This window comes from Stenotrophomonas sp. GW821-FHT09E08 (genome assembly GCF_059416125.1).
The window spans coordinates 1-42,769 of the sequence record NZ_JBWKOO010000024.1 but is presented as its reverse complement, the minus strand read 5'-3'; the positions used below and the strand labels follow the sequence as shown (position 1 = coordinate 42,769).

General features: G+C 66.8%; 30 protein-coding genes. 12 read left to right on the top strand and 18 right to left on the bottom strand.

Annotated elements, in window-relative coordinates:
- Positions 1–306: 306 nt before the first annotated feature.
- Entirely contained in the window at positions 307–2,949 is a 2,643-nt protein-coding gene (locus tag AC07M7_RS20495; RefSeq protein WP_495208167.1) for a hybrid sensor histidine kinase/response regulator, read from the bottom strand.
- Positions 2,950–3,015: 66 nt separating this feature from the next.
- Positions 3,016–4,185 carry an OprO/OprP family phosphate-selective porin gene (locus AC07M7_RS20490; protein WP_065724721.1) on the bottom strand — a complete coding sequence of 390 codons (1,170 nt, stop codon included), beginning with the start codon at positions 4,183–4,185 and terminating at the stop codon, positions 3,016–3,018.
- A 332-nt stretch (positions 4,186–4,517) separates the two neighbouring features.
- On the opposite strand from AC07M7_RS20490, the gene AC07M7_RS20485 reads away from it, so the two are divergent.
- Positions 4,518–5,861 carry a dicarboxylate/amino acid:cation symporter gene (locus AC07M7_RS20485; RefSeq protein WP_253078774.1) on the top strand — a complete coding sequence of 448 codons (1,344 nt, stop codon included), beginning with the start codon at positions 4,518–4,520 and terminating at the stop codon, positions 5,859–5,861.
- A 229-nt stretch (positions 5,862–6,090) separates the two neighbouring features.
- Complete coding sequence (locus tag AC07M7_RS20480) at positions 6,091–8,382, top strand: NADP-dependent malic enzyme (protein ID WP_136638946.1); 2,292 nt, start codon at positions 6,091–6,093, stop codon at positions 8,380–8,382.
- Positions 8,383–8,873: 491 nt separating this feature from the next.
- On the opposite strand, the gene AC07M7_RS20475 is transcribed toward AC07M7_RS20480, so the two are convergent.
- Positions 8,874–9,614, bottom strand: a complete 741-nt coding sequence (locus AC07M7_RS20475) for a basic secretory protein-like protein (protein WP_495208166.1) — start codon at positions 9,612–9,614, stop codon at positions 8,874–8,876.
- Positions 9,611–12,955: a GH92 family glycosyl hydrolase gene (locus tag AC07M7_RS20470; protein ID WP_495208165.1), complete on the bottom strand. Its 3,345-nt coding sequence runs from the start codon at positions 12,953–12,955 to the stop codon at positions 9,611–9,613. Before AC07M7_RS20470 ends, AC07M7_RS20475 begins: the two co-directional genes overlap by 4 nt.
- 421 nt (positions 12,956–13,376) lie before the next feature.
- Between AC07M7_RS20470 and AC07M7_RS20465 the strand changes: the two genes are divergently transcribed.
- From AC07M7_RS20465 to AC07M7_RS20455, 3 genes are read left to right on the top strand one after another with little or no spacing between them, the layout of a single operon-like run.
- Positions 13,377–13,574 carry a zinc-finger domain-containing protein gene (locus AC07M7_RS20465; RefSeq protein ID WP_012512052.1) on the top strand — a complete coding sequence of 66 codons (198 nt, stop codon included), beginning with the start codon at positions 13,377–13,379 and terminating at the stop codon, positions 13,572–13,574.
- A 15-nt stretch (positions 13,575–13,589) separates the two neighbouring features.
- On the top strand, positions 13,590–14,705 hold the full coding sequence (locus AC07M7_RS20460) for a glycosyltransferase (RefSeq protein ID WP_046985256.1): 1,116 nt from the start codon (positions 13,590–13,592) through the stop codon (positions 14,703–14,705).
- Complete coding sequence (locus tag AC07M7_RS20455) at positions 14,686–16,017, top strand: O-antigen ligase family protein (RefSeq protein ID WP_253078770.1); 1,332 nt, start codon at positions 14,686–14,688, stop codon at positions 16,015–16,017. The genes AC07M7_RS20460 and AC07M7_RS20455 overlap by 20 nt, the downstream gene beginning before the upstream one ends.
- A 100-nt stretch (positions 16,018–16,117) precedes the next feature.
- On the opposite strand, the gene AC07M7_RS20450 is transcribed toward AC07M7_RS20455, so the two are convergent.
- Positions 16,118–17,035 (bottom strand): LpxL/LpxP family Kdo(2)-lipid IV(A) lauroyl/palmitoleoyl acyltransferase, encoded by a 918-nt coding sequence (locus tag AC07M7_RS20450; RefSeq protein ID WP_046985258.1) that lies wholly within the window; start codon positions 17,033–17,035, stop codon positions 16,118–16,120.
- 59 nt (positions 17,036–17,094) lie between these two features.
- On the opposite strand from AC07M7_RS20450, the gene waaA reads away from it, so the two are divergent.
- A complete protein-coding gene (gene waaA, locus AC07M7_RS20445; protein WP_046985259.1) occupies positions 17,095–18,393 on the top strand; it encodes a lipid IV(A) 3-deoxy-D-manno-octulosonic acid transferase in 1,299 nt (432 codons plus the stop codon).
- A gap of 219 nt (positions 18,394–18,612) precedes the next feature.
- Positions 18,613–19,863: an amino acid transporter gene (locus AC07M7_RS20440; protein WP_495208164.1), complete on the top strand. Its 1,251-nt coding sequence runs from the start codon at positions 18,613–18,615 to the stop codon at positions 19,861–19,863.
- Between the two features lie 99 nt (positions 19,864–19,962).
- Here AC07M7_RS20440 and AC07M7_RS20435 read toward each other — a convergent pair whose 3' ends face one another.
- The 3 genes from AC07M7_RS20435 to AC07M7_RS20425 form a co-directional block, all read right to left on the bottom strand.
- Positions 19,963–21,321, bottom strand: a complete 1,359-nt coding sequence (locus tag AC07M7_RS20435) for a TolC family outer membrane protein (RefSeq protein WP_046985261.1) — start codon at positions 21,319–21,321, stop codon at positions 19,963–19,965.
- 16 nt (positions 21,322–21,337) lie between these two features.
- Positions 21,338–21,985 carry a protein-L-isoaspartate O-methyltransferase family protein gene (locus AC07M7_RS20430; RefSeq protein WP_006390984.1) on the bottom strand — a complete coding sequence of 216 codons (648 nt, stop codon included), beginning with the start codon at positions 21,983–21,985 and terminating at the stop codon, positions 21,338–21,340.
- A gap of 136 nt (positions 21,986–22,121) precedes the next feature.
- Complete coding sequence (locus tag AC07M7_RS20425; protein ID WP_046985263.1) at positions 22,122–22,802, bottom strand: TetR/AcrR family transcriptional regulator; 681 nt, start codon at positions 22,800–22,802, stop codon at positions 22,122–22,124.
- 123 nt (positions 22,803–22,925) lie between these two features.
- On the opposite strand from AC07M7_RS20425, the gene AC07M7_RS20420 reads away from it, so the two are divergent.
- Both AC07M7_RS20420 and AC07M7_RS20415 read left to right on the top strand, forming a co-directional pair.
- Positions 22,926–24,065: an efflux RND transporter periplasmic adaptor subunit gene (locus tag AC07M7_RS20420; protein ID WP_012512046.1), complete on the top strand. Its 1,140-nt coding sequence runs from the start codon at positions 22,926–22,928 to the stop codon at positions 24,063–24,065.
- A 3-nt stretch (positions 24,066–24,068) separates the two neighbouring features.
- Positions 24,069–27,230, top strand: coding sequence for an efflux RND transporter permease subunit (locus tag AC07M7_RS20415; protein WP_495208163.1), 3,162 nt, complete (start codon positions 24,069–24,071; stop codon positions 27,228–27,230).
- Between the two features lie 232 nt (positions 27,231–27,462).
- Here the strand turns inward: AC07M7_RS20415 and AC07M7_RS20410 are convergent, their stop codons facing one another.
- Positions 27,463–28,368, bottom strand: coding sequence for a LysR family transcriptional regulator (locus tag AC07M7_RS20410; RefSeq protein ID WP_495208162.1), 906 nt, complete (start codon positions 28,366–28,368; stop codon positions 27,463–27,465).
- A 115-nt stretch (positions 28,369–28,483) separates the two neighbouring features.
- Between AC07M7_RS20410 and AC07M7_RS20405 the strand changes: the two genes are divergently transcribed.
- Positions 28,484–29,257 (top strand): SDR family oxidoreductase, encoded by a 774-nt coding sequence (locus AC07M7_RS20405; protein WP_253078764.1) that lies wholly within the window; start codon positions 28,484–28,486, stop codon positions 29,255–29,257.
- 184 nt (positions 29,258–29,441) lie between these two features.
- Positions 29,442–30,515: a hypothetical protein gene (locus AC07M7_RS20400; protein WP_495208161.1), complete on the top strand. Its 1,074-nt coding sequence runs from the start codon at positions 29,442–29,444 to the stop codon at positions 30,513–30,515.
- Between the two features lie 60 nt (positions 30,516–30,575).
- Here the strand turns inward: AC07M7_RS20400 and leuB are convergent, their stop codons facing one another.
- From leuB to ilvC, 9 genes are all read right to left on the bottom strand, one after another.
- A complete protein-coding gene (gene leuB / locus AC07M7_RS20395) occupies positions 30,576–31,637 on the bottom strand; it encodes a 3-isopropylmalate dehydrogenase (RefSeq protein WP_495208160.1) in 1,062 nt (353 codons plus the stop codon).
- The gene (gene leuD, locus AC07M7_RS20390) at positions 31,627–32,205 is read right to left on the bottom strand and encodes a 3-isopropylmalate dehydratase small subunit (protein ID WP_428710079.1); all 579 of its coding nucleotides are present in this window, start codon (positions 32,203–32,205) and stop codon (positions 31,627–31,629) included. Before leuD ends, leuB begins: the two co-directional genes overlap by 11 nt.
- Positions 32,205–33,623: a 3-isopropylmalate dehydratase large subunit gene (gene leuC, locus AC07M7_RS20385; RefSeq protein ID WP_495208159.1), complete on the bottom strand. Its 1,419-nt coding sequence runs from the start codon at positions 33,621–33,623 to the stop codon at positions 32,205–32,207. The genes leuD and leuC overlap by 1 nt, the downstream gene beginning before the upstream one ends.
- Positions 33,624–33,683: 60 nt before the next feature.
- Positions 33,684–34,457, bottom strand: a complete 774-nt coding sequence (locus AC07M7_RS20380) for a class I SAM-dependent methyltransferase (protein WP_046985271.1) — start codon at positions 34,455–34,457, stop codon at positions 33,684–33,686.
- Between the two features lie 10 nt (positions 34,458–34,467).
- A complete protein-coding gene (locus AC07M7_RS20375; RefSeq protein ID WP_495208158.1) occupies positions 34,468–36,054 on the bottom strand; it encodes a 2-isopropylmalate synthase in 1,587 nt (528 codons plus the stop codon).
- Complete coding sequence (locus AC07M7_RS20370) at positions 36,051–37,142, bottom strand: threonine dehydratase (RefSeq protein WP_428710082.1); 1,092 nt, start codon at positions 37,140–37,142, stop codon at positions 36,051–36,053. The genes AC07M7_RS20375 and AC07M7_RS20370 overlap by 4 nt, the downstream gene beginning before the upstream one ends.
- A 96-nt stretch (positions 37,143–37,238) precedes the next feature.
- Positions 37,239–37,490 carry an ACT domain-containing protein gene (locus AC07M7_RS20365; RefSeq protein WP_012512039.1) on the bottom strand — a complete coding sequence of 84 codons (252 nt, stop codon included), beginning with the start codon at positions 37,488–37,490 and terminating at the stop codon, positions 37,239–37,241.
- On the bottom strand, positions 37,474–39,210 hold the full coding sequence (ilvG, locus tag AC07M7_RS20360) for an acetolactate synthase 2 catalytic subunit (protein ID WP_295382398.1): 1,737 nt from the start codon (positions 39,208–39,210) through the stop codon (positions 37,474–37,476). The genes AC07M7_RS20365 and ilvG overlap by 17 nt, the downstream gene beginning before the upstream one ends.
- A gap of 38 nt (positions 39,211–39,248) precedes the next feature.
- Positions 39,249–40,223, bottom strand: coding sequence for a ketol-acid reductoisomerase (gene ilvC / locus AC07M7_RS20355; protein ID WP_046985437.1), 975 nt, complete (start codon positions 40,221–40,223; stop codon positions 39,249–39,251).
- A 733-nt stretch (positions 40,224–40,956) separates the two neighbouring features.
- Between ilvC and ggt the strand changes: the two genes are divergently transcribed.
- Entirely contained in the window at positions 40,957–42,675 is a 1,719-nt protein-coding gene (ggt, locus tag AC07M7_RS20350) for a gamma-glutamyltransferase (RefSeq protein WP_426355234.1), read from the top strand.
- The last annotated feature ends 94 nt before the right edge of the window (positions 42,676–42,769 follow it).

Genomic DNA, 42,769 nt, shown 5'->3' with positions numbered 1-42,769 from the left:
AGAGGCTGCGAGCGCGCCGAAGGTGCGAGGCGCAGTGTGTCGGTGATGATGTCCAGCTGCCCGCTGCCCAGCCGGCCGCTGACAGTTCATGGTGTTCTCCCACCCACGGAGAAGAAAAAGAAGATCAAAAGCGGGTCGCGCGCTGCGCTTGCTCGTGTAGACCGGAGCCGATGCTCGGCTTCGCGGACCCGCCCAAAGCAGCCGAGCGTGGGCTCGGCTCTACAAAAAAAAAGTGGCCCACCCACGGCTTTTGCTTTCCACGACCAACCAGACACCACCCACGAGGGGCTGCGCCGTTGGCTGGAATCACCCGCGATGCCGCACCAGCAACTGACTCATCAGCGCCCGCAGCGCCGGCGGCTTCACCGGCTTGGCCATCATTCCCCAGCCACGTTCGGCGGCCATCTCACGCAATCCCGCATCGCGTTCGGCGGTGACCAGCACCACCGGCGGACGGGCCTGCCACAGCTCTGCCAATGTCTCGTACAGCACCGGTCCATGGTGGTCGCCCATGCGTACATCCAGCAGCACCAGCTCCGGCACTATTCCGGCGCTGGCCAGCTGCAGCGCGGCCTGCGGGCCGTCGGCCAGCACCACCTCGCAGCCCCAGCGCTCCAGCAACGCGCGGCTGGCTGCACACACGTGCGGGTCGTCGTCGATCACCCACACCCGGCACCCGCGCAGGGGATTGTCCGCAGCAGGCTCCTGCACCAGCACCGGAGGTGGTGCAGTGGCTGGAATCGCGCTTGCCTCGCCGAATGGCAGGCCCACCGCGAACACGCTGCCCTGGCCCAGCTGCGAGCGCAGCCGGATCGGATGGCCGAGCAGGCGGCCGATACGGTCGACGATCGCCAGGCCGAGGCCGGCACCGCGTTGCTGGCCATCATGCAGGCGGCGGAATTCCTCGAAGATCTCGCCTTGCAACGCGTCCGGAATGCCAGGACCCTGGTCGTGCACTTCGATCCACAGCAGCCCTTCGCGGCGTCGGCAGCCCAGCAGCACGCGGCCGCGCTCGCTGTAGCGCAGTGCATTGGACAGGAAATTCTGCAGGATGCGGCGCAGCAGTGCCTCATCGCTAACCACTACGGCATTGGTATCGACCCAGTCGACCACCAGCCCACGCGACTGTGCGGCGATGCCGAATTCGCGTGCGAGCGTCTGCAGCAGCGGCCCGAGCCGGAAGGCCTGTACACGGGTCGGCAGGCTGCCCGATTCCAGCCGGGCGATATCCAGCAGGCTGTTGAGGATCGCATCCTGCGCGGCCAGTGCAGCGTCGATGTGGTCGCTGGTCTGCTGCTGCGCCGGGTCACTCAGCTTGCCGCGCAGCACCGAAACGAACATGCGCGCGGCATTGAGCGGTTGCAGCAGGTCGTGCACGGCCGAGGCGACGAAGCGGGTCTTGTAGCGGTTGGCCTGTTCGGCTTCGCGGCGTGCTTCGTCCAGGTCGTGGGTGCGTTCGGCAATGCGATGTTCCAGTGCATCGGCCAGCGAGCGCAGTTCGCGCGCGGCATTCTTGTAGCTGGTGATGTCGGCGTAGCTGGTGACGAAGCCGCCGTCAGGCAGCGGATTGCCGCGGATTTCCAGCACCGTGCCGTCATCCTTCTCGCTCTCGCGCATGTGCGGGCGGCCACTGCGCAGGTGGTTCAGGCGGCGCTCGATGGCCTCGTCGACCGGGCCGGGACCGAGCAGGCCACGGCGGGCGTTGAAGCGGAACAGCTCTTCGATCGGCCGGCCCACGCGTACCAGGTCCAGCGGGAAGCGGAACAGTTCCAGATAGCGCGAATTCCAGGCAACCAGGCGCAACTCGCGATCGATCACCACCACGCCCTGCGGCAGGTGTTCGAGGCTGCGGCTGAGTCCGCTGTCGGCGTCGGTGGCCGCCTGCAGCAGGCCATCCTGTGCGGTGCGCAGTTCCTGTGCGTGCTGCTTGAGCAGGGTTTCCAGTTCGCGGCGGCTGCGCAGTCGATGCTTGGCCAGGCGCCGCCGCTGCTGCACGAACAGCACCAGGAAGCCCAGTGCCAGCCACGCTGCGCCACCGGTCAGGGCCGCGGCTCGCCCGGCTGCAGTGGCGGCACTGGCATCGTGCAGCAGGTGCAGGTTCCAGTTCTCGGCTGGCAGCGGCAGGCTCTGCCACAGCATCGGCTGCGGCAGTACAGGATCCAGCAGGCGCACCATGCGGCCACCGTCGGCCAGCACGTCTTCAGTGCGTGCGCGCAGTGGCTGCAGGGCACGGTCGGCGTACTGGCGCGCATCCAGCATCTCGCGGCGCTCATCGGCGCCCAGCGGACGCAGCAGCCTGTAGCGCCAGCTGTCACGGTTGGCCAGGAACACCACGTCGTGGTCGTCACTGGCCAGCACCACGTCCGGGCTGCTCAGCCATTCCTGTTCCAGTGCGGACAGCTCGACCTTGATCACCACTACGCCCAGTCGCTTGCCGTCTTCCTCGATGGCCTGCGACAGGTAGTAGCCGGGCACGCCGGTGGTCATGCCGATCCCGTAGAAGCGGCCACGGCCCTGGGCCAGTGCCTGGCGGTAGTAGGGGCGGTAGCTGTAGTTCTCGCCGACGTTGGTGGTCGGCTGGTCCCAGTTGCTCGCCGCCACGGCCACGCCATCGTGACCGACCAGGGTCAGGGTGGAAGCGCGGGTGACTTCATTGGCACGTTGCAGCTTGAGGTTCAGCCGCTGCCGTTCGGTGGGCGAGGGTGGCACGCGTAGTGCGTGCAGAAGATCCGGATCGAGCGCCAGCACCTGCGGCAACGTGCCGAATCGGTCGATACGCTGCTGCAGCCCCTGGCCGTACAGTTGAAGCTGGCGTTGCACCTGGCTGCTCTCGTCGCCGAGGGCGCGTCGCCAGGCGTAGTGGCCGGCGGCGACGGCGCACAGCACGGTGCCGCCGACCATGACCAGCAGGGTGAGCAACAGCATCCGATGGCGGCTGAGCCAGTACATGGCGGCAGTCTACGCAGGGCCGGCGGGCGTGACGTGCACGCCCGCCGGGGTCTGACGTGGAAGGGGTCAGAAGTGCATCTGCGCGCGCAGTTCGAAGATTTCCGGCGTGCTGTGCACGCCACGACGGCTGGCGTCGACCTTCACGTAGTTGGCCTGGAACTTGAAATGGCTGGTCAGGTACCAGTTCGCGCCCAGGGTCAGGTCGTGCTGGCGGCCGCCGAGGATGCTGCCGTCGTCGAGGTCGAGGCGGCTGTAGCGGGCCACCAGTTCCACCGCGCCGTAGTCGTGGGCCGGCTTGATGTTGGCCACCGCACCGGCGTTGTACGGGCGCGATTCGCCGGTCAGCACCCAGCTGGCCATCGCGTACTGGCCGCTGCCGGTGTAGTCGGGCTTGCCGTCATTGCGGGTGACCGTGGCGCGCAGGGCTTCGGCCTGCAGCGAGAACGGGCCGCGGATCCAGATGCCTTCCAGGCCGGTGCGCCGGATCTGGTCGGCGGTGACCAGCGCGCCGGAATCGACGAAGCGGATATCGGTCAGGCCGGCTTCCGGGCGGGCACGCAGGCGTGCGCTGGCTTCGTGGTGGACGTCGCGGCCATCGCTGTAACCACGCGGATTTTCCTGCGAATAGGCCAGGCCCAGGTGGATTACGTCACCAGGTGCCTTCACCGGGGTCCACACCGCACGCACCGCCTGGGTGGTGCCGGGGTTGTCACCCTGCAGGTCCTTGCCGCCATAGGCGCCGGCCTGCAACAGGTACTGCGGGCGTTCCAGCACCCATTCCACGCCGGTACGACGGCCTGCGTAGAAGGCCTGCACGGGCAGCGCGGTTTCCAGGAAGCTGCCGGCGCGCGAGGAGGTATTCGCATCCAGGCCGACCGGGGTCTTCATGTAGCCGAAGCGGAAGCGGCCGATGTCGCGGCCGAAGAAGGCCTTGCTCTCGAAGCGCACGAATACGTCCAGCCAGGTGTCGGCCTGGAAGTCGTAGTAGACCATCGCGTCGTAGACGCCCTTCTTCTTCAGCGTTGCACCGAATTCCTTGCGGCGCACGGCATCGTCATCCTCAAGGCCGCTGCCCGAGGAGAAATCGTTGTAGTCGTAGGCGATGTTGGCGGTGGCCGCCAGCTCGGTGCCGTCGCCGAAGGCGTACTTGGTCGGCCAGTTGTCGAAATCGGCAGCCGAAGCGAAGGCGGGAAGGGCGGCCAGCGACAAGGCCAGCAAGGTGGGAATCGGGCGCATGTTGTGTGCGGCTCTCTCAGATTGCGTGTGGACAGGACAACAACGGCCGCAAGGGCCGGAACTTTCGCAATGACGCGCCCGGCCGTTCAGCTCGGGCCACCGGCCTCCCCGTGATCGGGCGGTGCGGCGCCAGTGTAGGCACCGCTGCCACCTGAACCGGGGGGCTAGTACCAATAGGTTATCTGCGCCGGCGTGCCCGGCGCGTACAAAGGCGTCCATTGGTCGCACCCCCTGCGCGTGCAGCACAGGGCCTGCGAGCAGTTTCCACGGTAACGGTTCCCGTGCAGTGCTGGGGCCGTACGTGCCTGAAAACGCCCCTTCCGGAGTCCGCCATGCACATCCCGACCGCAGCCCCGGCGCCTGCAAAGCCGTTGCCGATCTATCGCCAGCTGTACTTCCAGGTGATCGTGGCGATCGTCCTGGGCGCCATCCTCGGCCACTACGAACCGCTGGTTGGCGAGAAGATGAAGCCGCTCGGCGATGCCTTCATCAATCTGGTGAAGATGATCATCGCGCCGGTGATCTTCCTGACCATCGTCACCGGCATCGCCAGCATGACCCACCTGCGCACGGTGGGCCGCGTATTCGCCAAGGCGATGGCGTACTTCCTGTTCTTCTCCACGCTGGCGCTGATCGTCGGCATGATCGTGGCGCATGTGGTGCAGCCGGGCGCCGGCATGAACATCAACCCGGCCGAGCTCGACCAGACCGCGGTGCACAGCTACGTCGAGAAGTCGCACGACCTGACCCTGGTCGGCTTCCTGATGGACATCATTCCGAAGACGCTGGTGAGCGCCTTCGTCGATGGCAACATCCTGCAGGTGCTGTTCATCGCGGTGCTGTTTGGCATCGCCCTGGCATCGGTGGGCGAGAAAGGCAAGCCGATCCTGAGCTTCCTGGAGGCGCTGGTCGCCCCGGTGTTCAAGCTGGTGCACATCCTGATGAAGGCCGCGCCGATCGGTGCCTTCGGTGCGATTGCCTTCACCATTGGCAAGTACGGCGTCGGTTCGCTGGTCAACCTGGCCTGGCTGGTCGGCTCGTTCTACCTCACCGCGTTCCTGTTCGTAGCGGTGATCCTGGGCGTGGTCTGCCGCCTGTGCGGGTTCTCGGTGTTCAAGCTGGCGCGCTACCTGAAGGCCGAACTGCTGCTGGTGCTGGGCACGTCCTCGTCGGAGTCGGCGCTGCCGTCGCTGATGGAGAAGATGGAACGCGCCGGCTGCAGCAAGTCGGTGGTCGGCCTGGTGGTTCCCACCGGCTACTCGTTCAACCTGGACGGCACCAACATCTACATGACCCTGGCCGCGCTGTTCATCGCCCAGGCCACCAATACCGAACTGACCCTCGGCCACCAGATCGCCCTGCTGCTGGTCGCCATGCTCAGCTCCAAGGGCGCAGCGGGTGTCACCGGTGCCGGCTTCATCACCCTGGCCGCTACGCTGGCGGTGGTGCCGGAAGTGCCGGTGGCCGGCATGGCACTGATCCTCGGCGTGGACCGCTTCATGAGCGAGTGCCGCTCGCTGACCAACTTCATCGGCAACGCCGTGGCCACCGTGGTGGTCTCGCGCTGGGAAGGCGCGCTGGACCGCAACCGCCTGCAGCTGGCGCTGGACGGCCGCGAGAGCGAGCTGCCGCCGCCGATCGACGCGGTGCCCGAGGCACTGCCGGCCAAGGGCTGATCCAGGTGTGTGGTACTGCGGGGCCGATCACGACAGTGGTACGGCCCCGCAGCGTTTCAAGGCGTCCCATGGCTGTCATGGCCAGCGCCGAAGCTGTCCCTTCAGGCCGTCGCATACGCCCCGGAATTGTGCGGTCGCAGCATGACTGCGACAGGGTAGCGACAGGTCCGAGCGCTCCAACGGGGGTATGATCCCCTGTCCCTTCTGCCCATTCATGTAACCCACATCGATGTCCAACGAAGATTTCAAACAGGCCGCCCTCGATTACCACCGGATGTCCCCGCCGGGCAAGATCAAGGTTTCCGCTACCAAGCCCATGCTGACCCAGCGCGACCTGTCGCTGGCGTATTCGCCGGGCGTGGCATATGCCTGTGAAGCGATCAAGGCCGACCCGCAGCAGGCCAGCGAGCTGACCGCGCGCGGCAACCTGGTGGCGGTGATCTCCAACGGCACCGCGGTGCTGGGCCTGGGCAACATCGGCGCACTGGCCGGCAAGCCGGTGATGGAAGGCAAGGGCGTGCTGTTCCAGAAGTTCGCCGGCATCGATGTGTTCGACATCGAAGTGGATGAAACCGACCCGGACAAGCTGGTCGACATCATCGCCTCGCTGGAACCGACCTTCGGCGGCATCAACCTGGAAGACATCAAGGCACCGGAGTGCTTCATCGTCGAGCGCAAGCTGCGCGAGCGCATGAAGATCCCGGTGTTCCATGACGACCAGCACGGCACGGCGATCATCGTCGGTGCGGCGGTGCTCAACGCCATGGCGATCACCGGCAAGAAGATCGAGGAAGTGAAGCTGGCGACCACGGGCATGGGCGCGGCTGGCATTTCCTGTGTGAACATGCTGGTACAGCTGGGCCTGAAGCCGGAAAACATCCTGGCCTTCGACCGCGAGGGCGTGATCCACACCGGCCGTACCGATCTGGACCCGGAAAAGCAGCGTTATGCGCGCGACACCGACAAGCGCACCCTGGCCGAGATCGTCGCCGGTGCGGACATCTTCCTGGGCCTGTCGGCGCCGGGCATCCTGACCGCCGACATGGTCAAGACGATGGCGCCGGATCCGGTGATCTTCGCGCTGGCCAACCCGACCCCGGAAATCATGCCGGAACTGGCGCGCGCGGCGCGCCCGGACGCGATCATCGGTACCGGCCGTTCGGACTACCCGAACCAGGTCAACAACGTGCTGTGCTTCCCGTACCTGTTCCGTGGTGCGCTGGACGTGGGCGCGACCGCGATCAACGAGGAAATGAAGATAGCGTGCGTGCGCGCGATCGCCGCGCTGGCGCGTCGTGCGGCCACCGACATGGGTTCGGCCTATGGCGGCGAGACCCCGAGCTTCGGCCGCGAATACCTGATTCCGCGCCCGTTCGACCGCCGCCTGCTGGTGGAGCTGTCGGCTGCGGTGGCCCAGGCTGCGATGGATTCGGGCGTGGCCGCCCGTCCGATCGCCGACATGGGCGCCTACCGCGACAAGCTGGCCCAGTTCGTCTACCGCACCAGCCTGATGATGAAGCCGGTCTACGACCGCGCACGCAGTGACAAGCAGCGCGTGGTCTACGCCGAAGGCGAAGAGGAGGTGGTGCTGCAGGCGGTGCAGAACGTGGTCGATGACGGCCTGGCGCATCCGATCCTGATCGGTCGCCCGGAAGTGATCGAGTCGCGCATCGAGCGTCTGGGCCTGCGCTTGAAGATCGGCGAGAACATTGAAGTCACCAACATCAATGACGACCCGCGCTTCAACGAGTACTGGCAGTACTACCACGGCCTGACCGGCCGTCGTGGCGTGACCGTGGCCGCGGCGAAGAACCTGATGCGTTCGCGTCCGACCCTGATCGCGGCGGTGATGGTGGCCCGTGGTGAGGCCGACGCGATGCTGACCGGCATCGTCGGCCGTTTCCACAAGAAGCTGGGTTACGTGCGCAGCGTGCTGCCGCTGGAGCCGAAGGTCACCTCGACCTCGGCGATGACCGGCGTGATCAACCAGCAGGGCGTGTTCTTCTTCGTCGATACGCACGTGCAGGAAGACCCGACTGCCGAGCAGCTGTGCGAAGCGACCCTGCAGGCCGCCTACCGCATGAAGCTGTTCGGCGTGGAACCGAAGGTGGCGCTGCTGTCGCACTCCAACTTCGGCAGCCACGACTCGAAGGATGCGCTGAAGATGCGCCAGGTGCGCGAGCTGCTGCTCAAGCGCAACCCGCGTCTGAACGTGGATGGCGAGATGCAGGGCGACACCGCATGGGATGAAGCGCTGCGCCAGAAACTGCTGCCGGGTTCGACCCTGCAGGGCCGTGCCAACCTGTTCGTGTTGCCGAACCTGGAAGCGGCCAACATCGCCTACAACCTGGTGCGCGTGTTCACCGACGGCGTGGCGATCGGCCCGATCCTGATGGGCGTGAACAAGCCGGTGCACATCCTGACCACGAGCGCGACCTCGCGCCGGATCCTGAACATGACCGCGATTGCCGCGGTCGATGCGCAGATCCGCAAGCAGCTCGAAGCGGAAAAGAAGGCGTAAGCCTTCTTTCCGATTCCGGCTGCAGAAGCGCGCCCCCCCGGGGCGCGTTTCTGTTTCAGCAAAGCGGAAACGGGTAGTGCCGGCCGCTGGCCGGCAACCCCAATGAAGTCCAGGTGCGACGACAGCCGGCCAGCGGCCGGCTCTACCGCCCGCCGGCCTGTGCCACACGCGCTACGCAACCCGGTCATTACCCTGCAACGCCACTACGGTCCAATACGCCCACGTGGCCCGGCCGCGGGAAGGGACCGGACCGGCCTTCCTGCCCTGGGCCCGACCAACTTTCCATTGGCGAGGGTGCCATGCGCAATCGAGTGACGCGTCGTTATTTCCGGCAGTTGTTCGCGCTGTACGCCGGCTTCGTGCAGTCGCGCTGAGGCGCAGAAGGCTGCGAGGTAGAGTCGACTGTTAGTCGACTATCGCGCGAAGCACGGGGTTTTCGGTGGCTGTACGAAAGGCAGTCGACAGTCGACTCTACCCAGTCGCAAACCCGCTCAGTGCCGCTTGCCGCGGCGTGTTGGCGGCGGCGGCGCATCCGAGCGCGGCTTGGCGTACTGCGCCCATAGTGCCGGCAACAGCTTGCCGGTCTGCTTTTGCCACAGCGCAGGCGTGTAGCGGCCATCGCGCAGGGCTTTGTCCAGCGCCAGCACCAGGCCCGGATGCTCGGCCTCGGCCCACTTCAGGAAGGCGCCGGTGACCCGGTAGCCGCTGTCGAAGTTTTGCCCCTTCTCGACCTTGCCGGGCAGCGTCCAGCCGGCGGCCGCGTTGTCCATGCCGTAGCGATCACGCGCATAGTCGGCAATGCCTTCCACCAGCCAGCCCGGCACCCGCGCATCACCGTAGCCGGGATAGCCCTGCACGATGTGCATCGCTTCGTGGGTGACCAGGTCAATGTCGTTGGGATGCTGTGCCAGCCAACCCGGATTGATGGTGATGGTCGCCGCCTGGTCCTTGTCGCCGACGAAGGCGATGCCGGTGTAGGCAGGATCGATCACGATGCGGACCATCGATGGCGCCGCCGGACGGAAGTCCGCGCGCTCACGCAGGTAGGCGAAGTAGAACGTGTCGATCAGGCGCTTGCGCTGCGGCGCGGCCAAGGCGCCACGGGCGTCCTGGTAGTTCAGCGTCACGCCATCGCGGGTCAGCTGCGTATCGAACGCCTGGGTCTGGCCGAAGCTGGAGAAGGACAGGGCAACAAGGGCCAGGGGCAGCAGACGGTAGCGCATAGAGCTCATTGTACGGTGCTGGCTGCCAACAGTTCGATCTCTGCCAGCGGCAGTCGGCCCGGTGCCAGCAGGCGCAGGCGGTACTCGCTGTAGCGGCCAGGCTTGGCGATGCGGAACGGACGGGTCTGGCGGGCGGATTCGAAGTCTTCGCCGCTGCGCTGGTCCAGCACGGCCCAGCTGCCATTGCCGTTGCGTGCCTCCAGCGCCCATTCGCCGCCACGGATGCTGCCGTCGCCACTGGTCAACGTGTACATCGTCGGGGTGCCGTCGGTCAGGCCGGTCAGCGCGATGGTTGCGCCACCGCCCAGGCCCACCGTGGTGGTGGCATCGTCATCAACCAGCGCGGGCAGGGCACGGCCATCGGCCAACGTCGCCTTGGCGCCGCTGCCGAGCAGGTCGTGCAGCAGCTGCGGGCGCTGGCCGCGTGCGGTCAGCGAGCGCGGCACGTCATCCACGCCGCTGCCCCAGCGCGACGGCTGTGGTCCCATCACGAAGTCCAGCGTCGCACCCTTGGCGATCACGTCGTGCGGCACCCAGGTCTTCGTCCACGGCGTGCCGTTGATCTTCAGCGACTGCACATAGACGTTCTCGCGCGAGTTGTTGGCCGCGTTCACGGTCAGCACCGCGCCGCCCTGCAGCTCCACCCGTGCGTGCTGGAATGCCGGCGAGCCGATCACGTACTCCGGCGCGCCCATGCGCAGCGGGTACAGGCCCAGCGAGGCCAGCACATACCATGCCGAAGTCTCGCCGTTGTCCTCGTCTCCCGGATAGCCCTGACCGATCTCGCTGCCGACATACAGCCGCGACAGGATCTCGCGCACATGCTGCTGGGTCTTCCACGGCTGCCCGGCATACAGGTACATCCATGGAATGTGGTGCGCCGGCTGGTTGCTGTGCGCGTACATGCCCATGCGCACGTCGCGCGCTTCGGTCATCTCGTGGATGGTGCCACCGTAGGAGCCGGCCAGTGCCGGATCGGCGGTTTCCGGGGTGGCGAAGAACGCATCGAGCTTGGCGGCCAGCCTGTCGCGGCCACCGTACAGCGCCGCCAGGCCTTCGCCATCGTGCGCGGCGGTGAAGGCGAACGTCCAGCCATTGGATTCGGTGTAATCGTGGCCCCACACCCGCGGGTCGTAGTGCTTGGGGTCCACCCGCCAGCGGCCATCGGCCCTGCGGCCCTGGAAGAAGCCCACGGCCGGGTCGAACATCGTCGCGTAGCTGGCGGCGCGATGACGGAAGTAGTCGGCCTCGGTGCTGTAGCGCTCGCGTGCGACGGGCGTGGTCGCGCGCTTGGCCAGCGCATCGGCCATGTTGGCGATGCCGAAGTCATTGAGCGCGCCTTCCATCGTCCACGACATGCCTTCATGCACGTCAGCGCTGGCGTAGCCACGGAAGGTCGAGCGCTCCATGCCCTTGCGCCCGACATGACGGTCCGGCGGTACCACCGTCGCGTTCTTCAGCGCGGCAGCGTAGGCCTCGGCCGGTTCAAAGCCACCGATGCCCTTCAGCCATGCATCGGCGAAGGCCACATCGGAGCTGGTGCCGACCATCAGGTCGGCGTAGCCCGGCGACGACCAGCGTGCGATCCAGCCGCCGGCACGGTACTGCTCGATGAAACCCTGCACCAGCTGCCCGGCATCCTCCGGAGTAAACAGCGCATAGGCCGGCCAGGTGGTGCGGAAGGTGTCCCAGAAGCCGTTGTTGACGAACACCTTGCCATCGCGCACGGCGGCAAAGCTGCGGGTCGCGCTGCCGTCGGTATTGTCGTCGCTGGCGCTGGCCTGGTTGGCGTAGCGCCAGTCCGGCGCCGCCGCGCTGCCCACGTTCTCGTGGCCGGAGTTGGGGTACAGGTAGAGCCGGTACAGGCTGGAATACAGCGTGGTCTTCTGGTCGTCGCTGGCATCGCCGATATCGAAGCGGGCCAGGCGTGCGTCCCATGCGTCCTGGGCGCGCCCGGCCACGCTTTCCAGCGTGTCGGTTGTGGCGATTTCCAGCGCGAGGTTGTGCCGCGCCTGTTCCACCGACATCAACGAGGTGGCGATGCGCATGGTCACCCGACGCTCGCTACCGGTGTCGAACGTGATGTAGCCCGTGGGGCGGCCGGTAGCGAGACGGCCGCTGCTGCGCCAGGGCTTGTCGAAGCTCGCTACCACGTACATGCGGCTGGCGCCGTTGGACAGGCCGCTGCGTGTATCGGTGTAGCCGGACAGCGTCTGCGTCGCAGCGTCCAGGGTCAGGCCACCGCGTGCATCGACATTGTCGAACAGCAGGTTGGCATTGCCGTCTGCGGGGAAGTCGAAGCGGAACAATGCGGCATGGTCGGTCGGTGCGATCGAGGCCGCGATGCCATTGTCGAAGCGCACGTCGTAGCGGTACGGGCGTGCACTTTCATGAGCGCGGTCGAACGACAGTGCGCGCTTGCGGCGGTCTGCCTCCGGCACACCACGGCTGGCCGAGGGCATCACCTGGAAGGTCTGGCGGTCGCCCATCCACGGGCTGGGCTGGTGGCTCAACGCAAGCGCCTGCAGCTGCGGCCGGTTCTGCGCGTCGTTCTGCTCGTTCCAGCGGTACAGCCAGTTAAGCGCACCGGCATCGGTCACCGGGGTCCAGAAGTTGAACCCGTGCGGCACAGCGGTGGCCGGGAAATTGTTGCCGCGCGAGAATGTGCCGTTGGCCTGGGTGCCACGGGTGGTCAGTACCCAGTCGGAGACGCGCTGCGGTTGCTGGCGTGGCTGCGCGTCGAGGCGCACATCGTCGATCCAGCCGGAGACCGGTGCACCGTCGGCACTGGCTACTTCCAGTTCGATCGCCACCACGCGGCGGCCCTTCAGCGTGGCCACGTCGCCCAGCCGCACCGCCTTGCGCGCCCACTGCTGCGGATACAGCGTCTTCGAATCGCCCTGCGCGCGCGCACCGATGGCCACGCCATGCTGGTCACGCGCGGCGCTGGCGGAAACGCGGCTGCCGTCGTCCAGCAGCAGGTCCAGCGACACATAGGTCGAGGCCACGGTGTCCTTGCCGACGATCTCCGGCAGTACCAGCCACGACAGGGTGGTATCGGCCTCGATGGTCATGTCCACCTTGAACAGCTCGCGCCGCGCGCTACCGCCTTCGCTGCTGTAGCGCAGTGCATGCAGGCCGCTGTAGCCGGCGTCGCGCTTGGCGGTGTAGGGCGCGGCGGGGCCGTTGCCGATCGTCACCTGCGGCGCACCTGCTGCCTGCACTGGCGCCGGTTCGCCGGGTTCGAAGGAGGTCTGCAGCCCCTGTGCCAGTGCCGGCATCGCAGTGGTCGCACAGGCCAGGGCCAGGGCGAGCGGAAGCAGGGCGCGGCGCGGATCGGACAGGGTCATGCAAGGGTCTCCCGGAGGGGCAGGCGGCAGGCAGAACCCGCATCGGCGGACACCACGGGCAGCATCGCTCCGTCCGCCAGGCTGGCAGTGGTAGAGGCGATGCCGGTCCGGTGGGGGCGGGCCATGCGATCGGGTCGGATTGGGCAGGTCGGGTTACGACCTGGCCCGATCCTGCAACAGCCATCGCGGCCTGACAAGTGCCATTTAGTTCGATCCAAATGCGGAAAATATCGCTGTCGGCCGATTTCCAGTGCCAACCAGGCGGATCGATCGGGGAAATCCCTGGGGCGGCGCCCTTCGATGCCCAGCGCAAAGACGCATGGAATGACCGCGGCGTGCGCAAAGACCTGTTGCGGCGCAATGTCGGGGCAGCCCGGATGCTAGAATCGCAGGCCTCGCAACCCGTTCATCGACATCCGCCATGAGCCATACCGCCACCGCGCCCGCCAACGCCGAAAAGCGCTACACCGTGCACCGCAGCGATCTTCCGCTGAGCTGCCCGACGCCGGAAATGGCGCTGTGGAACTCGCATCCGCGCGTGTACCTGCCGATTGAAGACGAACCCAACGGCGAAGCGAAGTGCGCGTACTGCGGCTCCGTGTTCGTGCTGGCCGACTAAGCAGGCCTTCGATCGATGCGCCGATTGACCGTGGTGCAGTTGCTGCCGGCGCTGCACTCCGGCGGTGTCGAGCGCTCGACCCTTGAAATTGCAGCGGCGCTGGTGGCTGCCGGCCATCGCGCGCTGGTGGTGTCCGCTGGCGGTCGCCTGGTACAGCCGTTGCTCGATAGTGGTGCCGAGCACCTCACCCTCGATATCGGCCGCAAGTCGCTGCTGACCCTGCGTCACCTTCCGACCCTGCGTCGCCTGTTCACCGAGGTCGGAGCGGACATCGTGCATGCCCGTTCGCGGCTGCCGGCCTGGCTGGGCCTGTACGCGATCCGTGCGATGCCCGCCGCACAGCGCCCACATTGGGTGACTACCGTGCACGGCCTGAATTCGCCCAGTCGCTACAGCGCGGTGATGACCAGCGGTGAACGCGTGATCTGCGTGTCCAACACCGTGCGCGACTATGTGCAGCGGCACTATCCGACGGTTCCCGAAGCGAGGCTGCAGGTGATTCCGCGCGGCGTCGATGTCGGCCAGTTCCCGCGCGTGGCGCGTGCCGATCGCCGTCCGCGGCTTGCGCTGGCCGCGGATTACCCGTGGCTGGCGCAGGTTGAAGGGCCGCTGCTGCTGCTGCCAGGGCGGGGTACCCGCCTGAAGGGCCACGCACACGCGCTGCAGCTGCTGGCTGACGTGCGCGCCACCGGTGTGCCGGCACAGCTGTGGATGCTGGGCACTGATGAACCTGGCCGCGAAGCCTACGTTGCTGATCTGCGCAGGCAGGCGGTGGCGCTGGGGATCGCCGATGCGGTGCAGATCAGCACGCCGACCGCGCGCATCGCCCAGGCCTATGCCGCCAGCGACCTGGTGCTGCAGCTGTCGGACAAGCCCGAAGCGTTCGGCCGCACCGTGGTCGAGGCGTTGTCGGTCGGTCGCCCGGTACTGGGCTGGGACCATGGCGGCGTCGGCGAACTGCTGCGTCAGCTGCAGCCCAGCGGCGCGGTGCCGCTTGGTGATGCGCGCGCACTGGGTGAACGCGCGCTGGCCCTGCTGGCGCAGCCGCCGTCCTTGCCGACCCGCATCCCGTTTACCCTGCAGGCCATGCAGCGCGATACCCTCCGCCTCTATGCCGACCTCGCCGGCTGATCCTGCCGTCATCGTGCGCGACGACCGCGCCGGGCGCTGGGCGCCCTGGTGGGTGCTGGCGTACGTGGCGATGTGGCCGTTGCCCGGCATCGCCGAAACCGTGCTCGGACTTGGCGCGCTGTATGCTGCCGCGCGCATGGTCATGCGTCGGCTGCAGCGCCGCCCGCACCTGTTGAGCACGGCGGCGTGGGCGCTGACCTCGATCCTGTTCCTCGGCTATTGGCTGCCGCAGGCGTTCTCCGCGTTCGATGCCATCGATCCGGCGGCGTCGTGGACCAAGGCCGCCGCCGGCCTGCGCTATCTGCCCTTCATGTGGCTGGTGGCAATTGCTGTGGCCACGCCGGAACGGCGGCGGCTGACCTTCGGCGGGCTGGCGCTGATCACCGCTGCCTGGACGCTGGATGCGCTGGTGCAGGCCGCCGCCGGTACCAGCCCGTGGTTCTGGTCGCTGGAACACCTGAAGCTGGCCGTGAGCGGCCATGCACTGTGCCCGGCCGACGAGGCCGCGCTGGCCGACCGCCTCAGTGGCGCACTGGGTCCGTGCAACCTGAAGTTCGGGCAGGTGCTGGCCAGCCTGTCGCCGTTCCTGCTGCTGCCAGTGGCGCGCCGCTTCGGCAACCTGGGCTGGGTGCTGGCAGCGGTGGCACTGGGCTGCGTGCTGCTGCTGGCCGGCTCGCGCGCGTCATGGATCACTTTCGCGCTGGTGCTGGCCTACAGCGGCGTGCGCCAGTTCGGTTGGAAGCGGTTGGCGGTGCTGGCCCTGGTCGCTGTTCTCGGAGCAGGAGCGCTGGCCGCCAGCGTGCCGCAGCTGCGCGATCGCATGGCACGCACAGCGATGGCCTGGGACGATGGCGGACAAGGCGTTGATGAAGCGCTGTCGGGTCGCGCCCGGATATGGGAAGCCGCTGCATGCATGATCGAGGCGCATCCGGTCAATGGCGTCGGCGCACGTGGCTTCCGCGATGCCTATCCGGACTGCGTGGCTGAGGAGGGCCCTGCGGTGTGGGGCAATGCTCCGGCCTTGCATGCACACCAGATCGTGCTGGAAATCCTTGCTGAAACCGGCGTACTCGGCCTGCTGCTGTGGCTGGCCGCGGTCGCCCAGGCCTGGCGTGCGTGGCGTTTCGCGCCCGCCGCCGCCCGCGAGCGAGCGCGCCCGGCAATGCTGGCGCTGGCGGTCACGGTGTTTCCGCTCAACACCCACCTCGCGTTCTATTCCGCGTTCTGGGGTGGCCTGACGGTGCTGCTGGCCGCATTGTTCGCCGGCAGCCTGCTGGCACGCGAATCGGATGAATCTCCGCCGATCCAGTAGTTGCCAACCTTGATTGGCTCCTCGGGACCGGACTCGGTTCATCGGCGCCAACCAAAGTTGGCGACTACCATGAGCACGCCGGCCCTTCCACCGCATCCGGTTATTTGTAGAAATCGCTCCGCCCACCGGGCTGGCGCTTGAAACGGCGGTGGATCCACAGGTACTGGTCGGGCGCCTCGCGCACCATCGCTTCGATGGCCTGGTTGACCCGCGTGGTATCGGCTTCCACGTCTTCGCTGGGGAAATTCTCCAGCGGCGCGCCGATCTTCAAGAAATACTTCCCGCCTTCGCGGCGGTGGAAGTACGGGATCACCGCACAGCCGGTCATCCGTGCCAGCTGGTGGGTGGCAGTGATGGTCGACGCGGTGTGGCCGAAGAACGGCACGAACACGGTGTCCTTGCCGCGCATGTCCTGGTCCGGCGCGTACCAGAGGAAGCCGCCCTTCTTCAGGTGGCGCACCGTGGCACGGATGTCTTCGTTGGCGTACATCGCCTTGGCGTAGCGCAGGCGGCCGAACTTCACCGCCCACTCGTACACCGGGTTCTTGTGCTTGCGGTACATGCCCGACAGATCAACGTAGTCGCACAGCAGGCGGCCACACATCTCCAGGGTCATGAAGTGGCCGGAGACCAGCAGTACGCCGCGACCCTCGGCCTGCATCTGCCGCAGATGTTCCAGACCCTCGATCTGCACCTGCGGGCGGATGCGGTCGATGCTGCCCCACCAGGCGCGGATGCACTCGAACACGCCCACGCCCAGTGCATCGAAGCTGTCGCGGACCAGGCGCTGGCGCCAGGCTTCGTCCTTCTCGGGGAAGCACAGCTGCAGGTTGACCTCGGCGGCGCGGCGACGGCTGCCAAGCAGGCGCCAGCTGATCCAGCCGACGCCACGGCCCAGCGCACGCTGCAGCATCCACGGCAGGCGGGCGATGGCGAAAGCGCCGAACATGACGGCGAACATCGGCCAGTTGCGGGGATCGCGCAGCGACGGGCGGACGGCGGTGGAGGCATCGGACATTCCCCATTCTACCAACCCGGCCGCGTGTCTTTCCCGGGGGGCTCCCGTATCCTTGCCGCATGCGTAAAGACCCTGTCGAATGGATCCTGCGCGGCCTGTATTCAGCCGTGCTCTACATCCTGCTGCCGATCACGGTGTACCACCTGGTCTGGCGGGGTTTCCGGGTCCGTGAATACTTCCGGCGCTGGGACGAACGCTACGCGTCCTACCCGCAGCCCAGCGGACAGCCGCGGGTCTGGCTGCACGCGGTGTCGGTGGGTGAGGTCAACGCCGCCGCCCCGTTGGTGAACGCCCTGCGCCAGCAGCGCCCGGACATCCGCTGGGTCATCACCACCATCACTCCGACAGGCTCGGAGCGCGTGCGCGCGCTGTGGGGCGATGCGCTGGACCATGTCTACCTGCCGTACGACGTGCCGGGCAGCGTCAACCGCTTTCTTGGGCATTTCCAGCCCAGCCTGGCGCTGATCCTGGAAACCGAACTGTGGCCGAACATGCTGTTCGGCTGCCGCGACCGCCGCATCCCGGTCTATATCCTCAATGCCCGCCTGTCGGCGCGTTCGTTGCGAGGCTACCGTTTGCTGGCCGCACTGATCCGCCGCGCGCTGCGCACCGTCACCTGCGTTGCCGCACAGTCGCAGGATGATGCCGAGCGCTTCGTGCAGCTGGGCGCCGTGCCGGAACAGGTGCAGGCGCTGGGCAATCTGAAGTTCGATATCGCTACGCCGGAGGTACAGGGCTTTGTCGAACAGTTCCATGCACGCGTGCCGGCCGGGCGCCCGGTGTGGATCGCGGCCAGTACCCACGACGGCGAAGAACAAGCGGTGGTCGATCTGCATCGACGCCTGCGCCAGCAGCACCCCGGCCTGCTGCTGTTGTGGGCGCCGCGTCACCCCGAGCGTTTCCCCAAAGTGGAAGCCCTGGCCCGCGAACAGGGCTGGAACGTGGCGACCCGTCGCGCGAAGCAGTGGCCCGAGGCCGATACCGATGTGTTCGTCATCGATACCCTGGGCGAGCTGATGCCGTTCTACGCCTGCGCACAGGTTGCGTTCGTCGGTGGCAGCCTGCAGCCGATCGGCGGCCACAACCTGTTGGAACCGGCAGCGATGGGTACGGCGACGGTGACCGGTCCGCACCTGCATAACTTCGCCGAGATCTCGCGACGCATGCGTGAGGCCGGTGCATTGCTGATCGGCGAGGATGTGCAGGCGGTTGGCGATCTGCTGCAGCATCTGCTCGACAGCGTGCAGGCGCGCGAAGAGATGGCGCGTGCCGGGTGCACGTTGGTCAGCAATGGTCGCGGCGCGTTGCAGCGCACGCTGGAGCTGGTTGCGCCGCACCTGCCGCCGCCTCGCCGATAGGCAAGGGGCAGTTTCTCTGCCCGCAGCCGGGCTGTCGTGAACGCCTGCATCAATTCTGCTTAGCGGTTGGATTCCTGTCGCCGCCGGACCGGTTGTGTAGAAGACAGCGTGCGTGCGATCACATCGCGGCATAGACCGCACGGAATCTGATACCGCCCCTTGGCGCGGGCTGCCAGCCTGCGGTCGCCCGCATCTGGGCGGATATCAAGAGGACTTGCGATGGATGGCGGCAGCAGCAGGGATGGCGTCGGCGGACTGCATCCCGGGAAGGAACATCTGGCGGTGGTTGCGTTGACGCTGCTGCTGGGAGGAAACGTGGTGGCGCGGGTCGGCCAGTACACCGCTGCCCAGACCGGTCCAGCCATCGTGCTCAGTCTGCTTCTGGCCGCATTGGCTGCCGGACTTGTGCTGTGTTGCCTGCAGGTAGTGCGCCAGCAACGGCCAGGCGCGGATGGCCTGCACGGGCTGCTGGTTGCAAGTTGGGGCAGGGGCCTCGCCGGCCTGCTGGGCGCCGTATTGCTGCTGGAGCTGGTGGCGACGGCCGCAGGCGTCGCGCAGTCCGCCGCCCTGCATCTACATGCGGTGCTGGCCAGCCGAGGCATCAGCACGGACAGCTGGCTGCCGGGCCCGTTGCTGGCGGCTGCCGGTGCGCTGTCGTTGGGAATGTTCGCGGTGTTGCCGCCGCGGCGTGCAGCACTGCTGGTCTGCGCGCTGCTGACGGTGAAGATCGGTATTGGTGTGCTGCTGCTGGCGCTGGCGGCGCGGCATGTGCACTACGCTCATTGGATTCCCTGGTTGCCAGAGGCAACCGCGCCCTATCACTTCGGGCTGGGTGGCGTGCTTGCCGCGAGCGTGTCGTTGCTGGGCGTGTTTGCCAGCGTCGGGCTGGCGCTGGGCTTTCCCGGCCTGCGCCTTCGAACGGTATCGCAGCAGTCCAGGGTGCTGGCGGTGATGGTGCTGCTGGCCATGCTGCTGTTGATCCTGCTGGCCGCGCTGCAGGCTGGGCTGGTCGCGTTCCCGGCACTGGACAGCACGCGTCCGTTGTCGGTGGCACTGCAAGGCCATCCGGAACTGCAGTGGCTGCTGCCGCTGCTGCCTTTCGCCGGCATGGCCGGATTGGCGGCGCTGCTACTGGTGCTGGTGTTGCTGGCCGCACATCTGGCAATGGGGATGTGGTCATTGGCATGGGAAGAGGAACGCGGGCCCAGGAAAACGCTGGCGACCGTGGTCGTCGTTCTGCTCTCGGCCTTGCTGGCGCTATGGGTGCCGATCGGGTGGCTGCCGGTGCTGCCTGGCCCGGTGGCCTTGCTGGTGACGGCAGCGCTGTGCCTGGGAGCGCTGCGCACGCGGCACCGCATCGAGGTGTCGCGCGGCTCGCGATGGTCGGCGACGATGCCGGTGCTGGCGCCCTTGGCGGCGGCACTATGCCTGTTGTCGGCGGTGCTGCAACTGCGCGCATGGCCCGGCTGATGCCGGTAGTTCCGCGTCATGCGTGGATGCGTGTGCATGCGGCGTCCACAAAAAAGCCACCCTCGCGGGTGGCTTCTTCGTTGCCGGCAGGGCGACGACTCAGTTCGTGGTCGTTGCCGGGTTGCCCGCATCCTGGGTCAGCAGGCGGTTGACGTCCTGCAGCTCGGCCACGTCCAGCGCGCCCAGCGACTGGCTCAGCAGCAAGCGGTTCTGCAGGAAGGTGTAACGGGCCTGTGCATAGTCCAGCTGCGCCGAGAACAGGATGCGCTGGTTCTGGATCACGTCCAGCACGGTACGGGTACCGACTTCCAGGCCGACCTGCGACGCGTCGTACGCGCTCTGCGCCGAAACCACCGCCAGGCGGCGGGCTTCCACTTCGCTGATGCCCTGCACCAGGGTCTGGTAGGCATTGCGGGTGTTGCGGTCCAGGGCACGCTTCTGCTGCTCGTAGCCGTCCTGGGCGATGTCACGCTGGGCCAATGCCTGACGCACGCCGGACTGGGTGGCACCGCCGGAGAAGATCGGCACGCTCAGGGTCAGCCCGATGCTGTTGGTACGAGCGTCCGGCGACAGCGAACCGGCGCCGGTGCTGTCACCCCAGGTCGCGCTCTTGCCCCAGCTGCCGCCCAGCGACAGGGTGGGGTAGTGACCACCACGGGCGGCCTGCACGCCGGCTTCGGCGGCACTTACCTTGAGTTCCTGCGCCTTCAGCGCCGGATTCTGGGTGCTGGCCTGGTGCACCAGCTCGTCGATGTTGCCGCGGTTGGCCGGCACTTCCGGACGGAAGTCCGCCGGCAGGCCCCGCAGGTTGACCACCGGCTGGCCGGTCAGTTCGGTCAGCGCCTGATAGTTATCGGCCAGGGTGTTCTGCGCAACGATGGTGTTGGCGCGCGCCTGGTCGTACTGGGCGCGTGCTTCGTGCACGTCGGTGATCGGCGCCAGGCCCACTTCCAGGCGCTTGTCGGCGAAGTCGAACTGCTTCTTCGCGGCCGCTTCATTGGTCTGTGCGGCGTTCAGAGATTCGATCGCCACCAGCACGTTGAAGTAGGCCGCCGAGGTGCGCACGATCAGGCTGTCGTTGGCCGAATCGAGGGTGAAGTCCGCTGCCTTGCTCAGTTCGCGCTGCGAACGCAGGTTGTTGATCTGGGTCCAGTTGAACAGCGTCTGGCTGCCGTTGATCGTGTAGTTGCGGCGCTTGCTGGTGACCGTGCCGGAGTTGGCGTCATGGTCGGCTTCGCTGCGCGAGCGGTTCAGTGTGGCCGTGCCGTCGATCTGCGGCAGCAGGGCAGCACGCGCCTGCACGGCGCCTTCCTTGTCGTACAGCCGGGTGGATTCGGCGGCGGACAGCTGCGGGTCACCATTGCGCGCCATTTCATAGACCTGCAGCAGGTCGGCGGCATGGGCGGACAACGGCAGCAGGGCAGTGGCCAGCGCAACAGCGAGGGATCGGCGGATCATTGCGGCTTCCTTGGACTCAGAGGTGGAACTGGGGTGCCGGGGCGGCACCGCGCAGGTAATCGATATCGGTCTCGAACAGGGACTCGCTGCTGCCGTCGGCCTTGACCAGCAGGGCCTCCATCGCCGGCGAACGGCCATGGATCACGAACAGGCGACCACCCGGACGCAGCCACGATGCGAACTGTGACGGCACCACGTCGACGGCACCAGTGACACAGATCACGTCAAAGCGGCGTTCGGTCTGCCAGGCCAGGGCGTCGGCCACTTCCACGCGGACGTTGGTGCCCAGGCCGGAAGCATCCAGGCGCGCGCGTGCGGCGGCGGCCAGCTCCGGGTCGATCTCCAGGCTCAGCACGTCGCGCGCCAGCGCGCCAATGCAGGCCGACAGGAAACCGCTGCCGGTGCCGATTTCCAGCACTTCGTCACCCGGCTGCAGGTCCAGTGCCTGCAGGGTACGGCCCTCGATGACCGGCTTCATCATCTTCTGGCCATGGCCAATCGGCAGTTCAACATCGGCGTAGGCCAGCGCCCGGTGCGCGTCGGCGACGAAGGCCTCGCGCGGCAGGCGGGCCAGGACGTCGAGCACCTTGATGTCCAGCACGTCCCAGGGACGGATCTGCTGTTCCACCATCAGTTCGCGGGCGTGGGCGTAATCAATCGTCATGAGGTTCAAATCCAGCGCAGTGGGCCGGCCATTTTACCGGTGCCGGAGGCCGGCGGCGCGCCCAGAGCATCAGCTGCCGGGTAGCCGGGGTCGCAGTGCCGGAAGTCATCGCGACCTCCGGTTCGTTCAGTTTTGGTTATCCGGCCGTCCCGGCCCCTCTTGGCGCGTAGGCGCGCAGGAAGAAGTCGATGCTGGCGGTCACGTGGGTGAGAGGGTCGCATTCCACCGGTGACAGTGGCATGCCGCACATCATATGCATGTGCACTTCGCCCTTGACCAGGGTCAGGAACTGCTGGCCGGCCAGGTAATAGTCGGGGATCTCCAGTTCGCCTCGCGCACCGCGCGCGCGCAGGAAGTCGGCCAGGGCCTCGCAGGTGCGCTCCGGACCGGCCTGCCAGAACAGCTCGCGCAAGCGCTCATCGGTTTCCGGCGCCATCATCATGCGCTGGATGGAAATCGCAGCATCGGAGGTGATCAGCTCGAAGAAGGCCAGGCCGATACCGATCAGCTGGTCGCGCAGCGGGCCGTCCGCGTCGGCCACGAACAGCGCGTCAGGCAGCATTTCAATGCATTTTGACTGCACTGCCTCGGAGAACAGGGTCTCCTTGTCGCCGAAGTGGCTGTACACGGTCAGCTTCGAGACGCCGGCCTGAGCGGCGATGGTGTCCATGCTCACACCCGTATAGCCCTGTTCGATGAACAGTGCTTTGGCTGCTTCAAGGATCGCCGCGCGCTTGCCGAGGTCCTTGGGACGCCCGGGTCCGGCGGCCTTGGCAGCGGGCTTGGCCGACGGCTTGCGGGAAGTGGGAGAACTCATCACGACAATACTAGACCAAGCGGTTCGATATTTATACTATACCGACTGGTTCACTAATGTCCGTGTCGCAACAGTATGTTGCCGACGCGTTCCCCCGGATCCCCTTTTCAGGTCTTGTACCTCATGAAGAACATGCGTTGGTTGGGTGTTGGCGTGCTGGCGGTGGTGGTGGCAGCCTGTGGCAGGCAGGCCGCCGAACCGGTGGCGGCCATTCCGGTGCTGGTGGTGCATCCCACCACGCAGGACGGACAGGCGCCGGCGGCCTACCCCGGCGAGGTACGCGCCCGCCAGGAGAGCCCGCTGTCGTTCCGGGTCGGCGGCAACCTGATCAAGCGTCATGTTGACGCCGGGCAACGCGTGAAGAAGGGCCAGCTGCTGGCCGAGCTGGACGTGGCCGACTACGCCTCGCAGGCAGCCGCCTCGCAGGCGCAGCTGGCGGCGGCGGAAGCTGACCTGGTGCGCGCCCGCGATGACCAGAAGCGCTACGCCAAGCTGGCCGAGGACCAACTTGTCAGCCGCTCGGCGCTGGACCAGCAGACCGCCGCGTTCAAGGCCGCGCAGGGCCAGGCCAATGCCGCCCGCGCCAACCTGGCGGTGGCCCGCAACCAGGCCGAGTACGCGCAGCTGCGCGCGCCGGCCGACGGCGTGATCGCCAGCCGCCAGGCCGAAGCCGGGCAGGTGGTCAGTGCCGGGCAGACGGTGTTCACCCTGGCCGCAGATGGTGGCCGCGAAGTGCTGATCGCGCTGCCGGAAAGCAACATCCGTGATTACAAGGTCGGGCAGCCGGTGCAGGTGGAACTGTGGAACCGCCCGGGCCAGCTGCTGCCGGGCACCCTGCGCGAGATCGCGCCGGCCGCCGATGCGCAGGCGCGCACCTATGCCACGCGGGTCAGCCTGGCGCCGGAAGCCTTGAGCGAAGTCGAACTGGGCCAGAGCGCGCGGGTGTTCGCCGCGGCTGGCCGCAATGGCACCCTGCAGCTGCCGCTCGGCTCGGTGCTGCGCGGCAGTGATGGCAAGGCCAGCGTGTGGGTGGTCAATCCGTCCAATGGTGCGCTGAAGGCCACCCCGGTGACGGTCGGTGCCTATGGTGCGCAGGCGGTGCCGGTGCTGTCCGGCGTGGCCGCGGGTGACTGGGTGGTGGCTGCCGGCGGCCATCTGCTGCGCGAAGGCCAGGTGGTGACGCCGGTCGACCGCCAGAATCGTCCGGTGCTGGCACCGGCGGCCACGCCGGCCGCTGCGCCGGCCGCAGGCAAGGGGCACTGATCCGTGCGCCGCTTCAATCTCTCCGAATGGGCGTTGGGCAATCGCCCGCTGGTGCTGTTTGCGATGCTGGCTTTCGCCGTCATCGGCGCCTGGTCCTACAAGCACTTGGGTCAGTCTGAAGATCCACCCTTCACCTTCAAGGCGATGGTGGTGCGCACAATGTGGCCTGGCGCCACCGCCGAGCAGGTCTCGCGGCAGGTAACCGAGCCGATCGAGAAGGCGCTGATGAACACCGGCGAGTACGAGTTCATCCGCTCGTACTCCCGCCCGGGCGAATCGCAGGTGATCTTCATGGCCCGCGACAGCCTGCGTTCCAAGCAGATTCCCGATCTCTGGTACCAGGTGCGCAAGCGCGTGGGTGACATCAAGGCGACGCTGCCGCGCGAGATCGTCGGGCCGTTCTACAACGATGAGTTCGGCGATACCTTCGGCAACATCTATGCGCTGACCGGCGAAGGCTTCGACTACGCGGTGATGCGCGACTATGCCGACCGCATCCAGCTGGAACTGCAGCGCGTGCCCGACGTCGGCAAGATCGACCTGGTCGGCCTGCAGGACGAGAAGGTCTGGATCGAACTGTCCAACACCAAGCTGGCCACGCTGGGCGTGTCGCTGCAGCAGGTGCAGCAGGCGTTGGCCGACCAGAACGCGGTGACCGCCACCAGCTTCTTCGAGACCCCGACCGATCGCGTGCAGCTGCGCGTGACCGGCCAGTTCGATTCGATCGAAGACATCCGCAAGTTCCCGATCCAGGCCGGCGAGCGGACCTTGCACCTGGGCGACATCGCCGAGGTGAAGCGTGGCTTTGCCGATCCGGCCTCGCCGAAGATGCGCTTCATGGGCCAGGATGCGATCGGCCTGGCGGTGGCGATGAAGGATGGCGGCGACATCCTGAAACTTGGTGCCACCCTGGATGCCGAGTTCGAGCGGCTGCAGAAGACCCTGCCGGCCGGCATGCAGCTGCGCAAGGTGTCCGACCAGCCGCACGCGGTGGAAGAGTCGGTGGGTGAGTTCGTGCAGGTGCTGACCGAAGCGGTGGTGATCGTGCTGCTGGTCAGCTTCTTCTCGCTGGGCCTGCGCACCGGCCTGGTGGTGGGCGTGACCATTCCGCTGGTGCTGGCGATGACCTTCTTCGTCATGCACTACTTCGACATCGGACTGCACAAGATCTCGCTGGGCGCGCTGGTGCTGGCGCTGGGCCTGCTGGTGGACGATGCGATCATCGCGGTGGAGATGATGGCCACCAAGATGGAGCAGGGCTACGATCGCCTGCGTGCGGCCAGTTTTGCCTGGGAATCGACCGCGTTCCCGATGCTGACCGGCACGCTGATCACCGCGGCCGGCTTCCTGCCCATTGCAACGGCGGCCTCAAGCACTGGCGAGTACACCCGTTCGCTGTTCCAGGTGGTGACCATCGCCCTGGTGGTGTCCTGGATCGCAGCGGTGCTGTTCATCCCGTACCTGGGCGACAAGATGCTGCCGGACCTGTTCAATCCGCAGCTGCCCAAGCCCGACAGCCTGGCCGGTCGCTGGCGTGCCAAGCGCCTGCAGTGGGCCAACCGCCATCCGGCGCTCGCGCGCTGGATCGCGCCGAAGGAGCATGCGCACGACCATGACCCGTACCAGCGGCCGTTCTATACCCGCTTCCGGGCTTTCCTGGATACCTGCCTGCGCCATCGCTGGTGGGTGATCGGTGCGACCATCGCGCTGTTCATCGGCTCGCTGATGCTGTTCCGCTTCGTGCCGCAGCAGTTCTTCCCCGATTCCACCCGGCCCGAACTGATGGTGGACATCGAACTGGCCGAAGGCGCATCGCTGGCCGCCACCCAGGCGCAGGCCAGCAAGCTGGAAAAGCTGCTGAAGCAGCGCGAGGGCATCAGCAACTACGTGGCCTACGTCGGCACCGGTTCGCCGCGCTTCTACCTGCCGCTGGACCAGCAGCTGCCGGCGACCAACTTCGCCCAGTTCGTGGTGCTCACCGAAGACGCCAAGGCCCGCGAAGCGACCCGCGACTGGATGCTGAAGGACGTGATCAAGCAGTTCCCGGACGTGCAGATGCGCGTGACCCGACTTGAGAACGGCCCGCCGGTCGGCTACCCGGTGCAGATGCGTGTATCCGGCGAGCACATCGCACAGGTGCAGGCGATCGCGCGCCAGGTCGAGGCCAAGGTACGGGAGAACCCGCACGTGATGAACGTCAATCTGGACTGGAGCGAGCCGAGCAAAGTGGTGCGGTTGGTGATCGACCAGGACCGAGCACGTGCACTGGGCGTCAGCAGCGCGCAGGTCAGCCAGTTCCTCAGCAGTTCGCTGTCGGGCATGAGCGTCAGCACCTACCGCGAAGGCAACCGCCAGATCGAGATGCTGCTGCGTGGCCCGGACAACGAGCGCGCGCAGCTGGACCTGATCGGCAGCCTGGCGATGCCCACCAGCAGCGGCACGGCGGTGACGCTGTCGCAGGTCGCGCGCCTGGAATACGCCTTCGAGGACGGCATCATCTGGCATCGCAACCGCCTGCCGACGGTGACCGTGCGTGCCGACATCAGCGACGGCATGCAGGCGCTGGACGTGGTGCAGCAGATCGTGCCAACGCTGGACGGCATCCGTGCCGAACTGCCTAGTGGCTACCTGCTGGAAACCGGTGGCTCGGTGGAAGATTCGGCACGTGGGCAGAACTCGATCAAGGCCGGCATGCCGTTGTTCCTGATCGTGGTGGCCACGCTGCTGATGCTGCAGCTGCGCAGCTTCTCGCGCGCGGCGATGGTGCTGGTGACCGCGCCGCTGGGCATCATTGGTGCCACGTTGTTCCTGCTGCTGTTCCGCGCCCCGTTCGGCTTCGTGGCGCTGCTGGGCACGATCGCGCTGGCCGGCATGATCATGCGCAACTCGGTGATCCTGATCGACCAGATCCAGCAGGATATCGACGCCGGGCATGACCGCTGGCATTCGATCATCGATGCGACGGTGCGCCGTTTCCGCCCGATCGTGTTGACTGCATTGGCGGCCGTGCTGGCGATGATTCCGCTCTCGCGCAGTGCGTTCTATGGCTCGATGGCGATTTCGATCATGGGCGGCCTGATCGTAGGTACGGTGCTGACCCTGGTGTTCCTGCCGGCGTTGTACGCGGCATGGTTCCGGGTCAAGCCGGACGAATCCGGGGCGTGACGCCCCGGGTTCTGCGGCCGGGGTCGGATCCCTTTCCCGCTGGGAAAGGGCTCTGACCCCATCCACGATGTGCACATCCACGCATGGCATGGATCTATCGCGGTGGGCCTGGTAGGTGCCAACCTTGGTTGGCACTGCGGCATGCATCCACGCATGGCGTGGATCAACGGGCCGGCTCTGGTAGGTGTCAACCTTGGTTGGCACTGCGGCATGTATCCGCGCATGGCGTGATCTACTGCAGCTGCAGGCTGTTCCGCAGCAGTGGCAGCAGCCATTCGATGAACACCTGCACGCGTTGCGCACGATGCTGCCGATGCGGCTGCAGCAGGGTCACCGGCAACGATTGCGCCACGTACTGCGGCATCACCTCCACCAGCGCGCCGGAGTGCAGTTCCGCCTGCACGTCGTAACGCGGAATCTGCAGCAGCCCCAGCCCCGCCACGCAACAGGCAATCGACGCCTCGGCGCTGTTCACCCGCACCCAGCCGGGCATCGGCTGCGTACGCAGCTGGCTGCTGTCCTGCCACTCCCACGGTTCCACCCGTGCCGTTGTTGGTGAGGCATAGTTCACTGCTCGGTGCTGCGGCAGATCCGCGGGATGCTGTGGCACCCCGTGCTCACGCAGGTAACTGGGCGCGGCAACGTTGACGAAGTCGAGCTGGCCCAGCGTGCGTGCCACCAGGCTGGAGTCACCCAGGTGGCCAACCCGCAGCACGGCATCGCAACCGTCCTCGATCAGGTTCACCGCGCGATCGGTCATGCCCAGGTCCAGTTCCACCTGCGGGTAGCGCGCAAAGAAATCCGGCAGGGAGGGGGCGATGATGCGTCGGCCGATGCGGCTGGGCACGTCGATCTTCAGCAGCCCATTTGGCTGCGCATCATCCTGGCGGAACAGCGATTCAGCATCTTCGACTTCGGCGATCAGGCGCAGGCAGCGGGCATGGAACACGTCCCCATCATGGGTGGTGGACACCCGTCGAGTCGATCGCTGCAGCAGGCGGGTGCCGAGCCGCTGCTCCAGTTCGGCGATGGCCGCCGATACCGTGGAGCGGGGCAGGCCGAGCTGGTCGGCGGCGCGGGTGAAGCTGGCGCACTCCACCACCCGGGTGAAGATGCGGAAGCGATCGATCCGGTCCATTGTTCGCTGGCTCTGGAAAGTTAAGTCAATGTAGCGGGCTTTATCCGGATTTTCTGCACGATATCGTCATCAGGGCAGGTTGCCATCCCGGGCAACCCCTCCCCAAGACCAAGCCATGACTGACCATTCCCTCAAGGGCAAGACCGTGCTGATCGCTGGCGGTGCCAAGAACCTGGGCGGGCTGCTGGCCCGCGACTTTGCCAGCCAGGGTGCCAAGGCCATCGTCATCCACTACAACAGTGCCGCCACCCAGGCTGATGCGGAAGCAACGGTGGCCGCTGTACAGGCTGCTGGCAGCAAGGCTGTTGCCCTGCAGGGCGACCTGACCTCGGCGGCGGCGATGGGACGCTTGTTCGCCGATGCCGTGGCTTCAGTCGGCCGGCCGGACATCGCCATCAACACCGTTGGCAAGGTGCTGAAGAAGCCGATGCTGGAGATCAGCGAAGCCGAGTACGACGAGATGAGCGCGGTCAACGCGAAGACCGCGTTCTTCTTCCTCAAGGAAGCCGGTCGAAACGTCAATGACGGCGGTCGCATCTGCACCCTGGTCACCTCGCTGCTGGGCGCGTTCACGCCGTTCTATTCCAGTTATGCCGGCACCAAGGCGCCGGTAGAGCATTTCACCCGTGCGGCGTCGAAGGAGTTCGGTGAGCGCGGTATCTCGGTGACGGCGATCGGCCCCGGTCCGATGGACACGCCGTTCTTCTATCCTGCCGAGAGCGCCGATGCGCAGGCGTACCACAAGACGGCGGCGGCGCTGTCGGCATTCACCCGCACCGGCCTGACCGACATTGCCGACATCGTGCCGTGGATCCGCTTCCTGGTCACCGATGGCTGGTGGATGACCGGCCAGACCATCCTGGTCAATGGTGGTTACACCACCAAGTAGAGGCGCGCCGTGTGAGCGCCATGCGTGGGTGTTCCTTGTTCTGGCTGCGCTCATCCCCGCATTGCGTGGATCTACTGACAACCACCGGCGGATTGGCGGCATTCTGAGTGGACAGTAAGAAGTGCCGCGATCCTGTCTGGGATCGCGGCACAATAGTCGGCTGTCCTGGGGCCGGAGTGCCTGCATGTTCCCTCGCACGATCCACGCCTGCACGCTGATGCTGGTTGCCTGCAGCGGCCTTGCCGATGCGAAGCCGGTAGAGGCCGATGCTCTGCGATTCCAGCAGGACCTGATCGCCGTGCTGGAATGCCGCGCCAGTGCAGATACCCGGCAGAGCATCGCCAGCACCCTGCGTACGGCACGCTACGGCGATCCAGCCGGTCGCCCGCTGCATCTGCTTGACTGGCATTTCGAGCAGGCCGGAGACGCCGACGCTGCTTCGGTGACGGTCATCGATATGCCGGTGCCGTTGACCGCGCAGGGCGTCCGGACCCAGCGCGTTTTCGCAGACGCGCAGGGGTTGTCCATTGTCATCGACGCTGCAGCGCGTGATCGTATCGTTGCCCGCCATGGCCTGCAGCTGCAGTCGAGCACGCTGCGTGAACCCTTCCGGGTGTGGACCACACGACCGGTTGATGGCAACACGTCGGCCCCGTCGATCATGGTGAGCAGCGATGGCGACGGCTATCGGTTGGGATGTACTGCCCCAGCTGCCAGCACGCGGGAAACGGTGCCACTGGATCGGCAGCAGCGTGCAGATGCCAATGACCTCACGGCGGCAATCGAGTGCCGTGCCGACGATGCGGCCCTGCGCCGTGTCGCGCGCTTGCTGCAGCAGGTGATGGAACAGCCGCAGGGCGGATGGCCGGACCAGATCCGTGCAGTGTCGGCGTCTTCGCATGCGATCAAGGGCACGGTGCTTCCCGCCTTCCAGATCGAACTGCAGACGCCGCTGCAGATCCAGGGCATCGCCACCGACAAGGTGCTGGTCGCACCGGCCGGCCTGTTCGCTGCAGACCTTGGCAGAACCAACGTGGCAGGCGTGTTGCTCGATGCCGGTCTGACAACTGCTCACCAGCAGGCCGGCGTGCAGGTCTGGCAACGCGAAGCGTCGCGCAGCGGCTTGCCTTCGGGCAGCGTCCGAATCAATGAACGCGTGGTGGCCCGAGCTGACGACGGCACTGTCCTGACCGGATGCAGCAGTTCGCAGATGCGCGCGGCCGCGAGCGATCCGCAGAGCGCGAACATCCCGCACTGAGTGAGCCAGTGCGGGATGCGCAGGGAGCGGGTACCGGACGCCGTCCGGTACCCCGATCACTCAGCCCAGCCTGGCCAGCACCGCGTCGGTGGCGGCGGCGGTACTCACCGCCGTTCCCTTCGCGGCCAGGTCGGCAGTGAACACGCCGTCATCCAGCACCGCATGCACCGCGGCTTCCACCGCAGCGGCTTCTGCTTCCAGGCCCAGCGAATGGCGCAGCAGCATCGCTGCACTGAAGATCGTTGCGTAGGGATTGGCGATGCCCTTGCCGGCGATATCCGGCGCCGAACCGTGGATGGGTTCGTAGATCCCGACCGCGCCCGGCTCGCCCAGCGATGCCGACGGCAGCAGGCCCAGCGAGCCGGCCAGCATCGAGGCCTCGTCGGTGAGGATGTCGCCGAACATGTTCTCGGTGACGATCACGTCATACTCGCGCGGCTTGGCCAGCAGGTGCATCGCCATCGAATCGACCAGCTGGTGCTCCAGCTCAACGTCGGGGAATTCCTCGCGGCTGATGCGCGCGGCCACGTCACGCCACAGGCGCGAGGTCTCCAGCACGTTGGCCTTGTCCACCGAGGTGACCTTGCCGCGACGCTGCTGCGCCAGGCGGAAGGCACTGCGCAGCACGCGCTCGATTTCCACCACGGTGTAGCGGCACAGATCGCTGGCGCTGTCGGCGTCTCGGGTCTTGTCGCCGAAGTAGATGCCGCCGGTCAGTTCGCGCACGACCACGAAGTCCACCCCCTGCAACAGCTCGGCCTTGATCGGCGAGGCGTGCAGCGCGGCTTCATGGGTTCGCACCGGGCGCAGGTTGGCGTACAGGCCCAGCGCCTTGCGGATCGCCAACAGGCCCTGTTCCGGGCGCACCTTGGCGTTCGGGTCGGACCACTTGGGGCCACCGACCGCACCCAGCAGTACCGCGTTGGCAGCCTGGCAGGCAGCCAGGGTGGAGGCGGGCAGCGGTTCACCATGGCGATCGATGGCAATGCCACCGATATCGTGTTCGCTGAAGGCAAAGGTGTGGTTGAAACGTTCGGCGACGGCCTTCAGGACGGCGACTGCCGCGGCGGCCACTTCCGGGCCGATGCCATCACCGGGCAGAACAACAATTTCAGCGTGCATGCTCACTCTCGTAACGTTCGATTTCAGGGACACGGCCCAACAGATACCCCAACTGGTCGACACCTTCCAGCAGGCAGGTTTGCGAGAAACCATCCAGCGGGAAGGAATAGACGCGACCATCGGGCGTGCGCAGTTCGCGGCTGGCCACGTCGATGGTCAGTTCATCGTCCGAGCGCTGCATCAGCGCCTGCACATCGGCCTCGTCCAGCACGATCGGCAGCAGGCCGTTCTTCAGCGAGTTGCCACGGAAGATGTCGGCGATCTCGCTGCTGACAATGGCACGCAGGCCGAGGTCGGTCAGCGCCCACGGCGCATGTTCGCGCGAGGAACCGCAGCCGAAGTTGCGGCCCGCAAGCAGGATGCTGCGGCCGGCGTTGTGCGGCTGGTTGAAGGCGAAGTCGGCCACCGGTGAACCGTCGGCCTGCCAGCGCCAGTCGTTGAAGGCGTTGCGGCCAAGGCCCGCGCGCTCGGTGGTGGACAGGAACCGCGCCGGGATGATCTGGTCGGTGTCGATGTTGGTCTGCGCCAGCACTACGCTGGACGATGTCAGGGTACGGAAACCGGCCATCACGCCACCTCCTGGGCGAACAGTTCGCGGGCGTCGGCGACGTGCCCCTGCACCGCGGCCCACGCCGCAGTCATCGGCGAGGCCAGCAGGGTGCGCGAACCGGGGCCCTGACGGCCTTCGAAGTTGCGGTTGCTGGTGCTCACGGCCAGTTGGCCGGGGGCGACCAGATCGCCGTTCATGGCGATGCACATCGAGCAGCCTGGCTCGCGCCATTCGGCACCGGCGGCACGCACGATCTCGTGGATGCCTTCGGCCTCGGCCTCGCGCTTGACGATCTCCGAGCCCGGCACCACCAGCATGCGCACGCGCTCAGCGACGCGACGACCGCGCAGCACCTGCGCCACTTCGCGCATGTCGCTCAGGCGACCGTTGGTGCACGAGCCGACGAACACCACGTCCACCGGCGTGCCGGCCAGCGCCTTGCCGGCCTCGAAGCGCATGTAGTCCAGGCCCTTCTGTGCCGCAGCATCGTTGGCCGCCGGGATTGGCGCATCCACCGCGATAGCGGTGCCGGGATGGGTGCCCCAGGTCAGCGTCGGGCGGATATCGGCGGCGTCGATGCGCACTTCGCTGTCGAAGCGCGCGCCTTCATCGCTGCGCAGCTGCTGCCAGCGCGCCACGGCAGCATCGAAATCGGCGCCCTTGGGCCCACGCGGCGTAGCGGCGACGAAGTCGAAGGTGACCTGGTCCGGCGCCACCATGCCGGCGCGTGCGCCGGCCTCGATCGACATGTTGCACAGGGTCATGCGCTGTTCCATGTCCATTGCTTCGATGGTGCTGCCACGGAACTCGATCACGTGGCCGGTGCCACCATTGACGCCGATCACGCCGATGATGTGCAGGACCACGTCCTTGGCACCAACGCCGGGTGCCAGGGTGCCATCGACGCTGATCGCCAGGGTCTTCGCCTTGCGCTGCAGCAGGCACTGCGTGGCCAGCACGTGGCCGACTTCACTGGTGCCGATGCCGAAGGCCAGCGAACCGAATGCACCGTGGGTGGAGGTATGGCTGTCACCACAGACGATGGTCATGCCCGGCTGGGTGAAACCCTGCTCAGGGGCGATCACATGAACGATGCCGCGATTGTCCGAGGCCATGTCGAACAGTTCGATGCCGTGCTCGGCGCAGTTGCGCGCCAGCGTGGCGACCTGGGCTTCGGAGGCGGCGCTGGCATAGGGCAGCTTGCCGTCGGCTGCAGCCGGCAGGGTCGGCGTGGAGTGGTCCATCGTCGCCTTGGTGCGATCCGGTCGGCGCGGAGCCAGGCCGCGCTCGCGCAGCTCGGTGAATGCCTGCGGCGAGGTCACCTCGTGGATCAGGTGCAGGTCGATGTACAGCACGGCGGGCGCGCTGTCGGATTCGGGGACAACCACGTGGGCGTCCCACAGTTTGTCGTACAGGGTGCGGGGTGCGGAAGTCATGCGTGTGCCTGGCAGAAGTACGAAGTTGCGAACATCGGAAAAGATAACGAATGGATCATGTCAGCGGCGACGGGCAAGTACCCGCAACCGCACGTAGTCGGCCAACGGCTGCCCGGCGGCGTTGCGCGGCAGCTCGGCCAGCAATGCGGTGGCGGCCTCGCGCACGGTGGCGTGTGCCTTGGCCGGCAGGTCGTCCAGCAGTGGCGCGGCGAATACCCGCAGCCAGCCGGCCACGCCGGTCGGCAGTGCGGTCGGGCGCGGCGTGCACTCGATCAGTTGAACCTGGAAGCCATGCTGGCGCAGGCGGTCGGCATAGGCATCGGCAGTAGGGAAGTACCACTGGAATGCGCTGGCGCCGTGGCCATGGGCCACGCGTGCGGCCTGCACCGCGGCAATGATCGTGGCCACGTTGCCATGCCCGCCGAACTCGGCAACGAAGCGGCCGCCGGGGCGCAGTGCGCGGCGCACACCTTCCATCACCCGGTCGGGGTTGCTCATCCAATGCAGTGCCGCGTTGCTGAACACCGCATCGAACTCACTGTCGAACGACAGCGCGTGGCCGTCCATCACCTGCGCATCGACGCCGCGTGCACGTGCGGCGATCACCAGCTCCGGCGAAGCATCCACACCGTGGATGCGCGCACCGCTGAGCGCCAACTCAGTGCTGAGCACGCCGTCGCCACAGCCCAGGTCGAGGATGCGTTCACCGGCGCGCGGGTCGAGCAGGCGCGATACCGCGCCGCCGAGCAGCGGCACGAAGCCGGCGTCGATTGCATAGTCCTGGGCATTCCAGTGCTGCCCCGCGGGCAGTGCCGTTGTGTCGAAGGCGCTCATGTCGGGTTCCTCAGGCGGTGGCGGGGGTGGCAACGTCGGTGCTGCTGGGGGCGCTGGCCTGACGCTGGCGCAGCAGGCGGTTGGCCACGTCCAGCCAGGCCAGCGCGGAGGCTTCGATGATGTCCTTGCTGGTGCCGGTGCCGTCGTACTCCACGCCCTCGTGGCGCACGCTCAGGTTGGCTTCGCCGCGCGCATCGGCGCCGATGCCGACGCTGTGCACGTGGTAGCTGTCCAGCATCAGCTGTACGCCGGTGGCGGCAGACAAGGCGCCGAACAGCGCATCGACCGGGCCGTCGCCCTGCGCGGTCTCGGCCACGCGGTTGCCGTCCGGGTCGGACAGCTCGACCAGTGCATTGGCGCGGCTGCCGACGTCGCTGATGGTCATCGACGCCAGGCGATAGCCCTGCGTGGTGGAACCGCCCTGCATCAGCGTCTGCAGGTCGGCATCGGTGACCACGCGCTGTTGCTCGCACAGGCCCTTGAACTGCTCGAACACCAGCTTCAGTTCGTCTTCGTCCAGCCAGAAGCCCAGCGCACGCAGGCGCGCTTCGACGGCGGCGCGGCCACTGTGGCGGCCCAGCACCATCTGCGAATCCTCCCAGCCCACGTCTTCCGGACGCATGATTTCGTAGGTGCCGCGGTGGCGCAGCATGCCGTGCTGGTGGATGCCCGATTCGTGTGCGAACGCGTTGGCGCCGACGATGGCCTTGTTGCGCTGTACCGGCATGCCGACCAGGCGCTGCAGCAGCTGCGAGGTGCCGACGATGCGCGGGGTGTTGATCGAACTGTCCTGCTCGTAGAAGGCCTGGCGCACCTTCAGCACCATCGCGATCTCTTCCAGCGAACAGTTGCCAGCACGTTCGCCGATGCCGTTGACGGTGCACTCGACCTGGCGTGCGCCGCCTTCGATGGCGGCCAGCGAGTTGGCCACGGCCAGGCCCAGGTCGTTGTGGCAGTGCGCGCTGAAGATCACGTTGGCCGCGTTTGGCACATCGGCCACGCCAGCAATCACCTGCTGGAACATCGCACGGATCTCTTCCGGCGTGGTGAAGCCCACGGTATCGGGCAGGTTGATGGTGGTGGCGCCGGCAGAGATCGCCGCACGCGACACTTCGATCAGGTAGTCCAGCTCGGTGCGGGTGGCATCTTCGGCGGAGAACTCGACGTCGTCGATATACGAACGTGCCAGCGATACGTGCTTGCGTACCGACTCCAGTACCTGCTCGCGGGTCATCCGCAGCTTGTGCTCGCGGTGCAGCGGGCTGGTCGACAGGAACACGTGCAGGCGCGGGTTGGCAGCGGCCTCCAGGGCACGTGCGGAGGTCTCGATGTCGGCCTGCAGGCAGCGCGACAGCACCGCCAGGCTCAGGCTCGGGCGGCGCAGTTCGCGGCCGATCAGCGCCATTGCTTCGCGGTCGGACTGCGAGCTTGCCGGGAAGCCGGTCTCGATGATGTCCACGCCCAGTTCATCCAGCGCACGCGCCATCACCAGCTTCTGCGGCGGGCTCATGCTGCAGCCGGGGGACTGCTCGCCGTCACGCAGGGTGGTGTCGAAGATGCGGATGCGCGGGGTGGTAATTCGTTCGATGGTGGTCACAGGGAAATCTCCTCGACAGCGGGCGTGACGGCTTGCAGGGGGGAAGGGGAAGAGGTGGGGGGAACGGTGGCGCTGGCCTTGCTGGGCGAGCGCGGGGATTCACTGCGTCGTCGCCGCGGTTTGCGCGGTGGGCGTGGGCGGATGTCGGTGAGCAGGCCGGCCAGTACGCCGGCATCGATGTTGCCGCCGGAGACCACCGCGCACTTGCGGCGGCCGGCGACGCGGCGGCCGGCGGCCAATGCCAGCGCACCGGCGCCCTCGGCGATGATGTGTTCTTCCAGCGCCAGGCGGACCAGGGTTTCGCGCAGCTCAGCCTCGCGCACGATCACTACGTCGTCCAGCAGCGAGGTGCACAGGCGGCGGGTCAGGAAGCCGGGGATCTTCACCCGCACGCCATCGGCCAGCGAGGCAACGGGGGCGATCTCGCGCACGTCACCGCGGATCGCGCGTGCCATCGAATCGACACCTTCCACCTGCGCACCGACAACGCGTACGCCCTGCGACTTCAGCGCCAACGCAACGCCGGAGGCCAGCCCGCCGCCGCCGATCGGCACGATCACCACGTCCGGCGCGTGCGCGGCCAGCTCGATGCCGACCGTGCCCTGGCCGGCGATCACGTCGGCATCGTCGAAGGCGGACAGAAAGCGGTAACCGTGGCGCTGCGCCAGTTCAACCGCGAACGCGTAGGCCTCGTCATAGCTGTTGCCATGCTGGCGCACGGTCGCGCCCCAGTGGGCGACGCCGGCGATCTTGGTGGCCGGCGCGCCGTGCGGCATCACGGTGATGGCCGGTACGTCCAGGCGGTAGGCGGCCCAGGCCACGCCCTGGGCATGGTTGCCGGCCGAGGCGCAGATCACCGGGCGTGTGTCGCCGCGCTCGCGCCCGGCCAGCAGCGCGTTGAGCGCACCACGCACCTTGTAGGAGCCGGTGCGCTGCAGGTTTTCCAGCTTCAGCCAGGTGCCGAAGCGCTCGGCATGGTGCAGCGGCGTGGGCGGCAGGAAGCGGCGCAGGCGTGCCTGCGCTGCCAGTACGTCGGCGACGCTTACGTCGCCGACATCGCTTTCCTTGCTGGTGTCAGCGCCCGGCATGGACCACCAGCGAGGGGCAGGCGACCACCGCGTGCGGGGACGGACGGCGAAGAAGACGCCTCCGTACCGGCAGCGTGTTGGAAACGGTACGGGTGTTCATGCGGATACTCCTTCCAGTGCGGTCATCTGCACCGACACGCAGTCGTAGATCTTTTCCATCTGCCGGCACAGCGTTTCCGCCGGGCGCTGGCCATCCACCACCAGCTGCAGGTGCCAGCGACCATCATCGGCGGCCACCGGCGCACCGCTGATCGCGCACGGTGCGAAGCCGCGACGCTCGGCCATGCCGATCACGCGCAGCAGCGCTCCTTCGGCCGGGTGCAGCACCAGGTCAAGCCGGTATTGCATTGGGGATCTCCTGGCGGGCATGGGCGGGGTTGCTTTCCAGCATCGTGCTGTTGGCGGTGTTCGGCGGCACCAGCGGCCACACGTTGGCGCGTGCATCGATGGCCACGTGCAGCAGCGCCGGGCCCGGTTCGGCCAGCAGCGCGGCCAGCCCACCTTCGACGTCATCGCGTGCATCGATGCGGGTGGCGGCGATACCGAACACCTTGGCCAGCGCCACGAAGTCCGGGTTGTCGGACAGGTCGATCTCGCTGTAGCGCTCGGCGAAGAACAGTTCCTGCCACTGTCGCACCATGCCCAGCGAACTGTTGTCCAACAGCACGATCTTCACCGGCAGGCGGCAGCGGGCAATGGTCGCCAGCTCCTGCACGTTCATCATGAAGCTGCCGTCACCGGACACCAGCACCACGGCGCGATCGGGGCAGGCGAACTGCGCACCCATCGCCGCTGGCAGGCCGAAGCCCATGGTTCCCAGCGCGCCACTGGTCAGGTGGTTGCGTGGGTGATTGAAGCGGCAATGCTGGGCGACCCACATCTGGTGCTGTCCAACGTCACAGGCGATCACCGCATCGGCCGGCGCCAGTTCGCTCAACCGCTTCAGCAGCGCCGGTGCGTAGATGTGCTGGCCGGGTGCGTCGTAGCGTGCGGTGAAGCGTTCGCGATGCTGCGCGCAGCGCTTGCGCCACGCGTCCTGGTGGGCCTTGGGGGAGGGAAAGGCCGCACGCAGGGCACGGATGGCGTGGCCGACATTGCCGGGCACGGCGACATCGGCGCTGCGCAGCTTGGAGATCTCGTAGGCGTCGGCGTCGATGTGGACGACGCGGGCGAACGGTGCGAACTCAGCCAGCTTGCCGGTGGCACGATCATCGAAGCGCGCACCCAGCACCAGCAGCAGGTCACTTTCCTGCACCGCCATGTTGGCCGCGCGGGTGCCGTGCATGCCCAGCATGCCCAGCGAGTGCGGGTGATTGGCCGGCAGCGCGCCCAGTCCACGCAGGGTCATCACGGTGGGGATGGCGCTGGCCTCGACGAAGTCACGCAGATCCTGCACCGCATCGCCCAGTGCGATGCCACCACCGGCGTAGACCACTGGTTTTTCGGCCGCCGCCAGTGCGGCGATGGCTTCGGCGATGGCTGCTTCCGCGGGGGCCGGCGGCGGTTCGACGCTGCTCGGCACGTGCACCGGGAGATGACTGGCATCGGCCAGCTGCACGTCCTTGGGCAGGTCGATCAGCACCGGGCCGGGACGGCCCTCGCGGGCGATGCGGAAGGCATCGGCGACCACGCGCGGCAGGTCGTCGACGCTGCGCACCAGCCAGCTGTGCTTGACGATCGGCATGGTCAGGCCGAACACATCCAGTTCCTGGAAGGCATCGGTTCCCAGCAGCGGGGTGGCGACCTGGCCGGTGATGCAGACCATCGGGACCGAATCGAGCATCGCGTCGGCGATGCCGGTGACCAGGTTGGAGGCGCCCGGGCCGGAAGTGGCCACGCAGACGCCGACCTGGTTGCTGGCGCGGGCGAAGCCGTTGGCAGCCAGCGCCGCGCCCTGCTCATGACGTACCAGGATGTGCTTCAGCGAAGAATCCACCAGCGCGTCGTAGAACGGCATGATGGTGCCGCCGGGATAACCGAACAGCGTGCGGACGCCTTCGGCCTCCAGCGCCTGGGTCAGCCAGCGCGCGCCGTTGGCTGGCGCGCTGCGGTGTGTGGAAGAGTTCATGGGGGAGCCTTGCAAAGCGGGTGGGGGAGGCCGCGTGGTTACGCGGCCTGTCCTTGCAACCAGACCATCTTGGCGCGCAGTTCCTTGCCTACCTTCTCAATCGGGTGCTCCAGGTCGGCCTGCTTGAACTTGTTGTAGTTCGGCAGGCCCGCTTCGTACTCGGCTACCCAGTTCTTGGTGAAGGTGCCGTCCTGGATGTCCTTCAGTACTTCCTTCATGCGCGCCTTGGTACCGGCGTCGATCACCCGCGGGCCACTGACGTAGTCGCCGTACTGCGCGGTCTCGGAGATGAACTCCAGCATCCGCGAGATGCCGCCTTCGTAGAACAGGTCGACGATCAGCTTCAGTTCGTGCAGCACTTCGTAGTAGGCGATTTCCGGCTGGTAACCGGCTTCCACCAGCGTCTCGAAGCCGGCCTGCACCAGTGCCGATGCACCGCCGCACAGCACCGCCTGCTCACCGAACAGATCAGTTTCGGTCTCTTCCTTGAAGGTGGTCTGGATCAGGTTGGCGCGGGCGCCGCCCAGGCCGGCGGCATAGGCCAGGGCGTACTCGGCGGCCTTGCCGCTCTTGTCCTGGTAGACCGCCCAGATGCAGGGCACGCCGCGACCGATTTCGTACTCGCGGCGCACCAGCGCGCCGGGGCCCTTGGGTGCGACCAGCACCACGTCCAGATCCTCGCGCGGCTTGATCATGTCGAAGTGCACATTCAGTCCGTGCGCGAACAGCAGCACCGCGCCCTGCTTCATGTTCGGTGCCAGCACATCGTCGTAGAGCTTCTTCTGCACCATGTCCGGGGTCAGCACGGCGACCAGGTCGGCATCCTTCACCGCATCGGCCGGTGCTTTCACGGTGAAGCCGTCGGCCTGTGCCTTGACCTCGGTGGGGCCGCCCGGACGCAGGCCTACCACCACATCGAAGCCGGATTCACGCAGGTTCAGCGCGTGCGCGCGTCCCTGGCTGCCGTAGCCGATGACAGCGATCTTGGTCTGGGGCAGGTCGTTGGTGCTCATGGGGGAGGTTCCTTGCGGTGGGAAGAAAAAAGAACGGCCGGTCGTCGTAGTGACGTACCGGCCGGTCAGGGGAAAGCGATGGGGGAGGCACCATGCATCGCACAGGTACTGCCACCACGAGAGTTCGTGGTGCAGCAGGTCCAGGTTGTGAAGGAGGCGGTGGTCATGGTGGTTGCGTCTGAAACCAGGTCCTGAAATGAAAAAACCCGCACCGGGGCGGGTGCGGGTTTTTGAAGAGTTCCGGTGTGTTTGTTGCTTACACGCTGGCTCGTCCCGCACCTGTTGGTTGGGTAATAAGTACGAGCACAAGAATCGAACGCAGCGAGGCGGCGCCGGTGTCGGCGGCTTCGATGTGGGTTCGCGGTGGCGTGTTGTGATGCAACATGTGATCGAGAGAAACACAGCCGTTTCGGCGATGTCAACCCTTGCGATGGAATTTCCATCGGTTGCCGCTGCATCCAGTTCAATCGCTTGCAGCACAAGTATGGTTGCCGATGAAAGTGTTTATGTGAACCCAAATTCACTCCTTTCAGCGGGTTTTTTGCGCGGGTTCCGGCGGATTTTCACCTTGGTGGGTGCGGACCTTGGTCCGCACCGGATTCACAGAAGTCGGGAACAGTGCGGACCCAGGCCAGCACCCACCCCAGAATCAACGTCCATGACCTCTGCCCGATACCACGTGAAGGCCGCAGCGGCGAAGATCGGGGAACCACCCTTCCATCGGAACCCGACCGTGTCCCGACGCCTTGCCCGTTCCCTGCTCGCCGCCGCCGTGCTGGCTGCCGTACCCGCGCTGTCCTTTGCCGCTGACCGCATTACCGGTCATACCTTCGCCACCCGATCGGAGGTGATCGCCCCGCACGCGATGGCGGCCACTTCGCAGCCGCTGGCCACCCAGATCGCGCTGGACGTGATGAAAGGGGGCGGCTCGGCGGTGGATGCCGCGATCGCCGCCAATGCCGCCCTTGGCCTGATGGAGCCGACCGGCAACGGCATCGGCGGCGACCTGTTCGCCATCGTCTGGGACCCGAAGACGCAGAAGCTGTACGGCTACAACGGCTCGGGCCGCTCGCCGAAGTCGCTCACCCTGGCCGAGTTCCAGCGCCGTGGCCTGAAGGACATCCCGGCCACCGGTCCACTGCCGGTGTCGGTACCGGGCGCTGTCGACGGCTGGTTCGCACTGCACGACCGCTTCGGCCGCAAGCCGATGGCCGACAACCTGGCACCGGCCATCCGCTACGCCCGCGACGGTCACCCGGTGGCTGAAGTGATCGCCTACTACTGGGACCGCTCGGTGCCCAAGCTGTCGCAGTACCCGGGCTTCAAGGAACAGTTCACGATCAACGGCCACGCCCCGCGCAAGGGCGAGATGTGGAAGAACCCGAACCTGGCCAGCACCCTGCAGAAAATCGCCGATGGTGGCCGCGATGCCTTCTACAAGGGTGACATCGCCCGCACCATCGGTGACTACTTCAAGGCCAATGGCGGCTACCTGAGTTACCAGGACATGGCCGACCACCACGGTGAGTGGGTCGAGCCGGTCAGCAGCAACTACCGTGGCTACGACGTGTGGGAACTGCCGCCGAACAGCCAGGGCATCGCCGCGTTGCAGATCCTCAATGTGCTGGAAGGCTACGACTTCTCGAAGATCCCGTTTGGTTCACCGGAGCATGTGCACCTGTTCGTTGAAGCGAAGAAGCTGGCCTTCGCCGACCGCGCGCGTTTCTACGCCGACATGGCGTTCCAGCCGGCACCGGTGCAGAAGTTGATCTCCAAGGAATACGCCGCGCAGCGCCGAACGCTGATTTCGATGGACAAGGCGCTGAAGGAAGTACAGCCGGGCACGCCGAAGCAGCTGGAGCAGGGCGACACCATCTACATGACCGTGGCCGACGCCGACGGCATGATGGTCTCGCTGATCCAGTCCAACTACCGTGGCATGGGCAGTGGCATGGCACCTCCAGGACTGGGTTTCATCCTGCAGGACCGCGGCGAGATGTTCGTGCTGCAGAAGAATCATCCCAACGGCTACGCGCCGGGCAAGCGCCCGTTCCAGACCATCATTCCGGCCTTCATCACCAAGGGCGGCAAGCCGTACGCGAGCTTCGGCGTGATGGGGGGCGCCATGCAGCCGCAAGGCCACGCACAGATCGTGATGAACCTGGTGGACTTCGGGATGAACCTGCAGGAAGCCGGCGATGCGCCGCGCATCCAGCATGAAGGCTCGACCGAACCGACCGGACAGGCCACGGCAATGAGCGATGGTGGCGAAGTGAATCTTGAAACCGGCTTCCCGTACGAGACGGTGCGTGCGTTGATGCGCAAGGGGCATCGCATCGTGTTCGCCGATGGTCCGTATGGCGGGTACCAGGCGATCATGCGCGATCCCGAGACCGGGGTGTATTACGGTGCGTCGGAGAGTCGAAAGGATGGGCAGGCGGCGGGATATTGAGGTTTCTTGGCCACCGGGCTGAGCCCCCTCTGCGGTGTCGGTTCAGAAGCTGGATTGCGTGATTGGGCCGGGCGGGGGGGGGGGTGGGGGGAGG

Bases quoted from the DNA above. Each gene is read 5' to 3' on its own strand.
- ilvG (WP_295382398.1), bottom strand. From the start codon at position 39,210: ATGAACTCTTCCACACACCGCAGCGCGCCAGCCAACGGCGCGCGCTGG.
- AC07M7_RS20440 (WP_495208164.1), top strand. From the start codon at position 18,613: ATGGATGGCGGCAGCAGCAGGGATGGCGTCGGCGGACTGCATCCCGGG.
- AC07M7_RS20495 (WP_495208167.1), bottom strand. From the start codon at position 2,949: ATGTACTGGCTCAGCCGCCATCGGATGCTGTTGCTCACCCTGCTGGTC.
- AC07M7_RS20455 (WP_253078770.1), top strand. From the start codon at position 14,686: ATGCCGACCTCGCCGGCTGATCCTGCCGTCATCGTGCGCGACGACCGC.
- AC07M7_RS20405 (WP_253078764.1), top strand. From the start codon at position 28,484: ATGACTGACCATTCCCTCAAGGGCAAGACCGTGCTGATCGCTGGCGGT.
- AC07M7_RS20470 (WP_495208165.1), bottom strand. From the start codon at position 12,955: ATGACCCTGTCCGATCCGCGCCGCGCCCTGCTTCCGCTCGCCCTGGCC.
- AC07M7_RS20400 (WP_495208161.1), top strand. From the start codon at position 29,442: ATGTTCCCTCGCACGATCCACGCCTGCACGCTGATGCTGGTTGCCTGC.
- AC07M7_RS20365 (WP_012512039.1), bottom strand. From the start codon at position 37,490: ATGCAATACCGGCTTGACCTGGTGCTGCACCCGGCCGAAGGAGCGCTG.
- AC07M7_RS20435 (WP_046985261.1), bottom strand. From the start codon at position 21,321: ATGATCCGCCGATCCCTCGCTGTTGCGCTGGCCACTGCCCTGCTGCCG.
- AC07M7_RS20485 (WP_253078774.1), top strand. From the start codon at position 4,518: ATGCACATCCCGACCGCAGCCCCGGCGCCTGCAAAGCCGTTGCCGATC.
- AC07M7_RS20430 (WP_006390984.1), bottom strand. From the start codon at position 21,985: ATGACGATTGATTACGCCCACGCCCGCGAACTGATGGTGGAACAGCAG.
- AC07M7_RS20450 (WP_046985258.1), bottom strand. From the start codon at position 17,035: ATGTCCGATGCCTCCACCGCCGTCCGCCCGTCGCTGCGCGATCCCCGC.
- AC07M7_RS20420 (WP_012512046.1), top strand. From the start codon at position 22,926: ATGAAGAACATGCGTTGGTTGGGTGTTGGCGTGCTGGCGGTGGTGGTG.
- leuC (WP_495208159.1), bottom strand. From the start codon at position 33,623: ATGACTTCCGCACCCCGCACCCTGTACGACAAACTGTGGGACGCCCAC.
- AC07M7_RS20480 (WP_136638946.1), top strand. From the start codon at position 6,091: ATGTCCAACGAAGATTTCAAACAGGCCGCCCTCGATTACCACCGGATG.
- ilvC (WP_046985437.1), bottom strand. From the start codon at position 40,223: ATGAGCACCAACGACCTGCCCCAGACCAAGATCGCTGTCATCGGCTAC.
- leuB (WP_495208160.1), bottom strand. From the start codon at position 31,637: ATGCACGCTGAAATTGTTGTTCTGCCCGGTGATGGCATCGGCCCGGAA.
- leuD (WP_428710079.1), bottom strand. From the start codon at position 32,205: ATGGCCGGTTTCCGTACCCTGACATCGTCCAGCGTAGTGCTGGCGCAG.
- AC07M7_RS20465 (WP_012512052.1), top strand. From the start codon at position 13,377: ATGAGCCATACCGCCACCGCGCCCGCCAACGCCGAAAAGCGCTACACC.
- AC07M7_RS20425 (WP_046985263.1), bottom strand. From the start codon at position 22,802: ATGAGTTCTCCCACTTCCCGCAAGCCGTCGGCCAAGCCCGCTGCCAAG.
- AC07M7_RS20380 (WP_046985271.1), bottom strand. From the start codon at position 34,457: ATGAGCGCCTTCGACACAACGGCACTGCCCGCGGGGCAGCACTGGAAT.
- AC07M7_RS20410 (WP_495208162.1), bottom strand. From the start codon at position 28,368: ATGGACCGGATCGATCGCTTCCGCATCTTCACCCGGGTGGTGGAGTGC.
- waaA (WP_046985259.1), top strand. From the start codon at position 17,095: ATGCGTAAAGACCCTGTCGAATGGATCCTGCGCGGCCTGTATTCAGCC.
- AC07M7_RS20460 (WP_046985256.1), top strand. From the start codon at position 13,590: ATGCGCCGATTGACCGTGGTGCAGTTGCTGCCGGCGCTGCACTCCGGC.
- AC07M7_RS20370 (WP_428710082.1), bottom strand. From the start codon at position 37,142: ATGCCGGGCGCTGACACCAGCAAGGAAAGCGATGTCGGCGACGTAAGC.
- AC07M7_RS20475 (WP_495208166.1), bottom strand. From the start codon at position 9,614: ATGAGCTCTATGCGCTACCGTCTGCTGCCCCTGGCCCTTGTTGCCCTG.
- AC07M7_RS20490 (WP_065724721.1), bottom strand. From the start codon at position 4,185: ATGCGCCCGATTCCCACCTTGCTGGCCTTGTCGCTGGCCGCCCTTCCC.